Genomic DNA, 57,294 nt, shown 5'->3' with positions numbered 1-57,294 from the left:
GAAAGCCCTGCAAAAACCGCGCCTCGTGCGCGGTTTTTTTACGCGCGTTTTATGCCATTCGTCATCGCGACCGACGTTTTTTGCTGCACCGCGAAATCGCCGGAATCCCTTGCCGCATAAGGGCTGGCGCGCCTCCCCGGCGCCCCGACTGACGGGCCGGTTTGCACGATCTTCCGTTATCGTGCTATCATGTCGCTTCGTTCAACAGGCATTAGCCATCAATTGCATTCAGTCCGGCGCCCGAAAACGCCTTTTCAGCTGAATGCGCTCGCACAAAAAGAACGCGCCGCCACGCGGTGATTCTTTTTCGTTCAGCGGCACTTTGCAGTCACACTCCGTGACAGCCCAGTGTCCTCAAGCGTCCTGCCCCCCTCTACGGCCACGCAGGCGCCAAGCTTAATCACAATTCGATCGAGTGTCGTTTCGCGACACTTCAGCATGCACTTTCGTGCGCCGCCGGATCACGCTCATCGTGCGTCCGGCCAGGCCCGGTTTCGCCCCAGGCGAGCCCATGCGCATCGCGCGCCGCGCACGAACGGCTGCCGCTATCGCGAAACGGCACTCTCCGGCAACCGTGGCGAGCTCTCCTGGAGTTCGTCGCAGTCATTGGAGATGCAGACCTTGACCGCTTCCACTTCCGGCGCGTCGGCCCAGTCCGACCTTACCCTCGACGACATCACGATCGTCGACAACAGCCTCCTCAAACGCGCCGTCGGCGCCATGGCCCTTGGCAATGCCATGGAATGGTTCGACTTCGGCGTCTACAGCTACATCGCCGTCACGCTCGGCCAGGTGTTCTTCCCGTCGAGCAGCCCGTCGGCCCAACTGATCGCCACCTTCGGCACGTTCGCGGCCGCGTTCCTCGTGCGCCCGATCGGCGGCATGGTGTTCGGCCCGCTCGGCGACCGTATCGGCCGCCAGCGCGTACTCGCGATGACGATGATCATGATGGCCTGCGGCACTTTCGCCATCGGCCTGATTCCGTCGTACCACTCGATCGGCATCGCGGCGCCCGTGCTGCTGCTGGTTGCGCGTCTCGTGCAAGGTTTCTCGACCGGCGGCGAGTACGGCGGCGCGGCGACCTTCATCGCCGAATTCGCCACCGACAAGCGCCGCGGCTTCATGGGCAGCTTCCTCGAATGCGGCACGATGGTGGGCTACGTGTTCGGCGCGGGCACGGTCGCCGTGCTGACCGCCCTGCTCTCGCATCAGCAACTGCTCGACTGGGGCTGGCGCGTGCCGTTCATGATCGCGGGTCCGCTCGGGATCGTGGGCCTGTACATCCGGACCAAGCTCGAAGAAACGCCGGCGTTCAAGCGTGAAGCCGAACTGCGCGAAGCCGAAGAAACCGCGCGTCCGAAGCTCACGCTCCACTCGCTGCTGACCCAGCATCTGCGCCCCTTCCTGCTGTGCGTGGGCCTCGTGCTGATCTTCAACGTGACCGACTACATGGCGCTCTCGTATCTGCCGAGCTATCTGTCGGCGACGCTGCACTTCAACGAAACGCACGGTCTTTTCCTCGTGCTCGCCGTGATGGTGCTGATGGTGCCCCTCACGATCGCGTTCGGCCGCCTCTCGGACGCCATCGGCCGCAAGCCGGTGATGCTCGCGGGCTGTGTGGGTCTGATCGTGCTGGCGATTCCGTCGCTCACGCTGATCCAGACGGGCGCGGTCGTGCCGGTGTTCCTCGGTCTGATGATTCTCGGCACGCTGCTGTCGTGCTTCACGGGCGTGATGCCCTCGGCGCTGCCCGCGCTGTTCCCGACCGCGATCCGCTACGGCGCGCTCGCCATCGGCTTCAACGTCTCGGTCTCGCTGTTTGGCGGCACGACGCCGCTGGTCGCCGCCTGGCTCGTCGAGCACACGCAGAACCTCATGATGCCCGCGTACTATCTGATGGGCGCGGCGGTCGTCGGTATCGTCTCGGTGCTGGCGCTGCACGAAACGGCGCGCCGTCCGCTGCCGGGCTCGGCGCCGAGCGTCGGCACCAAGGCAGAAGCGCATGCGGTGCTGCGCGGCGTGCGTCTCGCCCGCGAGATGGACGACGACTACGCGACGGCCATGCCCGCGCGCGTGTAAGTCACACACGGATACGCCGGTTCCCGAATCGGCGACGCCATGAAAAAGGCCAGCTTTGCGCTGGCCTTTTTTGCGTCTGGCGTTCGTGCGATGCGCGCCCGGCGTGCTTCATTCGATCAGCCGTGCGTGCTCGATGCGCGGCGCGCCGCCGGCATCGATCGTCAGCATCGCGGCCGAGATCGGCAAGCTGAAACGGCGCGGTCCCGCGCTGCCCGGATTCACGTAGATCACGCCGTCGCGCGTATCGAGCGCGGGCTTGTGCGAGTGCCCGCTCACGACGATCGCCACGCCGTCCGCGCGCGGATCGCCGCGCAGATCGGGCAATTCGTGCACGACCGCAATCGCGATCCCGCCGCTCTCCAGCCGCGTCTGCACCGGCAGCGCCTCGGCCCACTCACCGCGATCGTTGTTGCCGCGCACGGCGGTCAGCGGCGCGATGCGTGCGAGCGTCTCCAGCACGCCCGGCTCGCAGATGTCGCCTGCGTGCACGATGGCATCGCAGCCGTCGACGAAGCTCAGCAATTCGGGGCGCAGCAGATTGTGCGTGTCGGAAACGAGCGCGATGCGCAGCGGCGTCTGGCGTGACATGGAAACGTAGTCGAGTGGCGGAACACCCGCACCTTACCCGTTCGTGGAGGTTTGCGCAGCCGCGTGGCTGTCGTTATGCACTTCGTCGCTCGCTTCGGCGCTAACCTCGGCACGCGTATCGAAATACACCGCGAGCCAGACCGTCGGCAGCGCCGGATCGGTCCACGCCACGCGATGCCGGCAATGCGGCGGAATATGCACATAGTCGCCGGGCAGCATGCCGTGCCGCACGCTCCCCTGCGCCTCGAATTCCAGCGCCGCCGCGCCCGCGAGCAACACCACCCATTCCTCGCGCGGATCGTCGTACCAGAAGCCCTCGGGACTCGTCTGCCCCGTCGAGACGATGCGCTCGATCAGCACGCCGTCGCGCTTGAGCAGCGTGTCGAAACGCTCGTCGCCCGCATAGACGTCGATCGCCGAAAAGAGGTTGCCGGTCTTGCCGCCACGCGGCCGCGCCGTACTGTCGTTCATTCGAGCGGCCTCAGTCCGTCGAGCAGCGTGGGCACGAGTTCGCTGACCGTGGGATGGATGTGCATTGCGTATTGCAGCGTCGTATAGGGCGCGTCGGCGGTCATGATGTCGATGAAGCAGTGAATCGCCTCGTCGCCCTCGATGCCGAAGAGGCTCGCGCCGAGAATCTTGTGCGTGTGCGCATCGACGAGCGCCTTCATGAAACCCGCGGTCTCGCCGCGCTCGCGCGCACGCCCGACACGCGACATCGGCATCGTCGCGATCAAGGCAGGCCGCTTCGTTGCGCGGACCTCGCGCTCACTTGCGCCCACGCGCGCGAGCGGCGGATCGACGAACACGGCGTAGGCCGGAATGCGCGTATCGACGCTGCGATGCGCGCCGTCGAGCAGATTCGCCGCGACGATCTGGTAATCGTCGTATGAGGTGTGCGTGAACGCGCCGCGCCCGTTCACGTCGCCGAGCGCCCACACGCCGTCGACGTTGGTGCGCAACTGGCCGTCGACCGCGATGATGCCGTGCGCGTCGCGCTGGATGCCCGCGGCGTCGAGACCGAGATCGTCGGTATTCGGAATACGGCCGGTCGCGAACAGCAGATGCGAGACGTCGAACGTGTCGTCGCCGAGCTCGATGCGGATGCCGTCGGCGGGCGTCGCGCCGAGCGGCGCCACGCTTTTCGGCGCAGCGCCGAAGCGGAACACCACGCCTTCGCGCGCGAGCACGTCGTGCACGGCTTTGGCGACGTCGTCGTCCTCGCGCGCGAGAATGCGCTCGCCGCGCACCAGCACCGTGACCTGGCTGCCGAAGCGGCGGAACATCTGCGCGAATTCGAGCGCCACGTAGCTGCCGCCGCAGATCGCGAGATGCGCGGGCAATTCGGTGAGGTCGAGGATGCCGGAGTTGGTTTCGTACCAGATGCGGTCGAGTCCGGGCACAGGCGGCACGGCGGCGCGCGTGCCGGTGTTGATGAAGATTTCGTCGGCTTCGAGCGAGTCGGACTCGCCGTTCGCGGACGTCACGCTCAGCGAATGCGGCCCGGTGAAACGCGCATGTCCTTGCAGCACGGTGACGTTTTGAGCGTTACGCAGCCAGTGCTCCACGCCGTCGCGCGACGCGCCGATGATCGCGTCCTTGCGCGCCTTGATAAAAGCGAGATCGACGCTGACATCGTCGCGATGCGCGCCGAGCGCGCCATTGCCGATGCGAACGCCGTACTCGCCGGCGTGCCGCGCCACATGGGCCGCGCGCGCGCAGGCCACCCAGGCCTTCGTCGGCGTGCAACCGGCGTTCACGCACGTGCCGCCGAACTGCGCACGCTCGATGATCGCCGTCTTGCGCCCGCTCGCGCCGAGACGCACCGCCAGCGGCGGACCGCTTTGCCCGGTGCCGATCACGATCGCATCGAATCGCTGTGCCATGCCGCTCTCCTTCGTGTGCTTCGTGTGAAGGGTCCAGGTCGCGCACGGCGCATGCCGCGCTCGCGCCATCTTACGCCGCGCTGCGCACGCGCCGCGCGAGCGCGGCCGACGGCGCTTCACACAGAACTCACGGAAATCGGCGAAAAAAAGAGCCGCCTCGGAACATGAGGCGGCTCACAGGGTGACGCCACAACAGCAAACGGGCGATGCCGCTGCGCGTCGGGGGGGAAACAAAAAAGCACGGGCCTTAGTGCACGCGCTCGCAGCCGCGGCTAGCGCACCAGAGTTCGCGCGAACGCAGCACCGCAGCGCGTGCGCCGCGCGTGGCGACCATGATGCCGACCTGGCTCATGTTGAAGTCGAGCGACACCATCAGCTGCATGAGGTCCACCATCGGCAGGACCAGTGCTGGCTGATACAGTTGTCGTTCGATAAAGGATTTCATGACGGCTCCCGCTGTGGCCGCCGCGTCTGCATGACGCAGCGGCGATTCCATGGAAGCCATTCTAGGAATGTAGCGTCCGCCGATAAATGGGCTGGACGCGAAGTCACTTGTCGTCAATCGCGAACAATCGTCGCAGGGGCGCGCCGCACGGGGTTGTGCGCCGAACGCTGCCCTGCTGCTTGCGTCCTGGTTCCTCGCGCCAGCGCACTCACTCCAGCGGCGTCGCGACGAACTCCGGCAAGGCCTCGGCGCGCCGCGACAGCGCGGCCAGCGCCGGATAGCGCGCCGGATCGGCCGTGCCCGGCAGGATGTGCTGCGTGAAACGCCACGCCACCGCCGCCGTGATGTCCGCCTGCGTGATCCGGCCCGCGCACAGCCAGCCCTCGCGCCCGCTCACGAGGCGCTCCAGTTCGGCGTACGCCGCATGCATCTGCGCGTTGACCCGCTCGAACCACGGCTCGTGCTGCCGATCCTCGGGGCGCAACTGCCGCTCGTACACCTGCTGCACGGTCTTTTCCATCGCCGCCAGCGCGAAACCGTTCACGCGCAGCGCGAACGTGCGCTCCTGCGTCTCCTCCGGCATCAGACGGCGCGCCGCCGGGACCTTGTGATCGAGGAAATCGAGAATCAGCGTGGAGTCGATCAGCATCGTGCCGTCGTCGTCGATGAATGTCGGCGCCTTGACGACCGGATTGATCTTCGCGAACGCGTCGTAGTGCCGGAACACCGACACGCTCTGGTGCTCGAACGACAGCCCGAGGACGTGCAGCGAAATCGCCACGCGACGCACGTACGGGGAATCCATCATGCCAATCAGCTGCATTGCTCACCTCGCTCACAAAAAAGGGACCGGACCATCGATGGTGCAGCATCGGCCACCGGTTTTCAAGCCGGATTGATGAAGCGCAAAGCGGCGAAGCGAGTGGGGACAAAGCAAGCTCGCCGGCGCTTCCATCTTTCGCCGAAATTGCTCAGGCCATCTGATTATCGTGGGAGCTTGAGTCTGAGCGAGCGGAGGAAATCCGGACATCAAGCAGCGAATCAATCGGATTGCCGTGCGTCGTTTAGACCGTGTTTTTTGCGACGGAATGCGCATACATTCATGCACGCATCTATCGCGAAAACAGGCCCGAAAAATGCCGTGTCGACGTGTCGCGCGCGCCAACGATCGCTCAGGAGCAAGATTCGTTAGCTGACGTTTCATCTGACGCGACGCGGCAATGTTGCGGCGCAATGGCCGTGTCGCCGCAACGCCCCGACTTCGCGGTTCCGCGCCCACCAAGGCGCACCGGACAGCACGCAGCAACAGCAGGATGCCGAATCATTAATCACCCTGCATTTACAGGGCTTTTCGCACGCCGCATGTGTTGCAGTGCATCGCCGGGAAACTCCTGGATTCGTCCGGCGTAAGGCTGCGCTAGTCTGATTGCACTAGGAGATGAAATCATGAGACAAGCATTCAATGTTGGCATCGTCATCGTCCTCGCACTCCTTCTCGGGAACCGGATTCTGACTCGCGTGCAGGCGCACGAGGGCAGTTCGGTCAGCTGCGCGAAGGGTTCCGAACTCGTGCGCCTCGAAGCGCTCGCGCGCGGTTTCACGACCCTCGGGGCGCGCAGCCAGGGGGAAAACTTCCTCTCGTCCTGCCTCGTGTCCGGTGAGGCGCAGGTCGGCAACGTCGTCGCGCACGACTGAAGCCTCGCCTGGATCGCTGGCCGGGTTCCGCCGGAAGGGCCTGGCGGCACGGCCGGCCGGCTGTGTGCCTGAGGGCGCGCTCCGTGCGCCCGTTCGCCCTGCGCGAAACGTTTCGTGAAATTGTGGCCCGTCCGCGCGCTGCGCTCAGGCGTAGCTGTCCGCTCCAGTCCGGCCCGCCGCCGATATGCCGCCGATACCGTCCGGCATCGCCATTTCCCGCCGACTGCCTTGCTGCTCACCGCATTCGCGCACTCACGCGCACCCTGCGGCGACGTGATAAACGACGCCCATCGGCCTGCGCAGAAGCCGCAGGTTAGCGAACCTTTCTTTCGGGTTGCCAATGCGCGCACCTGGCAGCGACAATGGTGCGCAATCCGGAGGGAATTCATGAAAGGAAGGGTCCTGCTGCTTGGAATCGGCATGCTGACGGCGTGCACGTCCGTCACCGGCGTGAATTCGAGACAGGACGGCCACCTTTCGGTCACGAGCCGCGCGCGCTGGGATTTCGTCTCCTGGAATCATGTGCGCAGCGCCAGCCTCAAGGAAGCGCAAGCCTATTGCCACAAGCGCAAGAAGGAAATGCACGCCATCCAGGTCCATAGCGAAGGCTTGCGCGGCGTCACCTCGCAGACAGTAGAAGTAATCTTCGACTGCATCTGATCTCTCCCCGCTCCACCCCCAACGCCCCGCTCCACAAGCCTTTCCGCCGGTAAGCAGAAGGTTTTTTCTTAGCGACCTTGCCGTCGCGCAACAGTTTGTTGTCGTTCTCCCTGATATTCAAACCGCATGCCCGAGGTACACTTACTTAACACTTTGTTACGGTTTGTCTTAACTCGTATCATGCTTACCGCTTTCTTCATCGCGTCGCCGGTCGCCATCGCTGCCTTGTTCGGCTTTGCACGGCTCGTGAATCCGCGAACCGGCCAGATCGGCAGCCGCTGATCGCGCAACGGCATCGTCCGCCTGGCGTCGCTTGCCGGGAAGTCGCGCTGTTTTCGCGCGGTTGACGCGTTCGCGATTGCGCCGTTATCGGCGTCGCTACGTAGGCATCGCGAAGCGTCAGGACCGATTGCTCGCACCCGCTTGATCGCGCCCTTTTCTGCCGTTTAGCGCGTTACTCCGCGTCCCCACATTCCCGCTGCCGGTTTCCCGCGCGCGCAACAAAAAACCCGCGAAGCGTGACGCTATCGCGGGTTTCATGATTCCAGCGGTAGGCGCTGGAAGAACAGCAACATCTGGTGCCGGGGACCGGACTCGAACCGGCAAGCCGTGAGGCGGCGGATTTTCGTCACACTACGTCTTTCGACGCCACCCGCTCATCGAGGCGGGCGTTCGTGCGCTGGACTATGCCTTCACCATCGCCGTGCCGCGTGCCGCTTTCGCGTAACACGCCGCGCCAACTTTAGGCGCCCCCCGTCTAGTCTCTACACCTTCCGCGCCGACGCATGCTGCGTCAGCCGGCTTGGCTCGGCGTTGCCTCGGTGCCCGCGGGCCCCAGGGGATTCGCCGAATTTGAGGGGTTCTGCACCGGCCGTTTCCGGCTGGGCACTCAAATTATTTTAAGTCCGCTATGTTTACCAATTTCATCACCCCGGCAGGGCGGACGCGATTCTACCATTGCACCGCGCCCCTCCCAAGCGCCTCTCCGTCATCGCTCCGTCATACGCGTTTCTCATAATCGGCCCCGTCGAAAACGTTTACATCGCCCGGGGCCAGCCGCATGACGTCAACCATCAAAGATGTCGCCGCACACGCAGGATTTTCGATCGCCACCGTGTCGCGGGCGATCAACGCGCCGCACACGGTCAATCCGGTCACGCTCGCCCGCGTGCGCGAAGCCATCGACGCGCTCAAGTTCAGCCCCAGCCCGCTCGGGCGCCAGTTGCGCGGCGAACGCACGCGTCTGATCGGCGTGGTGCTGCCGACGCTCGCCAATCCGGTCTTCGCGGAATGTCTGCAGGGCATCGACGAGCTGGCGTCCGCGCAAGGCTTCCGCCTCATGCTGATGACGACGCAATACGACGCGCAGCGCGAGCGCCACGCGATCGAAACGTTGCGCGCGCAACGCGTCGAGGGCCTGATCCTGACGGTCGCCGACGCGGATACGCACCCGCTCCTCGACGAACTCGACGCCGACGGCCCGCTCTACGTGCTCATGCACAACGACACCAAGCGCCGCCCGTCGGTGTCCGTCGATAACCACCAGGCCGCTTTCGACGGCGTGCGCACGCTGATCGCCCACGGTCATCGGCGCATCCTGATGCTCGCGGGCACGCTCGCCGCCTCCGACCGCGCGCGCCAGCGTCACGCCGGCTACGCGCAGGCGATGCAGCAAGCGGGTCTCACGCCCGCACCCGCGCTCGAAATCGATTTCAACGCGGCGGAACTCGCGCCGTCGGTGCTCGCGCATCTGACGACCGGCCCGCAGCGCCCCACCGCCCTCTTCTGCAGCAACGATCTGCTGGCGATGGTGGTGATGCGCGGCCTGCGCCGCGCGCGCATGCGCGTGCCGCAGGACATGTCGATCCTCGGCTTCGACGGCCTCGCGGTCAGCGAGCTGCTCGCGCCGCCGCTCGCGAGCATCGGCACGCCCAACGGCGAGATCGGCCGTTCGGCGTGGCAGCGTCTGATGGCGCGCATCGGCGGCGAGTACTCGGGTCCGTCGCTCGGCCTCGCGCTGCCGCACACGCTGCGCGAAGGCGGCACGATCGCGGCCATCGCCAGCGTGGCGCATGCGGGTTCCGCACAGCGCGCACGCAGCAGCATCGCGTCGTAAGCGCGCCGTAGTCGCTTCATAGCCGCTTCATAGCCGCTTCGCGCATCGATTTTTACCCGGCCTCGCCGCCTGCCCCCTTCTCGCCCACGACACAACGGGCCGCGCCCACCTGCGCGCCACAATGCCCATCCGATCCGGAGCCCCGACGTGACTCACCGACTCGCCTTCCGCCATCCGCTCGCCGCCCTCGCGCGCCGCGGCGCCGCCATGTTCGGCCTCGCGCTCTCGTTCGCGGCGGCGGGCCTCGCCGCGCCGACGCTCGCGCACGCCGACGCCACCGCGATCTGCTACAACTGCCCGCCCGAATGGGCCGACTGGGCCAGCCAGATCCAGGCGATCCAGCGCAAGACCGGCATCCGCGTGCCGTTCGACAACAAGAACTCGGGCCAGTCGATCGCGCAGTTGATGGCCGAGCAGAAAAGCCCGGTCGCCGACGTGGTGTATCTCGGCGTGTCGTCCGCGTTCCAGGCGAAGGACAAAGGCGTGATCGCGCCGTACAAGCCCGCGCACTGGGACGACATTCCGGCCAACCTGAAAGACCCGCAAGGCTACTGGTTCGCGATCCACTCGGGCACGCTCGGCTTTTTCGTCAACAAGGACGCGCTCGACGGCAAGCCGGTGCCGCGCTCGTGGGCGGACCTGCTCAAGCCCGAGTACAAAGGCATGATCGGCTACCTCGATCCGTCGAGCGCCTTCGTCGGCTATGCGGGCGCCGTCGCCGTGAATCTCGCGCTCGGCGGCACGCTCGACAACTTCCAGCCCGCTATCGAATGGTTCAGCAAGCTCAAGGCGAACCAGCCGATCGTGCCGAAGCAGACCGCCTACGCGCGCGTGCTGTCGGGCGAGATTCCGATCCTGCTCGACTACGACTTCGACGCCTATCGCGCGAAGTACAAGGATCACGCCAATGTGGAGTTCGTGATTCCGAAGGAAGGCACGATCTCCGTGCCCTATGTGATGAGCCTCGTGAAGCACGCGCCGCACGCCGACAACGGCAAGAAAGTGCTGGATTTCGTGCTCTCCGACGAAGGCCAGAAGCTTTGGGCCAACGCGTATCTGCGTCCCGTGCGCGCCAACGCGCTGTCGCCGGAAGCCGCCGCGAAGTTCCTGCCCGCGAGCGATTACGCGCGCGCCAAACCGGTCGATTTCGCGAAGATGGCCGCGCAGCAGCAGAGCTTCGGCGAGCGTTATCTGCAAGTCATGCACTGAGCGCGCGCTGAGTTCGCCACACCCGCCACGTTCGTCCACTTTCGTTTCGCCATGCACGATCTCACGTTTCCCCTGCGCTGGCGCGTGGCGCTCATCGCGCCCGCGCTCGCGATCTTCCTCGCGTTCTGGCTGCTGCCGATGGTGGCGCTCGTCCAGGTCAGCGCCGACGGCCATCTGTTCGCCACCTACACCGCACTGCTCAGCAACGGCCACTACATGAGCGCGCTGCTCGCGACGGTGCTGCTCTCCGCCGCCGTCACGGCCGCGACGCTCGCGATCTCGACGATCTGCGGCCTCCTGCTCGCGCGCCGCCGTTTCGCGGGCCGACGCGCGCTGGTCGCCCTGCTCACGTTTCCGCTCGCGTTTCCAGGCGTGGTGGTCGGCTTCATGGTGATCATGCTCGCGGGACGCCAGGGCCTGATCGGCGCGCTCGCGCTGCGCTTCACCGGCGAACGCTGGGTGTTCGCCTATTCGATGGCCGGCCTGTTCGCGGGCTATCTGTACTTCTCGATTCCGCGCGTGATCGTCACGGTGATGGCGGTCGCGGGCCAGCTCGACGCCTCGCTCGAAGAAGCCGCGCGCTCGCTCGGCGCGTCGCCGTGGCGCGTCATGCGCGACGTGATCCTGCCCGCGCTCGCGCCCGGCCTGATCGCGGCGGGCGCCGTGTGCTTCGCCACCGCGATGGGCGCCTTCGGCACCGCCTTCACGCTCGCCACCGACATCGACGTGCTGCCGATGACCATCTACACCGAGTTCACGCTCAACGCGAACATGGTGACGGCGGCCGGTCTGTCGATCGTGCTCGGCGCGGTGACGTGGGCCGTGCTCACGCTCGCGCGCAGCCTGACGGGCGCCTCGGTGGCGGCAACGGCGTGAGCCGCGCCACCCTCGACACCGCCGCATCCTCGACGTCATCCGAACGAAGCATGAATACGATCGCCACGTCCTCTTCCTCTTCTCCGTCCCTGCCGCCCGCCGCGCGCCGCAAACGCCTCGTCTGGCCCGGCGCGCGCGCGTGGCTCGCCGCCGCGCAATGGGCCATCACGCTCGCCACCTGCGCCTTCCTCGTGGTGCCGGTCGTGATGTCGATTCTCGCGGGCCTCACCGTCAACTATTTTCGCGGCGTGGCGAGCGGCCTCACGCTGCGCTGGCTCGACCAGGTCTGGACGCAGTATCACGACTCCGTGTTTCTCTCGCTCGAAGTCGCGGCCGCGACGCTCGCCGTCACGCTCGTCGCGGGCGTGCCCGCCGGTTATGCGCTCGCGCGCAGCCGCACGCGTCTCTCGCGCGTGATCGAAGAGTTGCTCGTGATGCCCGTCGCGCTGCCCGGCCTCGCCTCGGCGCTCGCGCTGCTGGTGGTCTACGGCGGTTTCTCCGCGTTCCGCATGAGCGCGGCCTTCATCGTGGTCGGGCACGTGGTGTTCACGCTGCCGTTCATGGTGCGGCCGGTGGCGGCCGTGTGCGCCTCCGGCGATCTGCGCACGCTCGAAGAAGGCGCGGCGAGCCTCGGCGCGAACTTCGTGCAGCGCTTCATGACGATCGTGCTGCCGAACGCGCGGCCCGGCATCGTGGCGGGCGCGCTCGCGGTGCTCACGCTCTCGATCGGCGAATTCAACCTGACGTGGATGCTGCACACGCCCGACACCAAGACGCTGCCCGTCGGTCTCGCCGATACCTACGCGTCGCTGCGCATCGAAGTCGGCAGCGCGTACACGATCCTGTTTTTCATCATGACGATGCCGCTGCTGGTGGCGATGCAGTGGCTCGGCGTGGAGGCGACGGGCGCCCAGACGAAGCGCGCCGCCGCCGCGCAAGCCGCTCATACTGAGGAAGCCGAATGAAGCCCGCAATGAAACTCGACTCGATGCCGATCACGCTCACGCAGTGCGCGAAAACGTTTCGCGGCACGCGCGTGCTGGAGCCGCTCGACCTGAGCATCGGCGCGGGCGAGACGCTCGTGCTGCTCGGCCCGTCGGGCTGCGGCAAGACCACGACGCTGCGTCTGATCGCCGGCCTCGAGACGCCCGACGCGGGCGGCCGCGTGGCGTTCGGCGACGACGACGTCACGGCCCTGCCCATCGAGCGCCGCAAGGTCGGCATGGTGTTCCAGAATTACGCGCTGTTTCCGAACCTCAACGTGCGCGGGAATATCGGCTACGGTCTGAAGATTCAGCGCGTGAGCGGCGCGGACGCGCGCGAACGTGTCGACGCCCTGCTCACGATGATGCGTCTCGAAGCGCACGCCGACAAACCCGTTTCGCAGCTTTCCGGCGGCCAGCGCCAGCGTGTCGCGCTAGCGCGTGCGCTCGCGCCGCGCCCGCGCGTGCTGCTGCTCGACGAACCGCTGACCGCGCTCGACGCGCGTCTGCGCGACACGCTGCGCGGCGAAATGAACACGCTGCTGCGCGAGCTGGGCGTGACGACCGTCTACGTCACGCACGACCAGGCCGAAGCGATGGAACTCGGCGACCGCATCGTCGTGATGAGCCATGGCCGCATCGAGCAGATCGGCACGCCGCGCGACATCTATTACCGACCCGCGAGCCGCGCGGTGGCGCAGTTCATCGGCACGCTCAATCGCCTCGCGGGCGAGTGGCGCGACGGCATGCTCTGCACCACGGGCGGCGCGGTCCGCGCGCCGGGCAACAGCCGCAGCGGCGCGAACGAACTCTTTTTCCGCCCCGAAGACGCCACGCTCGCCGATCCCGCCGCCGCCGCGCTGCGCGGCACGATCGAGCAAGCGACGTTTCTCGGCGAACGCACGCGCCTGACGATCGGCGGCGCCGCGCCCGATGCGCTGTTCATCGACGTGGCGGGCCGCATCGAACTCGCGCGCGGCACGCCCGTGGGCATCGCCATCGCACCGGAAGCGCTGATCGCGCTCGCGTAACTTTTACAATCGAGGTCAACATGCTGCTCGCCCAGATCAGCGATCTGCACATCAAGCCGCCGGGCGCGCTCGCGTACCGGCGCGTCGATACCGCCGCGCAATTCGCGCGCACGATTGCGCGGCTCAACGCGCTCGCGCCGCGTCCCGACGCGGTGCTCATCACCGGCGATCTGGTCGATTGCGGCAGCGCCGACGAGTATCGGCATCTGAAAACGCTGCTCGACACGCTGGCGATTCCCTACTGGCTGTTGATCGGCAATCACGACGGACGCGAGGGCTTGCGCGAGGTGTTCGGCGAACGCGCCGAACTGCAGGCGCGCGCGCCCGGCGATTTCGTGCAATACGTCGTCGATCTCGGTGCGCTGCGCGTGATCGCGCTCGATTCGATGCAGCCGGGCCGCAGCGGCGGCACGCTCTGCGAGGCGCGGCTGGGCTGGCTCGCGCAGCAACTCGACGCGGCGCGCGGGCGTCCGGTGATCGTCGCGCTCCATCATCCGCCGTTCGATTGCGGCATCGCGCATATGGATGCGATCCGTCTCGACGAGCCCGCCGCGCGCGCGCTCGAAGCGCTGATCGCGCAGCATCCGAACGTGGAGCGCGTGCTCTGCGGCCATGTGCACCGGCCGATGTTCGTGCGCTTCGGCGGCACCATCGCCAGCGCGGTGCCCGCGCCCGCGCATCAGGTCACGCTCGATCTCGCGGCCGATGCACCCTCCTCGTTCACGCTCGAACCGCCCGCCTTCGCGCTGCACCGCTACGACGCCGCGCGCGGCATCGTCACGCATCACGCTTATGTGGAGCCCTCGGACGGCCCGTATCCGTTTCACGAACCGTCGGGCGAATTGATCGCCTGAGCGGTGTCTGACCATCGTCAGGCTCGCGCGCAACGGCATCCGCAGCGACGGAGCGGCGCCAGCAGAAACCCCCGCGCTCCGGTATGATCGGCACGCCCGGCCCCGCGCCGGGCTGCCCTTTACGTATCGGGCCGTTCCGCCGCGAACGGCCGACCCAGCGCCCATGCCCACATCCGAATCCGCTACCGCCGGCGACAGCCGGTCGTTGCGCGGCCTCCTGCTTTTGCTCGCGACCATCGCGGGCATTTCGGTCGCGAACATCTATTACAACCAGCCGCTGCTCGACGACTTCCGCCAGGCCTTCCCGGGCGGCGCGGCATGGATCGGCGCGGTGCCCGCCGCGACGCAGCTCGGCTACGCCGCCGGCATGCTGCTGCTCGCGCCGCTCGGCGACCGCTTCGACCGCCGCCGCATCATCCTGATGCAGACCGCGCTGCTCTGCTGCGCGCTGCTCGTCGCCACGACCGCGCCCACGCTGCCCGTGCTGATTGGCGCGAGCCTCGCCATGGGCGTGCTCTCGACCATCGCGCAGCAAGCCGTGCCGTTCGCCGCCGAACTCGCGCCGCCCGAAGGGCGTGGCCACGCCGTCGGCACCGTCATGAGCGGCTTGCTGATCGGCATTCTGCTTGCGCGGACCGCCGCCGGTTTCGTCGGCCAGTATTTCGGCTGGCGCTCGGTGTTCGGCGCGTCGATCGTGGTGCTGCTCTGTCTCGCCGTCGTCATCATCAAGAAATTGCCGAAGAGCCGGCCGACGTCGACGCTGAGCTACGGCAAGCTGCTCGGCTCGATGTGGCATCTGGCGGTGGAATTACGCGGACTGCGCGAGGCGTCGGCGACGGGCGCCTGCCTGTTCGCCGCGTTCAGCCTGTTCTGGCCCGTGCTCACGCTGCTGCTCGCGGGCGAGCCGTTCCATCTCGGGCCGCAGGTCGCGGGGCTGTTCGGCATCGTCGGCGCGGCGGGCGCGCTGGCCGCGCCGTGGGCCGGACGCTCGGCGGACAAACGCGGACCGCGTGCGGTCATCACGATGTCGATCGCGCTGATGGCGCTCGCGTTCGTGATCTTCGCGTTCTCGGGCAAAAGCCTGATCGGTCTGGTGATCGGCGTCGTGGTGCTCGACGTCGGCGTGCAGGCCGCGCAGATTTCGAATCAGTCGCGCATCTACGCACTGCGGCCCGAAGCGCGCAGCCGCGTGAACACCGTGTTCATGGTCTGCTATTTCATCGGCGGCGCGACCGGTTCGGCCGTGGGCGCCGCGACGTGGCATGCGTTCGGCTGGGTCGGCGTGTGCGTGGCGGGACTCGGCTTCACGGCGCTGGCCGCGTGGGTGCATTTCGCCACGCGCCCGCGCGTGAACGCGAGCGCGCAGACTTCCTGACCGTCACGGCAAATCCCGCCGCCGACACGCCTATTTGCCCGAATCGAGCAGATCGGTCATGTCGTCGGCATGCTCTTCCTCGACGGCGAGAATCTCCTCGAAAATGCGCCGCGTGGTGGTGTCGCTGTCGCCGAGGTAATGAATGATCGCGCGATAACTCTCGATCGCAATGCGCTCGGCGATCAGATTCTCGCGAATCATGTCGTGCAGGTCCTTGCCCTCCTTGTACTCGGAATGCGAATGCTCGACGAGGTGCGCGGGCGAAAAATCCGGCTCGCCGCCAAGCTGCACGATGCGCGCGGCGAGCATGTCCGCGTGCTGTTCTTCCTCGGTCGCGTGCTCGAGAAACTCGGCCGCCACCGATTCCGATTCGATCCCCTTCGCCATGAAGTAGTGCCGCTTGTAGCGCAGCACGCAAACAAGCTCGGTGGCGAGCGAATCGTTGAGCAGCTTGAGCACGGTTTCGCGGTCCGCGCCGTAGCCCGGCGTGACCGGGCCTTGCTCCAGATTGCGTCGCGCATCTTCGCGCACGCGTTTCAGATCGATCTCAAACGAAGCGTGTGACTTCGACATCTGACTCTCCTTCGAACGGTTGGCAGGCTGACTTGGGTTCGCGCGCGGTCGCGGACGGCGACTACCGGCCGCTAGCCGCGCAGCACGCCGAGCAGCAGCGTGACGACGAACACGACGAGGAAGACGTAAAACAGGATCTTGGCGATTTCCGCCGCGCCCGCCGCAATGCCGGTGAAGCCGAACACGGCGGCAATGAGCGCGATCACGAAAAAGACGATGGCGTAATGAAGCATGGCGTCGTTCTCCCGTTTTTCCCCTGGATGCGGCTGATGTGGCAATTCGCTATGCGCAAGCAGCGGTCCCGAGCACGCGGACAATCTGGCGGAAAAATCGCAAATAGCCCTTGAAACAAGGGCTCGAAGCAGAATCGGGAGGGAGAGAAACGGCGTCAGGCACGCCGCGTGCTGGAGGAGGATTCCCTTAATCGTGGAGGAATCCCTCATGAAACGCCTGATTGCCTTGCTTCTCGTTGCCGCGTCGGCTGCGGCACTGGCCGCCTGCAACACCGTGGCGGGCGCTGGCCAGGATATTTCTTCAGGTGGTCACGCCATTTCGAACACCGCCGAGCAGGCGAAGTAAGCGGCGGGCCTCGGTGAAAAACGGCTGCGCTGTGCGCGCCGTTTTTCATCGTTTTGCGGCGAATCAAGAAGAAAATCCAGTACCTGGCCATCACCTGGCAATCCGGACAATCTGCGTGAATCGCAGATCGAATCAGCTTGTCCGGCGCCTGTCGTCGAAGAAAAACGAGAGTCCGACGCTGCCGAGAATCAGCACCGTCGCGACGATCGTCCCCGTGGTGATCGGCTCGCCCAGCATCACCGCGCCCAGCGCCACCGCCACCACCGGATTCACGTACATGCAGCTGCTCGCCACGAGCGGACTTGTCTGGCGAATCAGATAGCCATACGCGACATACGCGGCCATCGTGCCGATCAGCATCAGATAAACGAAGGCGACGAACGGCAGGAAGTGCAGCGTGCCCATGCGCTCGCCGGTGATCCACGCGACCAGCGTCGAGATCGCACCGCCGAGGCCGATCTGCAAGGCCGTGGCGATGAAGAGATCGGACGGCAATTCGAGCCGTCCCGCCAGATGCGCGCCCACTGCCCAGAACAGCGCGCCGCCGAGAATCGCGAGCGACCCGCCTGCCGTGCCGCTCGCGCCGCCGCCGTGACTCAGAATGGCGATGCCGACGAGACCGAGCGCGACCGCCGCCCATTCGCCTTTCGCGACACGCCGGCCCGCAGCCGCTGCGATCAGCGTGGCGAACAAGGGAACGGTCGCGACCATCACGGCCGCCGTGCCGGTGCCGACCGTGCGCATGCCGTACGCGAGCATGCCGCTCGACAGCCCGACCAGCAGCGTGCCGACGACACCCGCGTTACGCACCTGCGCGAGCGTGGGCATGACGGGGCGTCGCCGCATCGCGAATACGAACAGACCGATGCCCGCCAGCAGGTTGCGCAGGCCCGAGAGCAAGAGCGGCGGAAACGAGCCGAGCGCGACGTGCACGCCGAGATAGGTCGAGCCCCAGACGAAGTAGACGACCGCGAGCGACAGCGCGACGCGACCGCTGCGCGTCTGCGGCAGGCGCAGGGCGCGCGCACTGCGCCAGCACCAGGCGCCCGCCCGTATCAACGCTTGAAGGAGACCGAGAAGGAGCCCTTGTGCGAGCGACAAAGCAGTCTGGCCGGAAGGCAAACGGGGCAGCATCGTCAATGCTCCGTGGCGGCGCTGAAAGGGGAACGGACGAAGCACGGGCATCCCGCCGGACGTGGGACGGGACGAGCAAAGCGCGACGGCATGATGGAGGCGGAGAGCGGAGCGAAAGTGCGAGAGAGCGTGCCGATGAGGGCGAAGCTGAACGCGCCCGAAACACGATTGAAAGCTCGGACGGGCGCCACGCATTATGCAACAACGTGCTTCATTGCGGACGCCGCGCAGCGCCTTTATGCGTGGGGGCGCTGCGTGCGCGCAACGGTGTCCCGATCCGGGCGAAACGCAGCGTCGATCCGGCCGCCCTCGCCCCCGATTTTCGAGACCGTGCTAGGATGACACATCCTTTCGATTTACTTTCAGACGATTTTTCGTCCACTTTTTTGCTTCGTCGATACTGATGCGCCAATCGCCCCCGATCCTCGCCGTTTGCCCGCCGCCGCGCCCGTTGCGCGGCGCGGTCGTGCGCGCACGGGCGGCGCATTCGGCAGAGCGCCCCTCGGCCCGCTCACTGGCTCGACGACGCCCACGCCAACCCGGCCAGTCCACCGGCTACCACGCCCCGCAAGCCGCCGCCCGGCGCCCGCGCTGAACCACCCTCCGCTTCCGGAGCCGTTCGGCCAGGCTCCGGGCCGACGATCCCTCACCTCATCCCTTTCACTTTTCCGGATTGCCGGGAGAACCGCCATGTCCAAGAAAATCCGTTATCTGACCGAACTCGATCTCGCCCGCCTCGAAAAATGCGCCGCCGAACCTGGCGCCGCCCCGGCGCGCCAGGCCATGCTCGACGAACTGCTCGAGCGCGCCGAGATCGTCGATGCGCACAAGGTCGCCTCGAACGTCGTCACCATGAATTCGCAGGTCACGCTCGTGAGCGAGCGCTCGGGCGAGCCGGTGACTTTCACGGTCGTTTATCCGGCGGGCGCGAATGTCGAAGCCGGACGCCTGAACGTGTTCTCGCCGGCGGGCCTTGCGCTGCTCGGCGCGAAGCGCGGCGACACCGTGCGCTTCACGCCGCCGAGCGGCGCCGTCGAAACGCTCAAGATCGATCGCATCCTGTTTCAGCCCGAAGCCGCCGACGATTTTTCGCTCTAATCGCTCTAATCGCTCTAGTAACGCGCAGCTTTCACCCGAAGCACGCGCCGCTTTGCGCCGTGGCTTCGCGGTTCTTCCACCACTTTTCCTCCCTCCCCAACAAAGCGAAATCCGCGCGCATCGCTATATGAGCGCGCGCGCGAAACGCGCCGCGCCTGCCACATCGCGCGCGAATTCGCGCTTGCCAGATCGTCGCAGCGCGGTGTATCGTTTGGCCTGCTTACGCGGGGGTCCTGCGTCATGCGCCGCTTCGAACCATTCATACGAATGCTCAAGCTGCGTATTTCGCGGGTGAGAAATACCCTTTGAACCTGATCTGGATAATGCCAGCGCAGGGAAGCGTCCGGACTTCGCAGCACCATCGCCTTGCTTCATCCATCAAAGCGAAGTCCGTCCACGTTCCGTTTCGTCTCCTGCTAAGCCGTTGTTCCCCCACTGCTTCATGGAGAGAGAGACGCATGAACGCGAATCCCAAATTCATTTCCGCCAACGCGCACGTCGACGAAGCCGCGATCGCGCCGCTGCCCAATTCCCGCAAGATCTACGTCACCGGCTCGCAGCCCGACATCCGCGTGCCGATGCGCGAGATCACGCAAGCCGACACGCCCACGGGCTTCGGCGGCGAGAAGAATCCGCCGGTCTACGTCTACGACACCTCGGGTCCGTACACCGATCCCGAAGCGAAGATCGACATTCGCGCGGGTCTGCCTGCGCTGCGCCAGTCGTGGATCGAAAAGCGCGGCGACACTGAAGCGCTGCCGGGCCTCTCCTCCGACTACGGCCGCGAGCGCGCCGCCGATCCGGCCACGGCCGAACTGCGTTTCCCGGGCCTGCACCGCACGCCGCGCCGCGCCCAGGCCGGCAAGAACGTCACGCAGATGCACTACGCGCGTCAGGGCATCATCACGCCCGAAATGGAGTACATCGCGATCCGCGAAAACCAGCGTCGCGCCGAGTACCTCGAAAGCCTCAAGTCGAGCGGCCCGAACGGCGCAAAGCTCGCGGCGATGATGGGCCGCCAGCATCCGGGCCAGGCGTTCGGCGCAGCGGCGTTCGGCGCCGACGCGCTCAAGGAAATCACGCCTGAATTCGTGCGCGACGAGATCGCACGCGGCCGCGCGATCATCCCCGCGAACATCAACCACCCGGAAAGCGAACCGATGATCATCGGCCGCAACTTCCTCGTGAAGATCAACGCGAACATCGGCAACTCGGCGGTCACGTCGTCGATCGGCGAGGAAGTCGACAAGATGACGTGGGCGATCCGCTGGGGCGGCGACACGGTCATGGATCTGTCGACCGGCAAGCACATTCATGAAACGCGCGAGTGGATCATCCGCAATTCGCCGGTGCCGATCGGCACGGTGCCGATCTATCAGGCGCTCGAAAAGGTCAACGGCAAGGCTGAAGACCTCACGTGGGAAATGTTCCGCGACACGCTGATCGAGCAGGCCGAGCAAGGCGTCGACTACTTCACGATTCACGCGGGCGTGCGTCTGCAATACGTGCCGCTCACGGCCAACCGCATGACGGGCATCGTCTCGCGCGGCGGTTCGATCATGGCCAAGTGGTGCCTCGCGCACCATAAGGAATCCTTCATTTACGAGCATTTCGAAGAGATCTGCGAAATCATGAAGGCCTACGACGTGAGCTTCTCGCTCGGCGACGGCCTGCGTCCCGGCTCGATCTACGACGCCAACGACGAAGCGCAGCTCGGCGAACTGAAGACGCTCGGCGAACTCACGCAGATCGCGTGGAAGCACGACGTGCAGGTGATGATCGAAGGCCCCGGCCACGTGCCGATGCAGCTCATCAAGGAGAACATGGATCTCCAGCTCGACTGGTGCAAGGAAGCGCCGTTCTACACGCTCGGGCCGCTGACCACCGACATCGCGCCGGGCTACGATCACATCACTTCGGGCATCGGCGCGGCGATGATCGGCTGGTTCGGCACGGCGATGCTCTGCTACGTCACGCCGAAGGAACACCTCGGCCTGCCGAACAAGGACGACGTGAAGGAAGGCATCATCACGTACAAGCTCGCGGCGCACGCGGCCGATCTCGCGAAGGGTCATCCGGGCGCGCAGGTGCGCGACAACGCGCTCTCGAAGGCGCGTTTCGAGTTCCGCTGGGAAGACCAGTTCAACCTCGGCCTCGATCCGGACAAGGCGCGTGAATTCCACGACGAAACGCTGCCGAAGGACTCGGCCAAGGTCGCGCACTTCTGCTCGATGTGCGGCCCGCACTTCTGCTCGATGAAGATCACGCAGGACGTGCGCGACTTCGCGGCGAAGCAAGGCATGAGCGACGACGAAGCCCTGAAAAAAGGCATGGAAGTGAAGGCCGTCGAGTTCGTCAAGCAAGGCGCGGAGATTTATCAGCGCCAGTAAGCGAAGCGGTTTTTCGCTGCGCCGCACGATGAAAATCGTCACGACGATCGTCGTGCGGCGCGCCGATACATTTTTTAACGACTCCGACAACTCGCTGACAAGCGCACACACCCTGATACGCGGCGTGTGGCTAGGATGGGTGTACTGGAGGTGCGAATCGGGCCTGCGATAGGCGGCGAGATCCGCATCGCGTATCCGATTTCAAGGAGTCGACAATGAACGCGCTCGTCCGTCCCCGCATCCTACTCACGGCCGCCACGCTGGTCGCCGTGCTCGGCAGTCTGACTGCTTGTGACAACATGTCCCGACGCGATCGCGACACCGCCATCGGCGCGGGTGTCGGCGGCGCCGCGGGCGCCGTGATCGGCGGCAGCGCGCTGTCGACGGTGGGCGGCGCGGCGGTGGGCGGCATCATCGGCAATCAGGTCGGCAAGTAACCCGCGGTCTGCGCGAAGCATAACGACAACGTCGACAACCCCGACAGGCAGATCGCCGGCCAGCCCGGTTTCAGAGAGGATGCGCGGCGCATGGTTCCTTGGGACATGCGCCGCGCCTGTTTTTGAGCCGCGCCATTGCGTCGGTGCCCTTGCCCGCAATATGCCGTTACGCGTGGGCAATACGCCGCGACGGCAACGCGAGTAAGCTCGATCGACTACGCCGCGATCCGCGCCGCGCCTCGGAGCCCGTCATGCAATACCCGTTTGCGTTTGTATCGATGCTGTCTTCGTCTGTGTCGGCTTGCCGCGCATCCACGTCTGCGCGATATGCGAAGCGCGCCGCTTCGGCAGGCGCGGCCGTCGCGCTGCTCGCGCTCTCGGGCTGCTACTACTACGCGCCATACGGCTACGCGCCCTACTCGTCCTACTCGCCGTACTACGCCGGCGCGGTGCCCGCCGCCGGCACGCAGCAGGAAACGTCGGCTTATCCAACGCAGCAATCGGCACAATCGACCTGGACCGCGGCGCCCAACCCCGCGCCCGCCGCGATTCCCGACGCGCAGTATCCCGGTTCGCTCACGGCCACGCCGCCGGTCGTCGTCGCCGCGCCCGTGTGGCCGGTCTGGCCTGCGTACTATCCGGCTTATCCGGCCTGGCCCGCCTACTATTCGTATCCCGCATGGGGCTGGGGCGCGCCGTCGATCTCGTTCGGCTTCGGCTACTGGGGCGGCGGCGGACACTGGCATCGCTGATCGCGCGGCATCGCATCCGCACTCGAACCGCTGCCCCTCCCGCGCGCCCGGCCCGCGCACGACCGTACTTTCCCTCCTTGACGCTCCGCGCCCATTTTCTATCCTGCTTAGGGGCACCGGGGATTGAAGCACTGCCTTAACTACATCGCCCTCCTTCTCGACGACGCAAGCCGCCGCGCGCCGTCCGCCCCGCCGACGCCACGCCCGGCACGCCGTGCGCCCACGCATCGATGCGCCGATACGAACCAGCACAAAGGAGACGTCATGTTTCATCAGCTGTTGACACCCATCGGCAACTCGCTGCTCTTGTCGTTCATCGTGGCGGTGTTGCCGATCGCCGTGGTGCTCGTCCTGCTCGGCTGGGCGCGCCGCCCCGCGTGGCAGGCTTCGCTCGCGGGCCTCGTCGTCGGGCTGATCGTGGCCATCGCGGGCTGGCAGTTCCCGGTCAATCTGGCGGTGAGCGCGGTGCTCAACGGCGTGGTGTTCGCGCTGTGGCCGGTCATGTGGATCGTGGTCACGGCCATCCTGCTCTACAACATCGCGCTGCGCTCGGGCCGCTTCGCGGCATTCCGCATGTGGCTGCTCGACAATCTGCCGAACGACCGGCGCATCGTGCTCGTCGTGGTGGGATTCTCGTTCGGCGCGCTGTTCGAAGGCATTTCGGGCTTCGGCACGCCGATCGCGATCACGAGTTCGCTGCTCATCATGCTCGGCTTCCCGACGCTCGAAGCGCTCACTTTCACGCTGATCTTCAACACCGCGCCGGTGGCGTTCGGCGCGCTCGGCGTGCCGATCACCGTGCTCGGCGCGGTCACGCATCTGCCCGCCGACGTGCTCGGCCAGATGGTCGGCCGCCAGTTGCCGTTCTTCGCCCTGCTGCTGCCGTTCTACGTGATCGCGATCTACGCGGGCGTGGGCGGCATGCTGCGCATCTGGCCGGTGCTGCTGGTCTCGGGCGGCAGTTTCGCGATCACGCAGTTCGTCACCGCGAACTTCATCAACTACAGCCTGACCGACGTGCTGTCGTCGCTCGTTTCGCTGATCCTGACCATCGTGTTTCTGCGCGTCTGGAAACCCGCGCCCGATCCCGCCTTCGAGATCAAGGTCGACCGCGCGAAGGAAGTGCGCGGCGCCGTCTCGGGCGCGCAAGGCTGGTATCCGTGGATCATCGTGGCCGTCGTGGTGATTCTCTGGACCGTGGCGAAGGTGTTCGCGATCGGCGACGTGAAAGTGCCGTGGCCGGGTCTCGACAAGGCCGTCTTCATCACGCTCTACAAGACGCCGTACGGCGCGATCTGGGACTTCCAGCCGCTCGCCACGGGCACCGCGATCCTCGTGGCGGCGATCATCACGGCCTTCGTCGTGCGGCTTAAACCCGCCGACTTCGGCGGCGCGATCGTCGACACGTGGGTGCAGACGCGCATCGCCATTCTCACGGTGGCGACCATCGTCGGGCTCGCGTTTCTGATGAACTACTCGGGCCTCACCTACACGCTCGGGCTCGGCGTGGCGTCGGTGGGCGCGTTCTTCCCGCTGGTGTCCGCGTTCCTCGGCTGGGTCGCCGTGTTCCTCTCGGGCAGCGACACCTCGGGCAACGCGCTGTTCGGCAACCTGCAGGTGGTGGCCGCGCAGCAGCTCAACCTCAATCCCGTGCTGATGGCGGCGACCAACTCGTCGGGCGGCGTGATGGGCAAGATGATCTCGCCGCAGAACATCGCGACGGGCGTCGCAACCACCGAGCTCAAGGGCAAGGAAGGCCACGTCTTCGCACGCACCTTCAAGCATTCGATCCTGATGACGGTGCTGCTCGGCCTGCTCGTCTGGCTCCAGCAGAACGTCTTCACGTGGATGATTCCGCCGCACTGAGCGCGCGATACTCCGCAGCAAAATAAAAAGCCCGCCTGCTTGACGCAGGCGGGCTTTTTAACGATCGCGGACCGGACGAAGGCGACGGACAGCGCGCCTTCGTCCGGTTGCAAATCGCTTAGTGCAGCTCTTCGACCATCAGGCCCATGATCTCGCGCGCCGGGCGCGACGAGTCGATCTGGCCTTTGTCGTCGACCACGGCGATGCGGGTCTGGTTCTCGGTCACAGCGCGCACGTTCACCTTGTACTGCTTGGCGATCTTTTCCTTGCGGCCATGGAAGATCTGGTTCCAGAAGCCCTGTTCCGCCGACGTCATATCCTGCGGATCGACGTAGCGCACGTAGTAGATGCCCTTCGAGCGGTCGCGGTCGTCCACGGTGAAGTTGGCGCGATCGAGCGCGACGCCCACACGCAGCCACGCGCGGTCATACGGCTCGCCGAGCGTGAGTTCGCTCGACGTGTACTGACCCGACGTGTTGCCCGTCGGCGTGGACGGCTGGCTCTGACCCACGGCTGCGGCGTTCTGCGCGGCGATGGCGGCGGCCGCCGCATCCGGTGCCTTCGACTTCGCGTCCTTGGCGTTGGCCTTGGCATCGACGTCCTTCGCGACCTGCGCGTCGGGCACGCCCGGCTTGGCGTTCGCGAGCGTCATCATCAGGCGCTTCAGGTATTCCTGCTCGAGCGCGGGATCGTTGGGCTTCGGCACCCACTTGCTGGTCTCGTTGTTGGTGCCCGACAGCTGCTCGCTCAGCCCCTTCTGGCTGATGAACACATACGTGCCGCCCGTGGGCGACGTTTCGAGGCGCGTGCGGTACTTGTTGCGCTCGGCCGTGACGTACGAGTTGCCCGTGGCCCACGACAGCGTGTTGCGGATCAGACCGTCGTTGATCTTCGGATGGGTTTCGTTCCAGTCCGTTTCCATCACGCCCTTGTCGCGCTGGTCGACGACCAGCAGGAAGCCTTGTTCCTGCCAGAAGCGGCGGACCTGGGCCCAGACGTCGGCGGGCGTGCGGCTGTCGATGACGAGCCAGCTTTCCGTGCCGTCACGCTGGATGTGCATGCCCGGAACCTGCGGCAGCACCTGGGTCTGCTGGTCGGACGACGGCGCGTCGCTCTGGACCTGCTTGAGCGTGGACAGCGAGGCCTCGCCGCCCTGCGGCGCCACCGAACGCTGGTCGGACGTTTCGTCCAGCAAGTTCGGCGGTACAGCCAGCGACGCCTGCTTCGCCTTGGCGTCGCTGCGGTAATCGATCTTGTTCGGCGACGGCGAACTGCAGCCGGCGACCAACCCGCCCGCCATCAGGAGCGCAAAGGCGCGTGCGGCAAGACGTTGATGAAAATCACTCATGTTCGGGTAATCCCTTCGGCTTAGGCCACGTCCGGTTTCGTGGATCAACCAAACATTTTACCGGCGACTCGGCGTGATGTGCAAAAAGCCGGGGGCGACAACGCCGCTTGAAACGCTTTCCTCGCGCGCAACGCCCTGTCCGCGCGGCCTTTACCGGCATTTCCCGTAATCAAATTAACGTTTATCAACATTCGGTAAGCCTTGCCGATTGTGCCCTTTTGCTCAGCTTTTCCTTACAAATCAAGCGACTGCGGGTTCTATCGAGATTCGATCGAGTTTGCGCAGTGCGGTGTCGCGCGTTCGGTGGGCTTGCCTGAAAGGGCCCGGTGCTACTTTTCTCAAAAAGAAAAGAAACATCTCGAAAAAAGAATCTAACGGAGAGAAATATGACAACTTGCAGCCTCACCGAGGCGGGCCGCGTCACGTCTGTCGCCCGCGCAGTTACCTGCGCACTCGTGTGCCTGGCCGGTCTGCCCGCCGTCGCGCACGCCGCGCTCGGCGACATCGCCCCCGCCGCCGAAGCCGCCTCGCCGCCCGCGCACAGCGTCGCGGGCGGCGAGGCGCGGATGGCGAGCTACACCGATGCCGCGGGCACGACCGTCAACGTCTACATCGACGCCCGCAGCCGGCGGATCTTCGCCTACACCTGGCAAGGTCCGGCGACGCCCAATCTCGACACACTCCTCGGCCCGTACGCCGCCACCTGGCACAGCGGCGCGGCAGCGCTGCACGCCGCCGGCGGCGACGAACTGCACGCCGCGCGCGTGGAAACGCCATCGGTCATCGTCGAAACCGGCGGTCACATGCGCGGTTACATCGGGCGCGCGTGGCTGCCCGGCGCGCTGCCCGTCGGCATCACTGAGAGGGCACTGCAATGAACGCACATGAACTTCCAGCGCGGGCACAAGAGTCTGCGCCATCCGGCCGCCGCATGCGCCTGCTCGCTTGCGCGAGCGTCCTTGGGCTCGCGCTGAGCGTCACGCTCGTCGCCTGCGGCGGCGGCGGGGGCGATGGCGGCGGCAACGGCGCGGGCAGCCCGCCCGCCCCCAGCGCGACCGCCGCGCCTACCGCCGTCAACCCTGCGGCCACGCCCGCGCCGAACACCAGCAATACGAGCGTGCCGCCGTCGAGCACGCCCAACGTGCATCCCGTGAGCGTCGCGGCCACGCCCAGCTCGACGCGCAACATGCTCACCACGACCGTGACCGTCTGCGTGCCGGGCACGAACACCTGCGCGACCATCGGCAACGTGCAGGTGGACACCGGTTCGCAGGGCCTGCGGCTGCTCGCTTCCGCGCTGCCCGCCGGACTGAATCTGCCCGCGGTGTCGGCGGGGGGCGGCCAGGCCATCGCGGGCGAATGCGCGGGCTTCGGCAGCGGCTACACCTGGGGCGCCGTGCGCAGCGCCGACGTGCGGCTCGCGGGCGAAGTGGCGTCCGCGCTGCCGATCCAGGTGATCGCCGACCCGGCCGTGCCCGCCACGCCGAACGCCTGCCAGGGCCGCGGCCTCGCGATGCTGACGCCCGGGACGCTGCGCGCGAACGGCATCCTCGGCGTCGGTCCGTTCGATGCCGACTGCGGCGCGTCGTGCGTCAATCAGGCGTCGGGATCGTGGTACTACGCGTGCGCGTCGGGCACTTGCGCGGCCAGCGCGCAGCCGCTCGCGCAGCAGGTGCGCAACCCCGTCGCCGCCTTCGCCACCGACAACAACGGCGTCGTGCTCGACCTGCCCGCGGTGGCCGCGACCGGCGCATCGAGCGTGTCCGGATCGCTGATCTTCGGCATCGGCTCGCAGTCGAACAACGCGCTCGGCGGCGCGACGGTGCTGCGCGCGAACACGGTGACGGGCTTCGTCTCGACCACCACCTCGGACGGCAGCGTCTACGCGCAAAGCTATCTGGACAGCGGCTCGAACGGCTTCTTCTTCGCCAACGCGACGCTTACGCGCTGCGGCGTCTGGTACTGCCCGTCATCGCCGCAAAGCCTCAGCGCGACGATCAAGGGCATCGACGGCACCGGCGCGCCCGCCGCGCTTTCGATCGACAGCGCGCAGACGCTCTTCGCGAGCGGCAACTGGGCGTTCGCGAATCTGGCGGGCTACAACGGCCATGCGTTCGGATGGGGCCTGCCGTTTTTCTTCGGCAAGCGCGTCTATACGGCGATCGAGGCCCAGGCAACGCCGGTGGGCGCGGGACCGTACTTCGCGTTCTGATGACGAGGGGGAAAACGGAGCGAGGCGCGCGCGGCGCGCCTCGTCATGATGGACGGAACGTGCTTAGTCTTGCGCGCTGGCGTCGGAAGCCGGCGTGGTCTTCACAAGCGCGGCCGGCGCGAGCCAGTGGAACGACGTGAGGCTGCCGGTGTGATCGTAAGTGCACTCGGCGGCGGTGGCCGTGGGCGGCGTCTTGTGCAGGCCGAGTTTCCGCGCGATCAGCTCGACGGGCGTGGAGGGCTTGGCTTCCGCTGCATGCGTCGACGAAGCGCCCGACGCAGCCGAAGCCGCCGACGCCACCGCAGCACTCGAAGCACCCGTAGCCGCATGTGCCCCGCTCGCAGCCACAGCCGCCGATGCGGCGACCGCCTCCGAAGCCGGCAACACGCCGCGTTCGAGATGCCCTTCGATCACCACGCGTTCGCCGCGATAGGCCACGGCGGTATGCGTGACGGAGAGTTCGCCCAGCGACGCCTGGTTCAGCCGCGTGCGCATCTCCTGCTCGCAGGCGCCCGGATTCTGATACTGCGCGACGCATCCCGCGAGCAGGGTAACGCCGGCCGCAAGGCCGACGAGGCTGACATTCCGTTTATTCATCGCTCTTTCATGCGCTCGAAGCGCGGTTCGGTTTTCAGGCTGCGGCAATTGTAGCCTACGGTAGGCCACGCCCTCCGTCGAAGCGATGCGCGGCGGCGCGGGCCTGCTATCATCGCTGCTGTATATCCGTACAGTGCCGCGCGTGCTTCCCGACTCCCCCGATCCGTTCTATTACCTCGCGAACTTCGAGCGTGCGCTCGGCTGGCTCGACGCGCGCTGCGCCGACCTGTTCGACGACGGGGAACGCCGCTTCCTGCGCGAATTCGTCGCCCTGCCGCGCGCCTCGCGTGCATTGTTCGTGCGCATGCTGATGCGCAAAGGGCCGGATTTTCGCGCCAGCAAGCTCGATTACGCCGAAATCGGCTGCCCGCGCGAAGCCGCTGCGCCGCTGGTGGCGGGCGGCTGGCTCGACGGCGCGCCCGTGCTCGCTTTCGATGCGCTCGCGGCAATCGTCACGAAGGCGGAATTGCTCGCGCTCGCTGCGCACCTCGCGCAAGTCACCCATGAGCCCGACCTGGCCGACCTGGCCGACTTAGCCGACACCGCCAACGCGCCATCGCACGCAGCCGCCGTGCAAGCGCTCAACGCGCTCGACAAACGCAGCGCCACGCGCGCCGCCACGCTTGCCGCGCTCGACGCTCTCGCACCCAGCGCACGCGAATGGGCCGCATGGTTCCCCGCTTCCGCCGACACCGTGTTCCGCTTCAACGCCGCGCCGCTGTGCGAGCGTCTGCGCCTGATGTTCTTCGGCAATCTGCGCCAGGACTGGACCGAGTTCGTGCTCGCCGATCTGGGCGTCTATCGCTACGAGCAGGTGCCGCTCGATGCGGCGTCGCGCGTGTTCCAGCAGCGCGCCGACATCGACGCCTATCTCGCCCTGCGCGACTGCCGCGAAGCGCTCGATCTCGCCGACGATCCGGTCGCGGGCCTCGCCTGCGCGCTCGATACGCTCGACGCCCTCGCGCCGCGCACACACGGCAATGCGTGGCTGCGCGCGCGTCACGACCGCCTGCGCCACGCCGTGGGGCTCGCCGCCGAGCGCGCCAGCGAAGCCGACCTCGCGTGGCGCGCCTACGTGGACAGCGCGCATCCGGAGTCGCGCTACCGGCGCGTACGCGTGCTCGAACAACTCGCGCGCCGCGACGAAGCCGTGGCCCTCGCGCAGGCGATTGCCGCCGCGCCGGCGAACGAGGAAGAGGCGCAACGCGCGGCGCGCACGCTCGGCCGCCTGCTGCGCACACGCGCGAAAAAACACGCAAGCCAAGCGGACGACACCGCCGCGTCCACCCACGCGACGCTCTCGCTGACCTTGCCCGCCGCGTGGGCGGCTCTGCGCGTGGAAGAAGCATCGCGCCGCGCGCTCAGCACCGACGACGCGCCCGTGTTCTACGTCGAGAACACGCTAATCACCAGTCTGTTCGGCCTGCTCTGCTGGCCCGCGCTGTTCGCGCCGCTGCCGGGCGCGTTCTTCCATCCTTTCCAGCGCGGCCCTGCCGACCTCCACGCCGCCGATTTCGTCAGTCGGCGCGCCGAGCGCTTCGCGGCCTGTCTCGCCGAACTCGACGACGGCCGCTATCGCGAGACCATCTTCGCCCGCTTCGGCGAGAAATACGGCATCCAGTCGCCTTACGTCGCGTGGCCCGCGCTCGACGACACGCTGCTCACGCTCGCGCTCGACTGCTTTCCGGCCGCGCATCTGCGTCTGTGGTTCGAGCGTCTGTTGCGCGAGCCCGCCGCCAACCGCTCGGGCCTGCCCGACCTCGTGCGCTTCTGGCCGCGCGAACGCCGCTACGAGCTGATCGAGGTGAAAGGCCCCGGCGACCGCCTGCAGGACAACCAGCGCCGCTGGCTCGCCTATTGCGCGTCGCACGGCATGCCCGTCACGGTGCTGCAGGCGCGCTGGGCCCGCGAAGATAGCGACGAGCGCGAAGAAAGCGATAGCGGCACGCTCGCGTCCCACCCGGAAACAGCGCGATGAGCTACACGGTCGCCGTGCGCACGCTCTGCGAGTTCACCGCGAAGCGCGGCGACCTCGACCTGCGCTTCACGCCATCGCCCGACGCGAGCGAAGGCCGCGCCGGGCATGCCGCCATCGCCGCGCGCCGCCCATCGGGCTACGAAACCGAAATCGCGCTGACCGGCACCGTCGGCACGCTGACCGTGCGCGGCCGCGCCGATGGCTACGATCCCGCGCAACGCCGGCTCGAAGAGTTCAAGACCTATCGCGGCGATGTTGACGCCATGCGCGAAAACCACCGCGCGCTGCACTGGGCGCAACTGCGCGTCTATGGCGCGCTGATGTGCGAGAAGCGGGCGCTCGACACGATCGAACTCGCGCTCGTGTACTACGACATCGCCTCGGGCCGCGAAACCGCACTCACCGAACAGGCCAGCGCCACCGATTTGCGCGCCACGTTCGAGTCGCAGTGCGCGCGATTTTCCGCATGGGCCGAACAGGAAAGCGCGCATCGCAGCGCGCGCGACGCGGCGCTCGCCGCGCTGCAACTGCCGCACGCGGACTTCCGTCACGGCCAGCGCGATCTCGCCGAAGCGGTCTGGCGCGCGGCCACACAAGCACGCTGCCTGCTGGCGCAAGCGCCCACCGGCATCGGCAAGACGATCGGCACGCTGTTTCCGCAATTGAAGGCGTGTCCGCGCGCGGGCATCGACAAGGTGCTGTTTCTGAGCGCGAAAAGCTCGGGGCGCCAGCTCGCGCTCGATGCACTCGCGACGCTGACGCGCACGCAAGAAGACACAGCGCTGCCGCTGCGCGTGCTCGAACTCGTCGCGCGCGACAAGGCCTGCGAGCATCCCGAACTGGCGTGTCATGGCGAATCGTGTCCGCTTGCGCGCGGCTTCTACGACCGCCTGCCTGCCGCCCGCTCGGCGGCGCTCGCGCGCGTGCGGCTCGATCGCGCCACGCTGCGCGACGTCGCGCGCGATCACGCGGTCTGTCCGTATTACCTCGGCCAGGAACTCGCGCGCTGGAGCGACGTGATCGTCGGCGACTACAACTACTACTTCGACGTGAGCGCCATGCTGTTCATGCTCGCCGCGCACAATCAATGGCGCGCGAGCCTGCTCGTCGACGAAGCGCACAACCTGCCCGAACGCGCCCGCGCGATGTACTCGGCGGAACTCGTGCAGACGCGGCTCGACGCCGTGAAGCGCGGCGCGAGCACGCCGGTCAAGCGCGCGCTCACCCGCCTAACGCGCCACTGGAACACCGAAAACGCCGTGCAGCCGCACGCGTGGCGCGCGAGCGACGCGTTGCCCGACGCCCTGATCGCCGCGCTCGGCGACGTGATCGGCGCGATCGGCGATCAACTCGCGGAACCCGCGCTCGTGCGCGATCCCGAACTCGAACGTTTTTACTTTGACGCGCTGCATTTCGTGCGCATCGCCGAGCGCTTCGATCAGCATTCGATCTTCGACGTCACGCCGCTGCCCGCCGCGAGCAACGCGAAGCGCACGCGCTCCGCGCTCTGCATCCGCAACATCGTGCCCGCGGGCGCGTTACGTCCACGTGTGGCGGCCGCGCACAGCGTCACGCTGTTTTCCGCCACGCTCGCGCCGACGCACTATTACGCCGACATGCTCGGTCTGCCCGCGAATACGGTGAACGTCGAGATCGGCACGCCGTTTCGCGCCGAGCAACTCGACGTGCAGATCGCGCGCGACATTTCCACGCGCTACAAGGACCGCGAGCGCTCGCTCGACGCGCTGGTCACGCGCGTCGCCGCGCAATATGCGCAGCGCCCGGGCAACTATCTGTGTTTCTTCAGCAGCTACGCGTATCTGCAAAGCGCCGCCGATGCCTTCGTCGCGCGTCATCCTCATGTACCGGTGTGGATGCAGTCGCGCACGATGGACGAAGCGCAGCAGCAGGACTTCGTCGCACGCTTCGTCGAAGGCGGCAGCGGCGTGGGCTTCGCGGTGCTCGGCGGCGCGTTCGGCGAAGGCATCGACCTGCCGGGCACGCGGCTGATCGGCACCTTCATCGCCACGCTCGGCATGCCGCAGGTGAACCCCGTGAACGAAGCGATCCGCGCGCGCATGGACGCGCTCTATGGCGCGGGCTTCGACTACACCTATCTGATTCCCGGTCTGCGCAAGGTCGTGCAGGCGGCCGGCCGCGTGATCCGCACCGAGCGCGACAGCGGCGTGGTGCATCTGCTCGACGACCGCTTTGCGCGGCCCGACGTGCGCGCGCTGCTGCCTGCCTGGTGGGAAGTCGGCTAACCGCCATTCATCAGTATGCCGAACTATCTTGCGACCATGAAAAACCGGCGCCGCACGCGACGCCGGTTTCCACGCGAGCGCTTCTAGCGCATATCGATCACACCGATCACGCCGATTTCGACTTGCCCGCGCCCTTGCCGTTCTTCTTCGGAGGCGGCGGCGGATCGCCCTCGGCGTCGTCGGCGGCAATCTCGGGCGCGACTTCATTGACGTCGGGTTTCGCCGCTTTGCCGTCACCCTTCGCCTTCTTCGCGGCCTTGCCTTCCTTCACATCGGGCGGCACCGCGATCTTGTTGATGGTGACTTCTTCTGCGCTCGCGTCGTAGCCCAGTTCGACCGTATCGCCCGATTGCAGCGCGTCGCCGAGTATCTCCTTCGCGAGCCGCGTTTCCACTTCCTGGCGAATCTGCCGCTTGAGTTCGCGCGCGCCGAATTCCGGTTGATACCCCACCTCCACCAGATGATCGACAAGCGCCTCGCTCATCTTCAGCGTGATGCCCTGCGCCGCCGCCGTGCGCGTCACGCGGTCGAGCTGGATCTGCACGATATTGCGGATGTTGTCTTTCGAGAGCGCATGGAAAACGATGATCTCGTCGATGCGATTGAGGAACTCCGGACGGAAGTGGCCCTTGAGCACTTTCATCAACTCGCCGCGCACATCCTTGTCGCTCTTGCGCTTCGCCTCGGGCTGCTCCAGATTCTCCATGATGATCTGCGCACCCAGATTGCTCGTGGCGATGATGATCGTATTGCTGAAGTCCACGACGCGACCTTTGCCGTCGGTGAGGCGGCCGTCGTCGAACACCTGTAGCAGCACGTTATAGACGTCGGGGTGCGCCTTCTCGATCTCGTCGAGCAGAATCACGCAGTACGGACGCCGACGCACGCGCTCGGTCAGTTGGCCGCCTTCGTCGTAGCCCACGTAGCCCGGCGGCGCACCAATCAGCCGCGCGACCGCGTGACGCTCCATGTACTCGCTCATGTCGATGCGAACAATCGCCTGCTCGTCGCCGAACACGGTTTCGGCCAGTGCCTTCGCGAGTTCGGTCTTGCCGACGCCTGTCGGCCCGAGAAACAGGAACGTGGCAATCGGCCGATGCTCCTGACCGAGCCCCGCGCGCGACAGACGCACCGCATCGCTCACGGCCACCACCGCATCGCTCTGCCCGACCACGCGCTCGCGCAGCGTCTCTTCCATCTTGAGCAGCTTCTGGCGCTCTTCCTGCGTGAGATCGGCGACCGGAATGCCGGTCAGGCGCGACACGACTTCCGCGATCGACGCCACCGTCACTTCGAGCGTTTCCGAACCGGTCTTGCGCTGCCACGCCTCGGTGAGATCGTCGAGCTTCGTTTGCTTTTCCTTGATGCGTTCCTCGAAATTCTTCGCTTCGTCGTAGCGCTTGCGCGAAGACGCATAGTCCTGCTCGCGCTTGAGCTGCACGATTTCCGCTTCGAGTTCCTGGATATCGGCAGGCCGCGAAGTCGCGCCGATCCGCACGCGCGCGGCCGCCTGATCGATCAGGTCGATCGCCTTGTCGGGCAGGAAACGCGAGGTGATATAGCGGTCCGACAATTCGGCGGCGGCCACGAAGGCGTCGTCGGCGAACGTGACTTGATGGTGCGCTTCCAGCTTGTCGCGCAGGCCGCGCAAGATCACGATAGTCTGCTCGACCGTGGGCTCGGGCACCAGTACGGGTTGAAAGCGCCGTTCGAGCGCCGCGTCTTTCTCGATGTACTTCTGATACTCGTTGAGCGTGGTCGCGCCGATCAGGCTCAGCTCGCCGCGCGCGAGCGCGGGCTTGAGCACGTTCGCGATATCGAGCCCGCCTTCGCCGCCGCCCTGCCCCGCGCCGACGATGGTGTGCAGTTCGTCGATGAAGAGAATCAGCTCGTCGTTCTTCGCGGTCACTTCGTCGATCAACTGCTTGGCGCGCTCCTCGAATTCGCCGCGGTACTTCGCGCCCGCGACCATCGAATTGATGTTGACCTCGACGAGTCGTTTGCCGCGCAACACTTCCGGCACGTCGCCATTGACGATGCGCTGCGCGAGCCCTTCGACGATCGCGGTCTTGCCCACGCCAGGCTCGCCGATCAGCACCGGATTATTCTTCTTGCGGCGCGCGAGCACCTCGATCGTGTTCTCGATTTCCTGCGCGCGGCCCAGCACCGGATCGAGCTTGCCCTGCCGCGCCATGGCCGTGAGATCGCGGCCAAACTTGTCGAGCGTGGGCGTGTTCGTGGGCGCATCCACGCGACCGTCTTCCGCGCCCTTGCCGACCACTTTCACCACCTTCTGGCGCAGCGCCTCGGGCGTCACGCCGTACTTCTTGAGCAGCGTGCCCGCGATGCTGTCCGGCACCGCCGCGAGGCCGATCAGCAAATGCTCGGGGCCGACGTATGAATGGCCGAGATCGCGCGACGCCTGAAACGCGAACTGAAACGCCTTCTTCAGACGCGGCGAGATCGTCATCTTGTCGATGGCTGCGTCTTCGCGCGCGGTGCCTTGCTGCGCGTGCGCGTCGATATAGCCCTTGATGTCCTGCGGCGAGAGCTTGAGTTCCTTGAGCAGCGCCGCGCACACGTCCGTGTCGGCGAGCACGTAAAGCAGGTGCTCGGTGTCGAGTTCGGTGCGACGCAATTCGTGCGCTTTCTCGGCGGCCCGCTGGAGAATTTCGAGTGTCTGCTCGCTGAAGGCATCGGTCGCGTCGACCGACTCGCGCGGCACTTCGGCGGAGAAGCCGTGATCGTCGTCGACATCGTGGCCGCCGCCTTCCATGCCGCCGAAGAAGCGCGACAAACCGCCGCCGCCCAGCAGCGAATCGAACGGATTGAGCATGCTTTGATGCCGCATCAGCTGGCGATAGTCGTAGTCGCAGATCGACATCGACTTGCGCTCGCCGTTTTGCACGACAGTCACGCGCGCGACAGCGGGTCGCGCATTGCAGATTTCACAGAGGGTAGGCATGGCGGACTTGTCTCCTGTTCGGCGCCGTGCCGCAGCGCGCGGAACGGCACGACGCAACGCGGGTTGCGCCGGAAAAGTGACAGAGCGGCGATGTCGCGCGAGGCGCGCAACACCTTGACGAAGATGGCCGGCGCGCGGCGTAAGTAACGCGCCAGCGGTACACGGCGAATCGATTGTGGCAGGATTCCTGGCCGCATGTATCGAAGCTGCATCAAGCGCACGCATTGCTGCGCGCCGCGCAATAGATCGCGCGACCGCACACGGCTGCGTTCATCATGCCTGCGGCAATTGCTTCATGAAAGGTGCGTGACACCGATAAAAGAAAACGGGCGGCACCGATGGTCCGCCCGTTCATTTTCAATTCATTTACCGCACGTTCGTCGCATAGTCGATGCCAACTTCATGTGACGAAAACCACGTTTGCTATCGTCTGCGGTTTCGTCAGCGACGATTCGATCCTGACACCACGTCGACCCACACGGCGAGCACGAGAATGCCGCCCTTCACGATCATCTGCCAGTACGCGTCCACGTCGAGCATCGACATGCCGTTGTCGAGACTCGCCATCACGAGTGCGCCGATCAGCGCGCCATAGACCGTGCCCGAACCGCCGCGCATCGAGGTGCCGCCGATGAAGCACGCCGCGATCGCATCGAGTTCGCCCATCGTGCCCGCGGACGGCGAGCCCGCCGCGAGACGCGCCGTGTTGACCATGCCCGCGACGGCGCACATGAGGCCCATCAGCGCGAAGATGGCGAGCTTCACGCGATTCGTGTTGACGCCCGAAAGACGCGTCGCTTCGAGATTCGAACCGACTGCGTAGATGCGGCGGCCGAACACCGTCTGCGTCGCCACCCACGTAAAGATGCCGAGCAGCGCGAGCAGCAGCAGCACCGGCACGGGAATGCCGCCGTAGCTGTCGAGCATTACCACGAAAGCCAGCACGATCGCACCGGCACCGACGATCTTCACCGCGTCCTGCCAGAGCGGCACCACACTCAACTGATAGCGCCGGCGATTCGCGCGCTGACGCACGGTCAGCACTGCCAGCAGCACGAACAGCGCGAACGCGATGACATCGCCCGCGACACGCGGCAAATAGCCTTGCCCGATAAATACAAAGGAATCCGAAACAGGTGCGATCGTCGATCCGCCGGTAATGCCGAGCAGCACGCCGCGAAACGCCAGCATGCCGCCGAGACCGACGATAAACGACGGCACGCGTCGATACGTCGACCACCAGCCGTTGAAGAGTCCGATCAGCACGCCGAGCGCGAGCACCACGGGCACGGTCGCGCCGATCGGCCAGTGACGGTTCACGTCGAGGATCGCCGCCACGCCGCCGAGCAGGCCGAGCAGCGAGCCCACCGACAAATCGATCTCGCCCGCGATGATGACGAACACCATCCCGCATGCGAGCATGCCGGTAATCGACATCTGCCGCAGCAGGTTCGAGACGTTGCGCGGCGTGACGAACGCGCCGTGCGTGAGCACCGAGAAGAACACCCAGATCGCCGCGACGGCGAGCAGCAAGGCGAGAATCTTGTAGCGCGCGAACAGTTGCTGAAAGCGCAGGCCGAAGCCGCTGCCACCGGGCAACTGGTCATCGCGCGCAGCGGGGGTCGTGACGTCTGGGGTCATGCTGCACTCTCTGCAATGGGTTGGGCGCGCGCGCTCTGAATCGCGGCGCCGAGAATGTGTTCCTGCGTGAGACCTTCGTTGACGAAATCGCCGCGCAATTCGCCCTCGCCGATAACCAGCACGCGGTCGCTCACGCCAAGCACTTCCGGCAGCTCGGACGACACCATCACGATGGCCACGCCGCGCTTCGCGAGCTGGAACATGAGCTTGTAGATCTCGTACTTCGCGCCGACGTCCACGCCACGCGTGGGTTCGTCGAGGATCAGCACCTTAGGGTCGGTCAGCAGCATCTTGGTGAGCACGGCCTTCTGCTGATTGCCGCCCGAAAGGCTCGCGATCGACAGCATGGGATTGGCCGCACGCACCGAAAGACGCTGCATTTCGGTGCGGATCGTGTCGAGTTCGGCGGCGGCGTCGATGCGTCCGCGCTTCGAAAAACGCTCCAGCACCGAGAGCGTGATGTTGTGGCCCACGCCCAGTTGCGGCACGATGCCGTGACGCTTGCGATCCTCCGGCACCATGGCGATGCCCGCGCGAATCGCGTCGAGCGGCGAACCGATCCTGAGCGTCTTGCCTTCGAGCACCACGGTCGCCGAACACGCGCCCGCATACGCGCCAAAGATCGCCTGCATGGTCTCCGTGCGCCCCGCGCCCACGAGCCCGGCCACGCCGAGTATCTCGCCGCGCCGCACCGAGAAGGAGACGTCGTCCACGCGTTTGCGGCGCGGATTGGTCACGTCGTAGCAGGTCACGTTGCGGGCTTCGAACACCACCTCGCCGATGTCGTGCGGCTCGCGCGGAAAGAGATTCTTGATCTCGCGGCCCACCATCATCGCGATCACGCGGTCGGTCGTGAGCAAGGCCATCGGCTCGGTCGCCACGTGCTTGCCGTCGCGGATCACGCTCACCGTATCGCAGACCGCTTCGACTTCGTCGAGCTTGTGCGAGATGTACACGCAGGCCACGCCGCGACGCTTCAGATCGCGCACGATGTCGAGCAGGATCTTCGTCTCCGCCGCCGTGAGCGACGACGACGGCTCGTCGAGAATCAGCAGCTTCGCGCGCTTGTTGAGCGCCTTCGCAATTTCGATCAATTGCTGATGGCCGCCGCCGTAATTCATCACCGGCTGGGCGACGTTGATGGCGTCGATGTTCAGCTCGCGCAGCAATTCATCCGCGCGCCGGTACATCGCCGCGTAATTCATGCGGCCGCCGGGCGACGTGATTTCATTGCCGAGAAAGATGTTCTCGGCCACCGACAATTCCGGCACGAGCATCAGTTCCTGATGGATGATGACGATGCCCGCGCGCTCGGTGTCGCGCACGCTGTGCGCTTCGAGCGGCGCGCCTTCCCAGCGGATTTCGCCACTCCAGGTGCCATGCGGATACACGCCCGAGAGCACTTTCATCAGCGTGGATTTGCCTGCGCCGTTTTCGCCGCACAGGCCCACGCATTCGCCGGGCCGCACGGTCAGGTCGATGCCGTCGAGCGCCTTCACGCCCGCGAAGGATTTGACGATGCCGCGCATCGTCAGCAAGGGTTCGGTCATACGCTATGCGCCAGTCTGTCGAGGTCCGCCGGTTCGAGCGAGCGCGACGACTGCGCTCGCTGCGCCCGCGCGCGACGCGTCAGCACGCCGCGCGCGGGACTCTGCACTGCCTGCTGACAACGCTTACTGGCTGGCCAGTTGCGCCTGCGTATAGAAGCCGTCCTTCACGACCACGTCGACGTTGCTCTTGGTGAGCAGCGTCGGTTGCAGCAGCACCGTGTCGACCTTCTTCTTGCCGTTGTCGTATTGCGCGTTATAAGCGGGCTTCTGGCCCTTCGCGAGATCGACGGCGAGCTTGGCCGCTTCGCCCGCGATCAGCTTGAGCGGCTTGTAGACCGTCATCGTCTGCGTACCGGCCACCACACGCTTGACCGCCGCGAGATCCGCGTCCTGACCCGAGACCGGCACCTTGCCCGCGAGATGCTGCGCGGCCAGCGCCTGAATCGCGCCGCCCGCCGTGCCGTCGTTCGACGCGACCACCGCATCGATCTTGTTGTTATTCGCCGTGAGCGCGTCTTCCATGATGCGCAGCGCCGTCGACGCGCTCCACTCCGGCACCCACTGCTGACCGACCACCTTGATGTCGCCGCGGTCGATCGCGGGCTTGAGCACCTTCAACTGGCCTTCGCGCAGCATCTTCGCGTTGTTGTCGGTCGGCGCGCCGCCCAGCAGGAAGTAGTTGCCCTTCGGCTGCGCGTTATACACGCCCTGCGCCTGCAGCTCGCCGACCTTCTCGTTGTCGAACGAGATATAGGCGTCGATGTTGGCGTCGAGAATCAGACGGTCGTACGACACCACCTTGATGCCCGCCTTCTTCGCTTCGGCCACGACGTTGCCGAGCGTTTTCGAATTGAACGGCACGATCACGATCACGTCGACGCCGCGCGAAATCAGATTCTCGATCTGCGAGATCTGGCGTTCTTCGCTCGCGTCCGCCGATTGCACCGACACTTTCGCGCCGAGTTTTTCCGCTGCTGCAACGAAATAATCGCGATCGCGCGACCAGCGCTCGACGCGCAGATCGTCGATACAGAAACCGATTTCCGGATGATCCTTGCTCGCATGCGCGAGCGGCGCGGCCAGCGACAGACTCGCGAGCACGGCGCCGCAAACGAGCGCCCCCAGAACCGAACGGCGTTTGGCGAATTGCATGTCTCCACTCCTGGTAATGACGAGCGCCGGCTGCGCACTGCGCGGCGACGGCGCGTCATGGCGTTGTAGTTGATGATGAAGTGCTCGCGCACGATGCTTGCGCGAAATACGACGTGACTGCCGGCGTTGCAACTGCGGGTCTTGCTTGCTGAAAACCGCGCGGCTATGTCGGCCGCGCGGACGCTTCGTCGCCGGTGCGTCTCACGCGCCGGTGGCGAAAACCGGTTCGAGCGCCGCGTAGAGCGCGCGAAACGTCGGACGACGCGCCTCGCGATACCACGCATGACGCGCGGCGTCGGGCTCGCGCACGGCGAGCACGGGTGGTTGCGGACACACCGTTTCGAGCGCCGCGCCAGGTTCGAGTGCGAGTTGCGCGAGCCGCGCCGCGCCCAATGCCGGACCGACTTCGCCGCCCGCACGCAAGGTGAGCGCGCGACCGCTGATATCGGCGAGCATCTGCGTCCAGTACGCGCTGCGCGAACCGCCGCCGATCACCGTGATCGTCTCGGGCACGAGCCCCGCCGCGTGCAGCGCATCCATGCCGTCGAGCAGCGCGAAGCCCACGCCTTCGAGCGTCGCGTTCGCGAGATCGGCGCGCGACGTTTGCGGCGTCATGCCGTAGAACACACCCTTCGCGTTGACGTTGTTGTGCGGCGTGCGTTCGCCGCTCAGATACGGCAGAAACCACGGACGGCGCGCGTCGAGATCAGCGTTCGTGTGTTGCCCGGCGTCGGCGAGCATTGCCGCCACGTTGTCGTAGTGCGTGAGTTGCGCGGTGAAGTCGAGGCAGCTCGCCGCGTTCAGCATCACCGACATCAGATGCCAGGTGCGCGGCAGCGCGTGGCAGAAGCTATGCACGGCGGAATCGGGATTGGCGAGAAAGCCGTCCGAGACCGCGAAATACACGCCCGAGGTGCCGAGCGAGAGCATCGCGTCGCCGGGACGCACGATACCCACGCCGACCGCGCCCGCCGCGTTATCGCCGCCGCCCGCCACCACGGGTAGTTCGCGCAAACCGAAGGCTTGTGCAATCTCGGGACGCAGCCTGCCCGTCACCTGATTGCCTTCGACCACCTGGGGCATCTGCGCGCGCGTGAGTCCGCACGCGGACAGGAGCGTGTCGCTATAGTCGCGCTTCGCGACGTCGAGCCAGAGCGTGCCCGCCGCGTCGGACGGATCGGTCGCGAACACGCCCGTCAGCAGCCAGCGCAAATAGTCCTTCGGCAGCAACACGTGCGCGATGCGCGCGAAGATCTCCGGCTCGTGCCTGCGCACCCAAAGCAGCTTGGGCGCTGTGAAACCCGGCATGGCCAGATTGCCCGCCAGCGCATGCAGCTCGGGCACCGCGCGTTCGAGTTCGCGACATTCGGCATCCGAGCGGCCGTCGTTCCAGAGAATCGCGGGACGCAGCACCTCGCCATTGGCGTCGAGCAGCGTCGCGCCGTGCATCTGGCCCGTCAGGCCGAGCGCTTCGATGTGATCCGTGTCGATGCCGTTGCGGCGCACTTCGTCGAGCAACGTGCCCAGCGCGGCGCGCGTGGCCTGCCACCAGTCCTGCGGCGCCTGCTCGGACCAGCGCGGCTGCGGACGGCTTGCCGTGAGCGGCGCGCTCGCCGTGCCGAGCACGTCGCCCGCACGATCGAGCAACACCGCCTTGACGCCCGAGGTGCCGAGGTCGATACCGATGAACATTGTCTCCATCCTTTATTCTGGCGGCGCGCGCCCGCAGGCGCGCGTCCGCTTGCTGCACCGACTTCGCGAGTCGCGTGGGCGCTCAGCGCAGGCCGTAAATCGCCTGATTCACGACGTTTTCGAGGCGCTCCTGATGACCGCTCGCATGCTGCGGATTGACACCGTGCGCCGCCGCATCGGCCGCCAGCGACGACAGCGAGAAGCCGCCCGCGAGAATCTTCCGGCCGAACTCCGTGTCCCAGCCCGCGTAGCGCTGACGCTTGAACTGTTCGAGGCGTTCGTTCTCGACCAGCACAGCGGCGCGTTCGAGTGCGAGCGCGAGCACGTCGATGGCGCCGACGTGACCGTAGAACATATCTTCCGGATCGCTGCTCTGGCGGCGCACCTTCGCGTCGAAATTCATGCCGCCGGTCGTAAAGCCGCCGTGGCGCAGAATCTCGTAGAACGCCAGCGTCAGCTCTTCCACGCTGTTCGGAAACTGGTCGGTGTCCCAGCCGTTTTGCGGATCGCCGCGATTGGCGTCCACGCTGCCGAAGATACCGAGCGCGTAGGCCATCGCGATTTCGTGATGGAACGAATGGCCCGCGAGCGTCGCGTGATTGGCCTCGATGTTCACGCGAATTTCATTCTGGAGTCCGTACTGTGTGAGGAAGCCATGCACGGTCGCGACGTCGTAATCGTATTGATGCTTGGTCGGTTCCTGCGGTTTCGGCTCGATCAGCAGCGCGCCCTTGAAGCCGATGCGCTCCTTGTGCTCCACCACCATCGAAAGAAAGCGCGCGAACTGTTCGCGCTCACGTACGAGATCGGTGTTCAGCAATGTGTCGTAACCTTCGCGACCGCCCCACAACACATAGTTTTCGCCGCCGAGCTTGTGCGTGGCGTCGAGCGCGTGGCACACCTGCGTCGCCGCATAAGCGAACACTTCCGGATTCGGGCTCGTCGCCGCGCCGCCCGCATAGCGCGGATGCGAAAACAGATTCGCCGTGCCCCACAACAGCTTCATGCCGCTCGACTGCTGCTTCGCGCCGAGGTAATCGACCATGCGCGCGAAGTTTTCGGTGTAGTCCTTCAGGTCCTTGCCTTCGGGCGACACGTCGGTGTCGTGGAAGGTGTAGAACGGCACGCCGAGCTTCGTGAAGAATTCGAACGCGGCGTCGGCTTTCTGATGCGCGCGTTCCATTGCATCGCCCGGTTGCTGCCACGGACGTTTGAACGTGCCCTGCCCGAAGATATCGACGCCCGGCCACACGAACGAATGCCAGTAACACGCGGCAATGCGCAAATGCTCTTCGAGCGTCTTGCCGAGCACCTTCTTCGTGCGGTCGTAATGGTGATAGGCAAGCGGATTATCCGATTGCGGACCTTCGTAACGAATCGCGGGAATGGCTTCGAAATACGACATGGCGTCTCCGGTTATGTTGCGGCGCAACGGCACGCGCCTTGCAATGTGACGCCATACTGCCCGCGAGGCGCGAAGGCGGGCAATTGCGAAATTGCGCGAGCCGCGTAACGTTTCCTGCCAGCGCAGCGCGGCGTACGCGCACACGCGCCGCAGTGAGCCTAAAATAACCGGACACTTAAAACAGCCCGCGCCGCGCGCATCGTGCGCCGCGCCCGACACGGAGACAACCGCGCCTGCGAACCGCCGGTTTGCAGACGCCCGCGACACGCCATGAACCGCGCCCCCGCTTCCCAGACATCGCATCGGATCGCGCTGCTCTTCAACGCGAACAAGGTGTACGACCGCGAGATCATCGCGGGCATCGGCCATTACCTGCGCTCGACGCGCGTGGCGTGGGATCTGTTTCTCGAGGAAGATTTCCGCTGCCGCCTCACGGGCATCGAGCGCTTCGAGGGCGACGGCATCATCGCCGACTTCGACGATCCGGCCGTCGCCGAGGCGCTGCAAGGCTGCCCGCTGCCGGTCGTGGCCGTGGGCTCGTCGTTCGAGGACGCCGCGCAGTATCCCGCCGACCTGCCGTATATCGCCACCGACAACCGCAAGCTCGTCTCGCTCGCGTGGACGCATCTGATCGGCGCCGGGCTGCCGCATCTGGCGATGTACAGCCTGCCCGTCGCGCAGGAAAACCGCTGGGCGCAGGAGCGCGAACTCGCGTTTCAGGCGCTCGCCCGCGACGAAGGCGTCGATGCGCCGGTCTATCGCGGTCTCGCGACCAGCGCGCCGTCGTGGAATCAGGCTTCCGAACAACTGGGCGTCTGGCTCGATGCGCTGCCCAAACCGGTCGGCGTGATCGCCGTGACCGACGCGCGCGCGCGTCAGTTGCTGCAGGCGTGCCTGATGCATGGCATCGCGGTGCCCGAGCAGGTGGCGATCATCGGCATCGACAACGATCCGCTCACGCGCACGCTCACGCGCATTCCGCTGTCGTCCGTGATTCAGGGCACCGAGGAAATGGGCAAGACCGCCGCGCACATGCTGCATCAGATGCTGGGCGGCGCGCGCTTTCCGGGGCGGCGCATTCTGGTGCCGCCCGTCGGCATCAACGTGCTCGAATCGACGCGCCATGAGCCGCTGTCGAGCCCGCACGTCATGCGCGCGCGCCACTTCATCCGCCAGTACGCGTGCCAGGGCATCAAGACCGAACAGGTCGCCGATTACGTGGGCGTGTCGCGCTCGTCGCTCGAAGAGTATTTCCGGCGCGAACTGCATTGCACCGTCCACCAGGAAATCCTGCGCCACAAGCTCGACGCCGCGAAAGCCCTGCTCGCGAGCCGCGACGCAGCGAGCGCCGAAGTGGCGATCCGCTGCGGCTTCACTTCGCTGCAATATATGTACGCGGTGTTCCGGCGCGAGCTCGGCTGCACACCGCGCGAGTATCAGGACAGCGTGACGCCGACCGTTGCCGTCACGGCGTCGGCGGCCGCTCCTTCAACGCATTCCGCGGGCTGATTGCGGCCCGCCCGCCTCGACCACCACCACTTCGTCACATGAACAGTCTCGTCCAACTGAATCCGGAATCCTGGGGCACGCTGCCCGGCGGCGACGTCTGCCGGCTCTACACGCTGCGCAACGCCCAGGGCATGAAAGTGACGATCAGCGACTTCGGCGCGACGCTCGTCTCCTGGCTCGCGCCCGACCGCGCCGGCCGGCTCGGCGAAATCCTGCTCGGCCACGACACGCCCGCCGACTACGAGGCCGCGAGCACCTATATGGGCGCGCTGGTCGGGCGCTGGGCGAACCGCATCGCGGGCGCGCGCTTCACGCTCGACGGCATCGACTACGCGCTCGACCGCAACGAAAACGGCAACCTGCTGCACGGCGGCGCGAACGGTTTTCATCGCCAGTTGTGGGAAGTCGAAGAGGATCGCGGCGCGCTGCTGATGCGGCTCGACTCGCCCGAAGGCGACGGCGGCTTTCCGGGCAACGTGAGCGTGCAGGTGCGCTACGCGCTCGACGACGAAGGCACGCTGACGATCGAATACGAAGGCGTGACGGACGCCCCCACGCCGCTCAATCTCACGAGCCACGGCTACTTCAATCTGAGCGGCGAAGCGGGCGCGGACGTGCGCGGCCATATCCTCACGATCGACGCGGACAGTGTGCTCGAAGTCGATCCGCAGATGATTCCGACCGGCGTCGCCGACGTCTCGGGCACCGCCTTCGACTTTCGCCAGGGCGCGCCGCTCGGCGCGCGGCTCGACTGGCCCGACGCGCAACTGGCGCGCGCACGCGGCTTCGATCATTGCTATGTGCTGCGCGAGCACCCCGCGAACGCGGTGCGCCGGGTGGCGAGCGTCTACGAGCCGGCCAGCGGACGTGAAATGACGGTCGCAACCGATCAGCGCGGCCTGCAGTGCTACACGGGGAATTATCTGGAAGGCCAGCCCGGCCGTCACGGCGCGCCGTGCGTGCGCCATGCGGGGCTGTGCCTCGAAGCGGGCGGCTTCCCGAATCAGATCAACATGGAAGCGCCGCTGGCTGAAGCAACGGTGCTGCGTCCCGGCGACACGTATCGCCAGATCACGCAGTACGGTGTGCGCGTGCGCGCCTGACGCGCGCACGAGACACAACGCTGCGGTGCATCGTGACGAATCGCGATGCACCGTTTGGCTCAAGCAGCAAGAAGCGCGCTCACGAAACCTTGTCGTAGCTGTACACGCCGCGGCCCGTCTTGCGGCCCAGTTGCCCCGCCGCCACCATCTCGCGCAGCAGCGGACAGGCGCGATACTTCGAGTCGCCGAAGTCCTTGAGGAACACGTCCATCACCGAAAGACAGACGTCGAGGCCGATCAGGTCCGCGAGCGCGAGCGGCCCGATCGGATGATTCGCGCCCAGCTTCATGCCCGCGTCGATTTCCTCGGCGCTCGCGATGCCTTCGGCGAGCACGAAGAACGCCTCGTTGATCATCGGCACGAGAATGCGGTTGACCACGAAGCCCGGCGCGTTCTTCACGCCGATGGGCGTCTTGCCCAGACGCTGCGCCAGCTCGCGCACCGACTCGGCCACGGCCGGGCTCGTCTGCAGACCGCGGATCACTTCGACGAGCGGCATCATCGGCACCGGATTGAAGAAGTGCATGCCGATGAAGCGCGACGGGTCGGCGAGCGTGGTCGCCAGCGCGGTGATCGAAATCGACGAGGTATTCGAGGCGATGACCGCGTCGGCGCGCGCGGCGCTCTCGATCTGCTTGAGGATGCGCGTCTTGAGCTCGGCGTTCTCGGTGGCCGCCTCGATCACGAGGTCGGCGCTCGCGAGGCGCTGATAGTCGGTGGAGGTTTCGATGCGCTTGAGCGCGGCGTCGCGCACGCCCGCGTCCAGCTTGCCCTTCGAGACGAGCCGCTCGAGGCTGTGCGTGAGCGTGGCCACGCCTTTGGCGAGCGCCGCGTCGTTCACGTCGATCATCAGCGCCTTGAGTCCGGCCACGGCCACCGCCTGCGCGATGCCGTTGCCCATGGTGCCCGCTCCCACAATCCCTACCGTTTCGATTGCCATGCCTGCTCCTCACTCCTTGTCCGCGACGCCGGCGCATCGCTATGGAAAAAAACCGGCAATGCAGCGCGCGTGGTGCACTGCATCATGGACCATAGTGTAACGGGTAGTGGCGTGAAAGCGCCGCCGGCGCGGCGCAGTGGCGCGCCGCAGCGGCATGCGCGAGGCAAGGCGGGAAAGCGGAACAGCGTTCAGAAGTTGTACTGCACGTAGACCCAGGTGAAGTTGAGTCCGGGATTCGGCGTCTTGATATCGGCGTTCGAGATGTGCTGGAAGCGCACGCCCGCCTGGTAGTTCTGGTGCGCGCCGAACTGTGCGCCGACGCCGAGCATATCCGCGAACTGGAAGGCCGACGACAGCGTGCGGTCCGGCGTCAGCTCGACGTGCGTGAGCATGCGCACGCCCACGCCCGCCTCGAAGTACGGACGGATCCAGCCGGTGTCCTTGATGATGCGGAAAACCGGCGTCACGCCGAATTCCCAGATGGTCGGCTGCGTGGCCGCGGTCTCGCTCAGGTGCCAGTAGGCCGCGTGAAACTCGCCGACCACCGTGAAGTGAAAGCCCGCGATGTGCCACCACTGCAAGCCGGGGTCCCAGACGAGCCCGAAGTCGAGCTTCTTGACATCGTGATCCGCCACGCCCGGGCCGATCTGAATGCCGAACTGGTCGGCATGCGCACTGGCTGCGCCGGCAGCGAGTAGCGCGGCGCACAGGCCCCTGAGCAGGCGGCCCGCCCGCACCGATTTTCTTGCTGTCATGAACATCCCCGACAAGGAACGACACTTCACGACGCGGCCATATCCGGCCCGCTCTCCCTGAACCGCTGACTTCCGGCGCTGACGTCTGCCCGATCCCCGCGCGAGGATGCGAACGTCGTCGCCCTGTGAACTGGCTTGAGCCCATCGCTGCGCGCAAGTTCGGTCGTTTGCAAATGAACTTTCTGCGCAGTGTCGCCAGTTTAGTCGCGAATTTATGATCGTGCTCACAGCGAGCGCGCGCAATCATGCACACGCTGACTGAATGCTTTCAGCGATATTCATGGCGCCTGCAAGCGGTGCGCGCAGGTCGACCGGGACGGCCTCGCATTCAGCGAACGGCTTGACGGGATGAGCGTGGAGATGTGAAACGCGGATCGTCGCGGCGGGTGCCGCGGAACGATCCAGCAGAAGAACGATGATAGTTGCGAACGCAACGATCATCGAGAACGGAGAAACCTGGGCGTGCGCGAGCGGCTGGTGGCTAGTGCTTCGCGCTGGCGCGATGCTCGCGCGCGCCCATGCCGGGCAGACGCTTGATGAATCCGGTGGCGAGCGCGGTGCCGCAGAGAATCGCCACGCACGCCTCGACCATGCCGATCGACACGTGCTCGCCGAGAAACAGCGCGCCCCACAGAATGCCGAACACCGGAATCACGAACGTGACGGTGATCGTGCGCGCCGGACCGATCGCCGCGATCAAACGGAAGAACAGCAGATACGCGAGGCCCGTGCAGGCGACGCCGAGGCCGAGCGTCGCGCCCCACGCGTGCATCGACACGGCCGCATGCGGCCAGGTGGCAATCGCGAACGGCGTGAGGATGAGCGTGGCGGCCGTCATCGTGCCGGCCGCCACCGTGAGCGGATCGACGCCCGTGAGGTGGCGCTTCGTATAGCTCGCCGCCACGCCGTAGAGCGCCGACGCGGTCAGCGCCGCACCCGCCGCGAGCAGCGTCGACGTCGTGCTCGCGCCATCGCCCGCATGCGTGACGATCTGGTCCCAGACCAGCGCGAGCACGCCGAGGAAACCGATCACGAGTCCGGCCACGCGCAAACCGCTCAAACGATCCTTCAGCCAGAAGTACGCGACGATCGCGCCAAACAGCGGCGTGGTCGCGTTGATCACCGAAGTCACACCTGCGGAGAGCGTCAGCTCGGCCCATGCGAACAGGCAGAACGGCGCCGCCGAATTGAAGAAGCCGACCACAAGCAGCGGCCAGGCGCGCTCGCGCAGCGCGCCGAGCGCCTCGCGCGGCGAGCGTCGCGAGAACAGCACGAGCAGCAGAAACAGCGCGCCGATCCCCACGCGCAGCGCCATCAGCGGCGCCACACCGAGATCCGTCACGCCGACGCGGATAAAGAGAAATGAGCCGCCCCACAATGCGGCGAGAAAGACGAGCTGGGCGAGTTCGATCGGATTCATGGAGGCAGCGAGGTCGATGATGTGCGGTTGCGCTGCGACCAGGCGTCGCGCGCGATGCGCTAATCGTAAGGGTCCGGACAGGTCCCTCATAGCGAATCATTCTCACCGATATGTGAGAAAAATTAACAGCCGATTCTTGCGCATATCTCTTGCGCACATCGTCATCGCGAAAACCGCGCGCCAAAAGAAAAAGGACCTACGGTTTTCACCGTAAGTCCTTTTTCAACTTCCTGGTCGGGGCGAGAGGATTTGAACCCCGGGCGCACCCAAAAATACCAAAATAAATCAATAATTTACAAAAACAGTGCGTTGCCGGTGTAACAGGCCGGTGTCACAGTTCGGCAAAGGAAGACAGCCCTTCACCGCTGTGACCCCTAGCCTCTAAATGAATCTATTGGAAGCGTACAGCAATAAGAGGCAATCCACTACGCACATATTCTTGCGTCTCCGGCCGATCCCAACTTGCCGCCGCCTCGTCGGCCTCAGCTTTGTCCAAAAGCCGCAGCTTTGCCCCCCACTCGATAGCCAGGATCAGCATAGATACCGCTATCGCGCCCTGTTTCCAGCAGAGCCTCTGGCCTAGGCTGGCGTAAATTCTGGCCCATTCGTCCTCCCAAGCCGCTGGGCGCACCTTGGCGGGATCGCCTGAAAGTTCTTCACTGAGCTGCACAAGAGCCTCCAGAACCTCGCGCGGCATGTCGTCTGGCACCTGTTGCGCGGGTGTTGCGTCTAGCGCTCCGTAGCGATCCATGATGCCCCCTAAGACCTCGCACGGGCGCTTCCAGAACCTCAGGTAGTCCTCCATTCTGGCCAGCCAGCCCGCCGGCAAGCCGCCGTACTTCGCGCGGTGCCAGATTGCGTCCTGAGTATCGCCTTTCGCCAGATGCCCCTCTGCACCATTGCACGGGCGGCATAGCACGCCTCGCGTCATCCCCGTTCCGTGGCAATGATCCTGCACTGCGGGCGGCCCTCCGCACACAGGGCATCGCAGCCCCGACAGCTTGGCCCGCGCCTCTCTAAGCGCGCGCTTGGCCTCGGTGTCACCCCGTAAGCCAATCATTGGCCGCTTGGGCTTCGATGCGCGTTCCGCCTCCGCCGTCAACTCCGCCAACGCCGCATCTGGATCAACCTGGCATTCCGCCAACGCTTCGTCAACGTTAAAACTTCGTCTTGCTCTCATATTCCGATATCGCCCCTTCAAAGATGTGGGGGGCGGCAAAAGTCTTTACTGGCGGGCGTTACAACGTGATGAAAGCGCCCGCCCCCGCAATTCTTCCTACACTTCTACTAATTCGCTTTAGCGAGCGGTACGACCTTGCTCCGCATAGCCGCCAGCATCGCGCGACTCTCCGCCTCTTGCTCCGCCTGCAACTCTGCCCTACGCATTTCAAGCGCGGCTTTGCCGGCGTCCGTGAGTACCATCTGCCACTTCTGCGCGCCGCTGTCATGCGCTGTGCTCTTTCGCTTCTTCGTCTTCGTCAGACAGCCAAGGTCGCACGGCACGTCCATAACCTGCCTGAGCGCCGTCCCAAGATTCCGGGCATTCCAAGCCCGTGAGCCTCGTACACGGCCCTCCACGACCTCCCGAAGCGCGTGCAGTACGTCGGCCTGCTCTATCTGCGGGTCGTCTAGAAGCTCACGATTCAGCATCCCTGTGGCCATCCTGTCGGCAATCTCAGGCACGGCTATGGCGGCTTCAATCACGCTGCGCACCGTCTCCGCGTCACCTCCTGGTGACAAAGCCTCGTCTACAACCGCGCGCGGCCATTCGAACGTCTCCGGCATCAAGCGGCACGCGAGCCGCACAGCGGGCGCAATCAGGTCCGCAAAATCCGGTGACACGTCCCGCAGCCATTGCTCTTGCTGGCGGCCTTCGCGACCCTGCGCGTACTCCAGAATCGCAACCGCCGCCCCAGCAAACGCTCCCCGCTGCTCCCGCACGCGTTCCAGCGGGTCGAACGAATGCGGCTTGTCCTGCGGGTTCATTTCGCCTAGCAGCCGGATATTCAGCGCACGACGGCGCATATCATCGCTGATATCAATGTTGTTGCCCGTAACCGCCAGCAACGCACGGGTTACTACCTGCTCGGTTTCCTTCCATTGACCAGCCTCCCGCACGTCAACGTGCCCCGCCGTCAGCATCGCCTCCAGCGCCTGCGAAGCAAGCCGCCGCCGCAAATTGTCGATCAGCATTACGGGCTGGCGGGCGTTCGCCATGATTCGCTTGTCCAGTTCCTCGTCCGTCGCCGCTGCCGTTCCCGCGCAGCGGTCAACGTCCTCGCGCTGCGGCACCATCGCGCAAATCGTCTCCGCAAGCAGTGTCTTGCCTGAACGCGGCTGGGGCGCTTCGATAACAACGCAGGGGGCGGTGCGCAACGTTGCCCGATTCGCCGCCGTCAGCATCGCAGCAAGCGCAAGCGCCTTGTGCCGGGCATCCATAAACGCGAACTCCTCAAGCGGGGCCATCAATCGGCCAACCTGCTCACGAAACTCGGCGTCGCTGGAAACTACTGGCGGGGACTCGGCGCACTCGCTGGGGATCATCGCCACCCCATCGCGAACACCCGGCGCAATGTCACGCATGGCCTGCCATCCATCCCGGCGAACCATAACCGGGAACCTTACGACCGCTGCCACTTCTTTGCCCCGCCTCGCCGCGCCCTTGGCGAACAGTTCGCTTGCGCGCTGCACCAGCTTCTCCGGCACGGCCTTCACGCCACGCGCGCCAACTGCCACAACCGACTCATCTGCTGCGAACGCCTGCGCGAGCGTCCGCGCGCTCATGGCCTCAAACTCTGGTTCACCAAGAAAGTTTGCGGCAAGCATCCGGTGCGGCTGGCCTTGGTACAGGAACAGCCCTGAATCCTCCGCCAGCATTGCGTGGGCTAATGTCTCGGCGTACTGCTGCTGTCTACTCGGGGCTGCATCAACTACTACTTTCTGCATTACGTGGTATTTCCTAATCGCGTTACTCGTTGTCTCTCATGTGGTTGCTAAAAGCGGCTCGCCAAAACCGCGCCCGCAGCAAGCTTACCCGCCGGTCATCGCGTCCGCCAGCCTCGCTTGCGCCAGCAACCCCTGCCCCTTGGCCGCGATTTCAAGCCCCATAAGCGCCTCTTGTAGCTGCTCGATGGCCCCCTCCCCCGCCTGCCAGCGGGCTTTCATTGCATCAAGGGCTTGGCGCGCATGGTGGATTTCCTCGCGAATCCACTCATCAAAATACCTCTCCGGGCCGCCGTACTCCGGGTTGATGTCTTCGGGGGCGTCGGCCAATCCGCGTCAGGATCGAGCATCTCCCAAACGGCCTCATCGTAATGTTTCATTTCCTTTGCACTCCTTACTCTATGGGAAGGATTGCAGCCCTTTTGGGCCGTTCCGGGTCAGTCGGCTTTGATTTGCTGATACAGCGTCTCGCGGCTGATTCCGTATTCCTTCGCCAGCGCGGTTTTCTGCTCGCCTGCGGCGGCGCGCTTCCGCAATTCGGCCACCTGTTCCGGGGTCAACGCGGGTTTGCGGCCCTTGTACACGCCTCGCTTTTTCGCCGCCTCGATGCCTTCTTGCTGACGCTCACGGATCATGGCGCGTTCGAACTGAGCGAACCCGCCCAACATCGTCATCATCATGTCGTCCATCGGGCTATCGGTGCCTGCCGCGAATCGCAAGGGCGGCTTGATGAACTCGACCGCTACACCCTTGGCCTTCAGCTCGCGCACGGTGCGCAACAGGTCCTCGGTGTTCCGGGCCAGGCGGTCCATCGAATGCACAACCAGCGTGTCGTCTTTGCGGACGTACTCAAGCGCGGCCTGCAACTGCGGGCGGTTCGTATCCTTGCCGCTCGCTTTGTCCTCGAACATCCGATCGACCGTGATCCCTTCGAGCTGGCGTTCCGTGTTCTGGTCAACGCTCGATACCCGGATGTACCCGACCCGCTGGCCTTTGTGTTCTTTGGTCATGCTCTGTCCTGTTCAAAGTGTCAGGATAGGTTATAGACCCTTTTTGCTGGCGTGTAAAGAAATCCCAAAACAACTCTAATCTGACACATTTCCGGCCTCTCCTGACAGTCCGGTTAGGGTGTACCTTAAATCGACAATCTCCCGACAATGAACTACGAATGCACCTCACCGTGAACAGAGACCGTTCGCACGCCCTGAGTAATTTGATGGGATCCACGTGACTTATGGGATGTTCGCGCCAAGAGGAGTGAGAAAAAATGATTCTCGTTATCCTTGACATGGCTATCCATGTCGTTGGGATTGCGCTCGAAATCTGGTCTCTCGTTAGATAGACCCGCTAAGTAGAGCGTTGCCCCGATCCCCGCTTTGCGCGGGGCTACCGACCCCGCTCCGGCGGGGGTTTTTTCTTTCCGCTTGACAGGCTTAAGCGCGAAGTGGGTTTCCTGCTTGCGCTGCGCAGGCATCGACCGCTAGGGCTCCCTAATCCGAGCACGTTGATTGATGTTCTTCGTCGCGCGCCAATTCGACTACTTATAAAGCCGCCGCTGGCAAATCCCGGCACCGGAAGCAAAGGCATCTCCCGCTGGCGGCACACTGATCCAGTAAGGTATCTAGGCTAGGGGATTGCCACCTCCTGCCCCGGACAAGACAGCAACCTTGTCGGTCTGCCTCTTTGGTTGTCAGTCTATCGGAGCAGGCGGTGTCATTTGGAACAAGAAGCTGGAGGGGCGAACATGCCCTCCTCGGCATCGCGCGCGGTTCGTTTAATATGAGTTATCTACCTGCCGCTCTCGACGCTTCGAATGTAAATCGTTGATGAACATTATGTTTGCAACTGCGACTCGAAAAATAGCCTCAAGCTGCAAAATCGAGAGCGCCACCGCGAGTGACAATGCGGCCCATTTCAGCGACGCTATGTGATCACTATAAAGCTGTGTTTTAGATAACACGAATTTCAGCATGTATGTAATCAATACAAACATTACTGCCAGAGCCGACTTTAGCACCCCCGCGACCAATGCCTCCAAGCGTCGAGTATCACTTAAATCAGCAGTAAAATCAGCGGAAGCGACCGTAGTTGGATTTACAAATCTTTGCAGTGCATTAGGATAAATAATTGCGATCCAAATACCCATCAGCGTAAATACCATTCCCGCAACCGCCAACAACGAGTCTGTAAAATTCTTGAAATCACCAATAGAATAATCGACATTAAAATGCCAACCTAACAAATAGGATGCAACGATTACAGCGCCATAAATAATAGCACGCAAAATCATCCTAGGTTCCTGTCTTTTGGTTAATATTATTCTCAGATTTTATCGGATCAATGGCCGGCTCAAGATAATAATCTCGCCGTTGCAGCAATTGCTCGTACAGCTTTACCGCGCTAATAGCACCCTTCTCTTTTTGATCGAAATTTATATCATGCTTTAAGCGATATCTATCAACCCAAACAGTCGTTTTTTCATTCGTTGAAAAACCAACGTTATCCCATTCACTCGGTTTTCTGTTGTCTTTTGCGTACTCTTCGACAATCCGCTTCAGCTGCTCAGGGGTGGGACGCGCTTCCGCTCGAACTTCAATCTGTCTCGTCGTTGATTTCGGTTGCGTCTTCAGAAAGGGGAGCGTCTTATTAAACACACGCACCCACTCGGCGCTGTCATCCGCCGTGGAAAAAGAAATGGTCTCTCGCCTTATCACATGAGTGATTTTTTGCGCAAGCTCGTCTAATTTCCCGTCCGCAGTATTCATTGTTTTCAGACTGACATCGAACCCAAAACGATAGCGTTGCTCTGAGGATTGCGTTCCATCAGTGAAGCTCAATCGGATCTGCCCACCCGGGGTGGTCTCCTTCAGCTTATTTGGATGTTTTACCTTGTTTGTGATTGCCTCACGCACCCAGTCCTGAAATAATTGCGAATCCGTAACGGAGTGCTCAAATTTAATCGACACAACTAAATTCAAAGACGGAATAATCCAATAATAGCATGGACGCCCCCAAATTACTTTGGAACCCTTGTGATTAGCAGTATATTCAACCACCTTACCCGAACCCGTTATCGCATCCTCTTGCGCACCATAAATCGTGCCATTGCCACCAGCTTCCGACTTCCACAAGACCAAAACCACATCTCCGGTCTCCTCAGAAATGAAGATGTCGTTGCAATAGCAATTAGATCCCTTTCTAAATTTCTCATTCCATGGCAAGGTATCTGATAACGAGGTAGTGGCAAGCCATGCGCCAATTCGATCAAAACATTCTTTAACATCCAACCCGTAAATTTTAGCATCTTGATGCTTATATAATCCGCATTCATTAATACTAAAATAATTCATATGACCCGTAATCATCATTTTATATTTCTCTTTTCTGACTAAATTTTAAAAACTTCGGTATATCTCACAATGACAGGCGCTTGTTCGAGAACAGCCCGGAACCGCCGCTTGCCATGTTTCCATTAGACACCATGCGGCTACTTAAAACAACGCAACATCGGTCGCTTTGCGGGACGTCGGTGGCAGCGAGAGTTCTGGCGGAAAATCTAACGGGTGCGGTTTAAGGGCAGGGCGCCGAATAGCTACCCCTAGAAAACCACAGCGAATTCGCGAATGCGGCTACCTAATCCACCACCGCGTCAAAAAGCAAGTCAGCGGGGGCAATCATGTGCGCAAAGATCGCTAGAGTTCCAGCGTCTATAGCTTCCGCGCGGGGCCACGCCCGCAAAGTCGCCAGAGATGCGCACGCAGAACACGCGAAAGCCGCCGCGAACTTAGAATATCTCCTGCGCCGGAGGCGCTGATCGTTCTCAACGATATGTCGATCATCGTCAACATGCAAAGCCGCGACGACAGAACTGCGTGATATTGTCCTCCGCATGAACACGCCCCGTAGATGTCGTCAGCGCAGCATTGCGCCTCGGCTCAGCAACTTATGCGACAGACGCCGATGCGGCGCGGAGATGCATCTCTCGGACATACAAAGGCGATACCGTAAAAGTCTTGTGTACCATGGCAATTACTCATCCTACTGCGCGAATCATGTCAATTCGGACGAGCCCACCACTCCACCCCGGCGAGATTCTTCGCGAGCACGTCTTGCCCGCGCTCGGTCATTCAATCGCCACGGCGGCAGATGAACTCAGCGTCAGTCGTTCTCGATTAGCCCACGTGATCCACGAACGAACAACGCTCTCGTGTGAGATGGCCATACGTATCGAAAAATGGCTACGTAATATCCCCGGCGGCGGCACGGCAGACCAGTGGATTTCGTTACAAACAGCTTTCGATTTATGGAGGGCGAGGGAAAAGGGGATAATCGGCGTGCAGCGCTTACCAGATTCCGCCTTCCGATTTCGCTAACCCTCATGGCACACGCGGTTGCCACCTGCAGGATTGCGCAACCGTAAATGAGGTTGCTCTCGGGAGCACTCCGCTGGCGTTGCGGAGATGTTCTGGATGTCTTGAGCAGAAGCACCAACAAGAATTCTACGCAGATAGGCGCTACGGCCGCCCTCGCACTAAGTGCAAAGCCTGCATGCGCTCAGAGCAGCGACGACGCGGCCCACGCAACCCAGCCAAAAAAGCTGAGTATCGCCGCCGGATAGGCGAAACGAATCCAGATATCAAGTACGTGCCAAAGAGTGAGCGTATGGCTAGGGCCGCTGCTTGGCGTGAAAACAAGCCGCAGCCAATGGCACCAGACGAGTTTGGCACGTGGTATCGAGCACAGCGCGCTGCGCACCGTGCCCAACTGCACGACGCGCACGTTCGAATATTCCGTACAGGGCGTGTGCAGTGGCGCATCCGTTACCAACGTGACCGAGAATTTGCGATTGGAGTTGCCCCTGTAATCCCGGACACAGCTTCACACTAAGGTTGCTGATTCCGTCGTGCGCCGAAACGCTCGTGGTGAGCGGTACTTCAACGCGCTATGGGGATGCTTCTCGTTGTAATGCTCGAATGCGATGGCCAGGTTACTTGCTGCGGTTGCTGCATCCGGTTTCGGCATGAAGGCGACGTAATCGCGTTTCATCGTCTTTACGAAGCTCTCGGCCATGCCGTTACTTTGTGGGCTGCGCACCGGCGTGGTCAATGGCTTCAGCCCGATTTTGGCTGCAAACCGGCGCGTATCGTCCGACGTGTAGCCCGAGCCGTTGTCGCTTAACCACTCGATTTCGGAT

At 64.8% G+C, this 57,294-nt stretch carries 50 protein-coding genes and 1 riboswitch; of the genes, 23 read left to right on the top strand and 27 right to left on the bottom strand.

Annotated features, from left to right (window positions below):
• The first annotated feature begins 621 nt into the window (after positions 1-621).
• On the top strand, positions 622-2,079 hold the full coding sequence (proP, locus tag BMY06_RS17760; RefSeq protein ID WP_065060374.1) for a glycine betaine/L-proline transporter ProP: 1,458 nt from the start codon (positions 622-624) through the stop codon (positions 2,077-2,079).
• A 108-nt stretch (positions 2,080-2,187) separates the two neighbouring features.
• Here proP and BMY06_RS17755 read toward each other — a convergent pair whose 3' ends face one another.
• The 5 genes from BMY06_RS17755 to BMY06_RS17735 all read right to left on the bottom strand — a co-directional run bounded on the left by BMY06_RS17755 (position 2,188) and on the right by BMY06_RS17735 (position 5,821).
• A complete protein-coding gene (locus BMY06_RS17755; protein WP_074984394.1) occupies positions 2,188-2,667 on the bottom strand; it encodes a metallophosphoesterase family protein in 480 nt (159 codons plus the stop codon).
• A gap of 33 nt (positions 2,668-2,700) precedes the next feature.
• Positions 2,701-3,138, bottom strand: a complete 438-nt coding sequence (locus tag BMY06_RS17750) for a cupin domain-containing protein (protein WP_074984392.1) — start codon at positions 3,136-3,138, stop codon at positions 2,701-2,703.
• Entirely contained in the window at positions 3,135-4,553 is a 1,419-nt protein-coding gene (locus BMY06_RS17745; RefSeq protein WP_074984391.1) for an FAD-containing oxidoreductase, read from the bottom strand. Before BMY06_RS17745 ends, BMY06_RS17750 begins: the two co-directional genes overlap by 4 nt.
• 247 nt (positions 4,554-4,800) lie before the next feature.
• On the bottom strand, positions 4,801-4,998 hold the full coding sequence (locus BMY06_RS17740) for a hypothetical protein (RefSeq protein ID WP_065060376.1): 198 nt from the start codon (positions 4,996-4,998) through the stop codon (positions 4,801-4,803).
• Positions 4,999-5,206: 208 nt separating this feature from the next.
• Positions 5,207-5,821, bottom strand: coding sequence for a glutathione S-transferase family protein (locus BMY06_RS17735; protein WP_065060305.1), 615 nt, complete (start codon positions 5,819-5,821; stop codon positions 5,207-5,209).
• A 623-nt stretch (positions 5,822-6,444) separates the two neighbouring features.
• Here BMY06_RS17735 and BMY06_RS17730 point away from each other — a divergent pair.
• The 9 genes from BMY06_RS17730 to BMY06_RS17690 all read left to right on the top strand — a co-directional run bounded on the left by BMY06_RS17730 (position 6,445) and on the right by BMY06_RS17690 (position 15,797).
• Positions 6,445-6,693, top strand: a complete 249-nt coding sequence (locus tag BMY06_RS17730; RefSeq protein ID WP_065060306.1) for a hypothetical protein — start codon at positions 6,445-6,447, stop codon at positions 6,691-6,693.
• Positions 6,694-7,080: 387 nt separating this feature from the next.
• Complete coding sequence (locus BMY06_RS17725; protein WP_065060377.1) at positions 7,081-7,353, top strand: hypothetical protein; 273 nt, start codon at positions 7,081-7,083, stop codon at positions 7,351-7,353.
• 1,060 nt (positions 7,354-8,413) lie between these two features.
• Positions 8,414-9,469 carry a substrate-binding domain-containing protein gene (locus tag BMY06_RS17720; RefSeq protein WP_065060307.1) on the top strand — a complete coding sequence of 352 codons (1,056 nt, stop codon included), beginning with the start codon at positions 8,414-8,416 and terminating at the stop codon, positions 9,467-9,469.
• Between the two features lie 207 nt (positions 9,470-9,676).
• The gene (locus BMY06_RS17715; RefSeq protein ID WP_074984572.1) at positions 9,677-10,678 is read left to right on the top strand and encodes an ABC transporter substrate-binding protein; all 1,002 of its coding nucleotides are present in this window, start codon (positions 9,677-9,679) and stop codon (positions 10,676-10,678) included.
• A 51-nt stretch (positions 10,679-10,729) separates the two neighbouring features.
• Positions 10,730-11,554: an ABC transporter permease gene (locus BMY06_RS17710; protein ID WP_065060308.1), complete on the top strand. Its 825-nt coding sequence runs from the start codon at positions 10,730-10,732 to the stop codon at positions 11,552-11,554.
• A 50-nt stretch (positions 11,555-11,604) separates the two neighbouring features.
• Entirely contained in the window at positions 11,605-12,519 is a 915-nt protein-coding gene (locus BMY06_RS17705) for an ABC transporter permease (protein WP_074984389.1), read from the top strand.
• Positions 12,520-12,527: 8 nt separating this feature from the next.
• Positions 12,528-13,568, top strand: a complete 1,041-nt coding sequence (locus tag BMY06_RS17700) for an ABC transporter ATP-binding protein (RefSeq protein WP_074984388.1) — start codon at positions 12,528-12,530, stop codon at positions 13,566-13,568.
• Positions 13,569-13,588: 20 nt separating this feature from the next.
• Entirely contained in the window at positions 13,589-14,422 is an 834-nt protein-coding gene (locus tag BMY06_RS17695) for a phosphodiesterase (RefSeq protein ID WP_074984386.1), read from the top strand.
• A gap of 163 nt (positions 14,423-14,585) precedes the next feature.
• Positions 14,586-15,797 (top strand): MFS transporter, encoded by a 1,212-nt coding sequence (locus BMY06_RS17690; RefSeq protein WP_074984384.1) that lies wholly within the window; start codon positions 14,586-14,588, stop codon positions 15,795-15,797.
• Between the two features lie 30 nt (positions 15,798-15,827).
• Here BMY06_RS17690 and BMY06_RS17685 read toward each other — a convergent pair whose 3' ends face one another.
• On the bottom strand, positions 15,828-16,370 hold the full coding sequence (locus BMY06_RS17685) for a ferritin-like domain-containing protein (RefSeq protein WP_065060313.1): 543 nt from the start codon (positions 16,368-16,370) through the stop codon (positions 15,828-15,830).
• A 71-nt stretch (positions 16,371-16,441) separates the two neighbouring features.
• Positions 16,442-16,603: a DUF1328 family protein gene (locus tag BMY06_RS17680; RefSeq protein ID WP_065060314.1), complete on the bottom strand. Its 162-nt coding sequence runs from the start codon at positions 16,601-16,603 to the stop codon at positions 16,442-16,444.
• A 208-nt stretch (positions 16,604-16,811) separates the two neighbouring features.
• On the opposite strand from BMY06_RS17680, the gene BMY06_RS17675 reads away from it, so the two are divergent.
• A complete protein-coding gene (locus BMY06_RS17675) occupies positions 16,812-16,949 on the top strand; it encodes an entericidin A/B family lipoprotein (protein ID WP_074984383.1) in 138 nt (45 codons plus the stop codon).
• Positions 16,950-17,081: 132 nt separating this feature from the next.
• Here the strand turns inward: BMY06_RS17675 and BMY06_RS17670 are convergent, their stop codons facing one another.
• Positions 17,082-18,083, bottom strand: a complete 1,002-nt coding sequence (locus BMY06_RS17670; RefSeq protein WP_080180065.1) for an EamA family transporter — start codon at positions 18,081-18,083, stop codon at positions 17,082-17,084.
• 690 nt (positions 18,084-18,773) lie between these two features.
• On the opposite strand from BMY06_RS17670, the gene BMY06_RS17665 reads away from it, so the two are divergent.
• From BMY06_RS17665 to BMY06_RS17645, 5 genes are all read left to right on the top strand, one after another.
• Positions 18,774-19,181: a GreA/GreB family elongation factor gene (locus tag BMY06_RS17665; RefSeq protein WP_065060318.1), complete on the top strand. Its 408-nt coding sequence runs from the start codon at positions 18,774-18,776 to the stop codon at positions 19,179-19,181.
• A 216-nt stretch (positions 19,182-19,397) separates the two neighbouring features.
• A riboswitch (TPP riboswitch) is annotated at positions 19,398-19,537 on the top strand.
• 102 nt (positions 19,538-19,639) lie between these two features.
• Positions 19,640-21,571, top strand: coding sequence for a phosphomethylpyrimidine synthase ThiC (gene thiC / locus BMY06_RS17660; protein ID WP_065060319.1), 1,932 nt, complete (start codon positions 19,640-19,642; stop codon positions 21,569-21,571).
• 215 nt (positions 21,572-21,786) lie between these two features.
• A complete protein-coding gene (locus BMY06_RS17655) occupies positions 21,787-22,008 on the top strand; it encodes a glycine zipper 2TM domain-containing protein (RefSeq protein ID WP_065060320.1) in 222 nt (73 codons plus the stop codon).
• A gap of 251 nt (positions 22,009-22,259) precedes the next feature.
• Positions 22,260-22,760: a hypothetical protein gene (locus BMY06_RS17650; RefSeq protein WP_237181348.1), complete on the top strand. Its 501-nt coding sequence runs from the start codon at positions 22,260-22,262 to the stop codon at positions 22,758-22,760.
• 264 nt (positions 22,761-23,024) lie between these two features.
• A complete protein-coding gene (locus BMY06_RS17645; RefSeq protein ID WP_065060322.1) occupies positions 23,025-24,626 on the top strand; it encodes an L-lactate permease in 1,602 nt (533 codons plus the stop codon).
• Positions 24,627-24,744: 118 nt separating this feature from the next.
• On the opposite strand, the gene bamC is transcribed toward BMY06_RS17645, so the two are convergent.
• A complete protein-coding gene (gene bamC / locus BMY06_RS17640) occupies positions 24,745-25,974 on the bottom strand; it encodes an outer membrane protein assembly factor BamC (protein ID WP_065060323.1) in 1,230 nt (409 codons plus the stop codon).
• 386 nt (positions 25,975-26,360) lie between these two features.
• Between bamC and BMY06_RS17635 the strand changes: the two genes are divergently transcribed.
• Together BMY06_RS17635 and BMY06_RS17630 are read left to right on the top strand one after the other, a co-directional pair.
• Positions 26,361-26,852, top strand: coding sequence for a DUF2844 domain-containing protein (locus BMY06_RS17635; protein ID WP_065060324.1), 492 nt, complete (start codon positions 26,361-26,363; stop codon positions 26,850-26,852).
• A gap of 53 nt (positions 26,853-26,905) precedes the next feature.
• A complete protein-coding gene (locus tag BMY06_RS17630) occupies positions 26,906-28,186 on the top strand; it encodes a DUF3443 domain-containing protein (protein WP_074984381.1) in 1,281 nt (426 codons plus the stop codon).
• A 63-nt stretch (positions 28,187-28,249) separates the two neighbouring features.
• Here the strand turns inward: BMY06_RS17630 and BMY06_RS17625 are convergent, their stop codons facing one another.
• The gene (locus tag BMY06_RS17625) at positions 28,250-28,783 is read right to left on the bottom strand and encodes a hypothetical protein (protein ID WP_074984379.1); all 534 of its coding nucleotides are present in this window, start codon (positions 28,781-28,783) and stop codon (positions 28,250-28,252) included.
• A 142-nt stretch (positions 28,784-28,925) separates the two neighbouring features.
• On the opposite strand from BMY06_RS17625, the gene BMY06_RS17620 reads away from it, so the two are divergent.
• Positions 28,926-30,761 (top strand): VRR-NUC domain-containing protein, encoded by a 1,836-nt coding sequence (locus BMY06_RS17620; protein WP_074984568.1) that lies wholly within the window; start codon positions 28,926-28,928, stop codon positions 30,759-30,761.
• A complete protein-coding gene (locus BMY06_RS17615; protein WP_074984378.1) occupies positions 30,758-33,025 on the top strand; it encodes an ATP-dependent DNA helicase in 2,268 nt (755 codons plus the stop codon). The genes BMY06_RS17620 and BMY06_RS17615 overlap by 4 nt, the downstream gene beginning before the upstream one ends.
• A 106-nt stretch (positions 33,026-33,131) precedes the next feature.
• On the opposite strand, the gene BMY06_RS17610 is transcribed toward BMY06_RS17615, so the two are convergent.
• The 6 genes from BMY06_RS17610 to xylA all read right to left on the bottom strand — a co-directional run bounded on the left by BMY06_RS17610 (position 33,132) and on the right by xylA (position 43,430).
• Positions 33,132-35,990 (bottom strand): ATP-dependent Clp protease ATP-binding subunit, encoded by a 2,859-nt coding sequence (locus BMY06_RS17610; protein WP_074984376.1) that lies wholly within the window; start codon positions 35,988-35,990, stop codon positions 33,132-33,134.
• Between the two features lie 441 nt (positions 35,991-36,431).
• Positions 36,432-37,631 carry a sugar ABC transporter permease gene (locus tag BMY06_RS17605; protein WP_065060330.1) on the bottom strand — a complete coding sequence of 400 codons (1,200 nt, stop codon included), beginning with the start codon at positions 37,629-37,631 and terminating at the stop codon, positions 36,432-36,434.
• Positions 37,628-39,169: a D-xylose ABC transporter ATP-binding protein gene (gene xylG, locus BMY06_RS17600; protein ID WP_409372386.1), complete on the bottom strand. Its 1,542-nt coding sequence runs from the start codon at positions 39,167-39,169 to the stop codon at positions 37,628-37,630. The genes BMY06_RS17605 and xylG overlap by 4 nt, the downstream gene beginning before the upstream one ends.
• A 135-nt stretch (positions 39,170-39,304) precedes the next feature.
• Positions 39,305-40,333 carry a D-xylose ABC transporter substrate-binding protein gene (gene xylF, locus BMY06_RS17595; RefSeq protein WP_065060332.1) on the bottom strand — a complete coding sequence of 343 codons (1,029 nt, stop codon included), beginning with the start codon at positions 40,331-40,333 and terminating at the stop codon, positions 39,305-39,307.
• A gap of 201 nt (positions 40,334-40,534) precedes the next feature.
• A complete protein-coding gene (gene xylB / locus BMY06_RS17590; RefSeq protein ID WP_074984373.1) occupies positions 40,535-42,025 on the bottom strand; it encodes a xylulokinase in 1,491 nt (496 codons plus the stop codon).
• Between the two features lie 82 nt (positions 42,026-42,107).
• On the bottom strand, positions 42,108-43,430 hold the full coding sequence (gene xylA, locus BMY06_RS17585; protein ID WP_074984371.1) for a xylose isomerase: 1,323 nt from the start codon (positions 43,428-43,430) through the stop codon (positions 42,108-42,110).
• Between the two features lie 270 nt (positions 43,431-43,700).
• Here xylA and BMY06_RS17580 point away from each other — a divergent pair, with 270 nt between their 5' ends.
• Together BMY06_RS17580 and BMY06_RS17575 are read left to right on the top strand one after the other, a co-directional pair.
• Positions 43,701-44,939 carry a XylR family transcriptional regulator gene (locus tag BMY06_RS17580; RefSeq protein ID WP_074984369.1) on the top strand — a complete coding sequence of 413 codons (1,239 nt, stop codon included), beginning with the start codon at positions 43,701-43,703 and terminating at the stop codon, positions 44,937-44,939.
• A 38-nt stretch (positions 44,940-44,977) separates the two neighbouring features.
• On the top strand, positions 44,978-46,042 hold the full coding sequence (locus BMY06_RS17575) for an aldose epimerase family protein (protein ID WP_074984368.1): 1,065 nt from the start codon (positions 44,978-44,980) through the stop codon (positions 46,040-46,042).
• A 79-nt stretch (positions 46,043-46,121) separates the two neighbouring features.
• Here the strand turns inward: BMY06_RS17575 and BMY06_RS17570 are convergent, their stop codons facing one another.
• From BMY06_RS17570 to BMY06_RS38760, 9 genes are all read right to left on the bottom strand, one after another.
• Positions 46,122-46,982, bottom strand: a complete 861-nt coding sequence (locus BMY06_RS17570) for a 3-hydroxybutyryl-CoA dehydrogenase (protein ID WP_065060336.1) — start codon at positions 46,980-46,982, stop codon at positions 46,122-46,124.
• A gap of 188 nt (positions 46,983-47,170) precedes the next feature.
• Positions 47,171-47,737: an acyloxyacyl hydrolase gene (locus BMY06_RS17565; protein ID WP_074984566.1), complete on the bottom strand. Its 567-nt coding sequence runs from the start codon at positions 47,735-47,737 to the stop codon at positions 47,171-47,173.
• A 481-nt stretch (positions 47,738-48,218) separates the two neighbouring features.
• Complete coding sequence (locus tag BMY06_RS17560) at positions 48,219-49,157, bottom strand: DMT family transporter (RefSeq protein ID WP_065060338.1); 939 nt, start codon at positions 49,155-49,157, stop codon at positions 48,219-48,221.
• Positions 49,158-49,548: 391 nt separating this feature from the next.
• Positions 49,549-50,217, bottom strand: a complete 669-nt coding sequence (locus BMY06_RS17555) for an endonuclease domain-containing protein (RefSeq protein WP_074984366.1) — start codon at positions 50,215-50,217, stop codon at positions 49,549-49,551.
• A 227-nt stretch (positions 50,218-50,444) separates the two neighbouring features.
• Complete coding sequence (locus tag BMY06_RS17550) at positions 50,445-52,103, bottom strand: hypothetical protein (protein ID WP_074984365.1); 1,659 nt, start codon at positions 52,101-52,103, stop codon at positions 50,445-50,447.
• Between the two features lie 84 nt (positions 52,104-52,187).
• Complete coding sequence (locus BMY06_RS17545; RefSeq protein WP_074984363.1) at positions 52,188-52,430, bottom strand: hypothetical protein; 243 nt, start codon at positions 52,428-52,430, stop codon at positions 52,188-52,190.
• A gap of 107 nt (positions 52,431-52,537) precedes the next feature.
• Positions 52,538-53,110 (bottom strand): recombinase family protein, encoded by a 573-nt coding sequence (locus tag BMY06_RS17540; protein ID WP_074984362.1) that lies wholly within the window; start codon positions 53,108-53,110, stop codon positions 52,538-52,540.
• Between the two features lie 764 nt (positions 53,111-53,874).
• Positions 53,875-54,390, bottom strand: a complete 516-nt coding sequence (locus tag BMY06_RS17535) for a hypothetical protein (protein ID WP_074984360.1) — start codon at positions 54,388-54,390, stop codon at positions 53,875-53,877.
• Position 54,391: 1 nt separating this feature from the next.
• On the bottom strand, positions 54,392-55,468 hold the full coding sequence (locus BMY06_RS38760) for a hypothetical protein (RefSeq protein ID WP_124263159.1): 1,077 nt from the start codon (positions 55,466-55,468) through the stop codon (positions 54,392-54,394).
• Between the two features lie 654 nt (positions 55,469-56,122).
• Between BMY06_RS38760 and BMY06_RS17525 the strand changes: the two genes are divergently transcribed.
• The gene (locus BMY06_RS17525; RefSeq protein WP_313903856.1) at positions 56,123-56,473 is read left to right on the top strand and encodes a HigA family addiction module antitoxin; all 351 of its coding nucleotides are present in this window, start codon (positions 56,123-56,125) and stop codon (positions 56,471-56,473) included.
• Between the two features lie 181 nt (positions 56,474-56,654).
• On the opposite strand, the gene BMY06_RS38755 is transcribed toward BMY06_RS17525, so the two are convergent.
• Positions 56,655-56,879 carry a hypothetical protein gene (locus BMY06_RS38755; protein ID WP_124263158.1) on the bottom strand — a complete coding sequence of 75 codons (225 nt, stop codon included), beginning with the start codon at positions 56,877-56,879 and terminating at the stop codon, positions 56,655-56,657.
• Between the two features lie 99 nt (positions 56,880-56,978).
• On the bottom strand, positions 56,979-57,294 hold a 316-nt coding region (locus tag BMY06_RS17520; protein WP_143064427.1), incomplete at its 5' end, for an integrase core domain-containing protein.

It is taken from the genome of Paraburkholderia tropica (genome assembly GCF_900109265.1).
GTDB classification, from domain to species: domain Bacteria; phylum Pseudomonadota; class Gammaproteobacteria; order Burkholderiales; family Burkholderiaceae; genus Paraburkholderia; species Paraburkholderia tropica.
Note: the sequence above shows the minus strand (reverse complement) of the source record. Positions and strands in the feature narration are given on the sequence as shown.

What these genes read in the sequence shown, in the direction of transcription:
- BMY06_RS17605 (WP_065060330.1), bottom strand. Translation starts at nt 37,631, where the DNA reads ATGACCCCAGACGTCACGACCCCCGCTGCGCGCGATGACCAGTTGCCC.
- BMY06_RS17705 (WP_074984389.1), top strand. Translation starts at nt 11,605, where the DNA reads ATGAATACGATCGCCACGTCCTCTTCCTCTTCTCCGTCCCTGCCGCCC.
- BMY06_RS38760 (WP_124263159.1), bottom strand. Translation starts at nt 55,468, where the DNA reads ATGATGATTACGGGTCATATGAATTATTTTAGTATTAATGAATGCGGA.
- BMY06_RS17710 (WP_065060308.1), top strand. Translation starts at nt 10,730, where the DNA reads ATGCACGATCTCACGTTTCCCCTGCGCTGGCGCGTGGCGCTCATCGCG.
- BMY06_RS17565 (WP_074984566.1), bottom strand. Translation starts at nt 47,737, where the DNA reads ATGACAGCAAGAAAATCGGTGCGGGCGGGCCGCCTGCTCAGGGGCCTG.
- BMY06_RS17695 (WP_074984386.1), top strand. Translation starts at nt 13,589, where the DNA reads ATGCTGCTCGCCCAGATCAGCGATCTGCACATCAAGCCGCCGGGCGCG.
- BMY06_RS17540 (WP_074984362.1), bottom strand. Translation starts at nt 53,110, where the DNA reads ATGACCAAAGAACACAAAGGCCAGCGGGTCGGGTACATCCGGGTATCG.
- xylB (WP_074984373.1), bottom strand. Translation starts at nt 42,025, where the DNA reads ATGTTCATCGGTATCGACCTCGGCACCTCGGGCGTCAAGGCGGTGTTG.
- BMY06_RS17735 (WP_065060305.1), bottom strand. Translation starts at nt 5,821, where the DNA reads ATGCAGCTGATTGGCATGATGGATTCCCCGTACGTGCGTCGCGTGGCG.
- BMY06_RS17625 (WP_074984379.1), bottom strand. Translation starts at nt 28,783, where the DNA reads ATGAATAAACGGAATGTCAGCCTCGTCGGCCTTGCGGCCGGCGTTACC.
- BMY06_RS17550 (WP_074984365.1), bottom strand. Translation starts at nt 52,103, where the DNA reads ATGCAGAAAGTAGTAGTTGATGCAGCCCCGAGTAGACAGCAGCAGTAC.
- BMY06_RS17635 (WP_065060324.1), top strand. Translation starts at nt 26,361, where the DNA reads ATGACAACTTGCAGCCTCACCGAGGCGGGCCGCGTCACGTCTGTCGCC.
- BMY06_RS17535 (WP_074984360.1), bottom strand. Translation starts at nt 54,390, where the DNA reads ATGATTTTGCGTGCTATTATTTATGGCGCTGTAATCGTTGCATCCTAT.
- xylA (WP_074984371.1), bottom strand. Translation starts at nt 43,430, where the DNA reads ATGTCGTATTTCGAAGCCATTCCCGCGATTCGTTACGAAGGTCCGCAA.
- xylF (WP_065060332.1), bottom strand. Translation starts at nt 40,333, where the DNA reads ATGCAATTCGCCAAACGCCGTTCGGTTCTGGGGGCGCTCGTTTGCGGC.
- BMY06_RS17655 (WP_065060320.1), top strand. Translation starts at nt 21,787, where the DNA reads ATGAACGCGCTCGTCCGTCCCCGCATCCTACTCACGGCCGCCACGCTG.
- BMY06_RS17755 (WP_074984394.1), bottom strand. Translation starts at nt 2,667, where the DNA reads ATGTCACGCCAGACGCCGCTGCGCATCGCGCTCGTTTCCGACACGCAC.
- BMY06_RS17575 (WP_074984368.1), top strand. Translation starts at nt 44,978, where the DNA reads ATGAACAGTCTCGTCCAACTGAATCCGGAATCCTGGGGCACGCTGCCC.
- BMY06_RS17685 (WP_065060313.1), bottom strand. Translation starts at nt 16,370, where the DNA reads ATGTCGAAGTCACACGCTTCGTTTGAGATCGATCTGAAACGCGTGCGC.
- BMY06_RS17700 (WP_074984388.1), top strand. Translation starts at nt 12,528, where the DNA reads ATGAAACTCGACTCGATGCCGATCACGCTCACGCAGTGCGCGAAAACG.
- BMY06_RS17750 (WP_074984392.1), bottom strand. Translation starts at nt 3,138, where the DNA reads ATGAACGACAGTACGGCGCGGCCGCGTGGCGGCAAGACCGGCAACCTC.
- BMY06_RS17555 (WP_074984366.1), bottom strand. Translation starts at nt 50,217, where the DNA reads ATGATTGGCTTACGGGGTGACACCGAGGCCAAGCGCGCGCTTAGAGAG.
- BMY06_RS17570 (WP_065060336.1), bottom strand. Translation starts at nt 46,982, where the DNA reads ATGGCAATCGAAACGGTAGGGATTGTGGGAGCGGGCACCATGGGCAAC.
- BMY06_RS17715 (WP_074984572.1), top strand. Translation starts at nt 9,677, where the DNA reads ATGTTCGGCCTCGCGCTCTCGTTCGCGGCGGCGGGCCTCGCCGCGCCG.
- BMY06_RS17615 (WP_074984378.1), top strand. Translation starts at nt 30,758, where the DNA reads ATGAGCTACACGGTCGCCGTGCGCACGCTCTGCGAGTTCACCGCGAAG.
- BMY06_RS17560 (WP_065060338.1), bottom strand. Translation starts at nt 49,157, where the DNA reads ATGAATCCGATCGAACTCGCCCAGCTCGTCTTTCTCGCCGCATTGTGG.
- BMY06_RS17630 (WP_074984381.1), top strand. Translation starts at nt 26,906, where the DNA reads ATGCGCCTGCTCGCTTGCGCGAGCGTCCTTGGGCTCGCGCTGAGCGTC.
- BMY06_RS17675 (WP_074984383.1), top strand. Translation starts at nt 16,812, where the DNA reads ATGAAACGCCTGATTGCCTTGCTTCTCGTTGCCGCGTCGGCTGCGGCA.
- BMY06_RS17740 (WP_065060376.1), bottom strand. Translation starts at nt 4,998, where the DNA reads ATGAAATCCTTTATCGAACGACAACTGTATCAGCCAGCACTGGTCCTG.
- BMY06_RS17720 (WP_065060307.1), top strand. Translation starts at nt 8,414, where the DNA reads ATGACGTCAACCATCAAAGATGTCGCCGCACACGCAGGATTTTCGATC.
- BMY06_RS17745 (WP_074984391.1), bottom strand. Translation starts at nt 4,553, where the DNA reads ATGGCACAGCGATTCGATGCGATCGTGATCGGCACCGGGCAAAGCGGT.
- BMY06_RS17680 (WP_065060314.1), bottom strand. Translation starts at nt 16,603, where the DNA reads ATGCTTCATTACGCCATCGTCTTTTTCGTGATCGCGCTCATTGCCGCC.
- BMY06_RS17665 (WP_065060318.1), top strand. Translation starts at nt 18,774, where the DNA reads ATGTCCAAGAAAATCCGTTATCTGACCGAACTCGATCTCGCCCGCCTC.
- thiC (WP_065060319.1), top strand. Translation starts at nt 19,640, where the DNA reads ATGAACGCGAATCCCAAATTCATTTCCGCCAACGCGCACGTCGACGAA.
- BMY06_RS17690 (WP_074984384.1), top strand. Translation starts at nt 14,586, where the DNA reads ATGCCCACATCCGAATCCGCTACCGCCGGCGACAGCCGGTCGTTGCGC.
- BMY06_RS17650 (WP_237181348.1), top strand. Translation starts at nt 22,260, where the DNA reads ATGCAATACCCGTTTGCGTTTGTATCGATGCTGTCTTCGTCTGTGTCG.
- BMY06_RS17525 (WP_313903856.1), top strand. Translation starts at nt 56,123, where the DNA reads ATGGCAATTACTCATCCTACTGCGCGAATCATGTCAATTCGGACGAGC.
- BMY06_RS17610 (WP_074984376.1), bottom strand. Translation starts at nt 35,990, where the DNA reads ATGCCTACCCTCTGTGAAATCTGCAATGCGCGACCCGCTGTCGCGCGC.
- BMY06_RS17645 (WP_065060322.1), top strand. Translation starts at nt 23,025, where the DNA reads ATGTTTCATCAGCTGTTGACACCCATCGGCAACTCGCTGCTCTTGTCG.
- BMY06_RS17670 (WP_080180065.1), bottom strand. Translation starts at nt 18,083, where the DNA reads ATGCTGCCCCGTTTGCCTTCCGGCCAGACTGCTTTGTCGCTCGCACAA.
- bamC (WP_065060323.1), bottom strand. Translation starts at nt 25,974, where the DNA reads ATGAGTGATTTTCATCAACGTCTTGCCGCACGCGCCTTTGCGCTCCTG.
- BMY06_RS17580 (WP_074984369.1), top strand. Translation starts at nt 43,701, where the DNA reads ATGAACCGCGCCCCCGCTTCCCAGACATCGCATCGGATCGCGCTGCTC.
- BMY06_RS17725 (WP_065060377.1), top strand. Translation starts at nt 7,081, where the DNA reads ATGAAAGGAAGGGTCCTGCTGCTTGGAATCGGCATGCTGACGGCGTGC.
- BMY06_RS17730 (WP_065060306.1), top strand. Translation starts at nt 6,445, where the DNA reads ATGAGACAAGCATTCAATGTTGGCATCGTCATCGTCCTCGCACTCCTT.